Below are 57,671 nucleotides of genomic sequence, written 5' to 3' on the forward strand. Positions count from 1 at the left end.
TCTGTCGATGACCCGCATCTTGGTTAACTTCTCAAGGTTACGGATTTGCACTGGGGTTAATTCATCGTTTAAAACTAAGACCTTGGCCTTCAAGCCTTGGGCCATTGTTCTGATTTCGTTAATCTTGCCGACACCGAAGTAAGTCCCGGCAACGATTGATTCTGCGTTTTGGTAACTTTGTCCCACGACCTCCATGTTGTCAGCTTCAGTTAAGTTGGCCAGTTCAGTCATGTAGTAGTCAAAGTTAGGATCGTTTAAGTTCACACCTGCAATGTAGGCTTTAGTTTTTTTAGGTTGATTATCAATCATTCAAACACCTCTTTTAACGTTATATATCTATAATCTTATTCTATTACAATGGGTAGTTAATTGAAAAAATGTGAATTATTAAGTACATATTATTGCCAATAAATAATAATATCTTTTCGTAATTGTTGTAGATATAATTATAAAAAGAGTTAGCAGGTAATTAACTGATAACAAAAATATGGAAATTTGTAGAAAATTATAGAAATATTTACCATAATATTCATTAGAAAGTTAAACATGGAAGTGAATATTATGACAATTTTAAAACCTAAAGATGTCGCTGATCGTTTAGGAATAACCACTAGAACCCTCCAAACATGGGATCGAAAGGGTATTTTTAAAGCTAAGCGCTCTCCTACTAATCGCAGATTCTATACAGAAGATCAAATAAATCAATATTTGAGCAAAAATAGTCTATGCTCAAATAAAAAACAAGTTGCTTATGCCAGAGTATCAACTTCTGGTCAAAAAGATGACTTAAAAGATCAATTAAGCTATATTCGACAATACGCTAACGCACAAGGTATCGTATTAGACGAAGAAATAAGCGATATTGGCAGCGGCTTAAACTATAAACGGCAAAAATGGAATAATCTTCTAGACGAAGTAATGAACAATAAAATAGATAAAATTTATATTACTTATAAAGATAGATTTATCCGTTTTGGCTATGATTGGTTTGAAAACCTATGTAAAAAGCATGGGACTGAAATAATTGTTTTGAATAATATTGACACTAGTCCTGATAAAGAACTGGTTGATGATCTGATAAGTATAATTCATGTGTTTTCATGCAGACTATATGGCTTAAGAAAGTACAAGAAAAAGATTAGAGGCGAATACTTAAATGACGATCAAGACACAAGTAGTTAAGCTAAAAGTTAATAAGACCATGCAAAAGCATCTTGATGCTCTATGCGACTATCGTCGATACTGCTGGAATAAAGGCTTAGAAACTTGGCAATTAATGTATGAAGCTCATACATTAAACAAAAAAGATAATCCCAATCCTAACGAACGCAGAGTCCGTGATGAACTAGTCGCAAATAAAGCCGACTGGCAATATGATTTGTCTGCCAGATGTTTACAATTAGCGATTAAAGACTTAGCTAATGCTTGGAAGAACTTCTTTGATAAGTCACAACCTGATTGGGGAATACCTAGTTTTAAATCTAAGAAAGCTCCCAGACAAGGCTTTAAAACTGATAGAGCTAAGATCGTTAATGGTAAGCTTCGCCTTGATCGCCCAAGAAGCATTTCAAAAGAGTCTTGGTTTGATTTAAAAAGCTATGAAGCTCTAAAGATGGATGAAGTCAAAGTAGTAAGTGTCTTCAAAGAAAAAGATAATTATTATGCGGCTCTTCCTTATGAAGAAGAAATTGAACTAAAAGCTAAAACCCAGCAAAAGACAGCAGTTGATGTCAATGTTGGCCACTTTAACTATACCGAGGGGCAAATCAATATTTTGCCTGCTAAATTGCAAAAGCTTTATAAGCGTATTAAGCATTATCAAAGAATGCTGGCACGTAAAAGAAAAGTTAACGGTAAGTTAGCTACAAAATCAAATAATTACTTTGCAGTGAGAACCAAACTGCAAAGAGATTATCGCAAAGCAGCTAATATTCAAAACGATCTATTACAAAAATTTACTACTAAGCTTGTTAATAATTACGATCAAATTGTAATTGAAGATTTGGCAGTCAAAGAAATGATGATGACGCATGTAGCTTCAAAAGGAATGCAGAGATCACTTTTTAGCAAGTTTAGACGAATACTAACTTATAAGTGTGATTGGTATGGCCAAGAATTAATCTTGGCTGATAAAACATACCCATCAACTCAAAGATGTGCTGCGTGCAGTTATGTCAAAAAAGGCGAGGAAAAGATCACTTTGCAGGGCAATAAAAAGCATGGTACCAAACATAATGAGTATGTCTGTTATGAGTGTGGCTACAAGAATGATCGAGATGAAAATGCAGTTTTAAATCTTTTAGCTTTGGCAAAATAAAGAAAATAAACAGGGCTGGCTAGGTCCTTAAGCTGTAAGAGCTAGTCAATGTGATTACTCCTATTTGGAATATCAGAATACTAGTGAAGACGACAGTAAATGAAACAAAGAAAGGAAAAATATATCTTTCTGATATGTAGAAAATTCGTATTCTTCTACATATTTCTATGTTTTATATAGCAGTAGATATAAATAAGTCTAAAAAGAGAAAGACCATCTTAATAAATCAGTTAAGAGGATATGGTATTTCATTAATAGATGATGAATTGACGACCACTGTAAATATTAATCATTTTGCTGAAGCAAAGAATCGTAATAGTATAATTAAAGAACTACAGAGATAATATTTATATTAGTATACTAACCTAAAAGGCTAGTGCACTTTTTTATTGCATGTAAGAAGTTAGTATTACATGTTCAACATATTTGAAAAAAACACGATTATTTAACGTGGAAAGCCGTTACAAGCCTGTAAAAAAGCTAGTATCAGTTATATAATAAGGAAGTTGTATAAATAAATAAGGGGATCAAAATGGCAGAAAATAATCAACCAAATAATGATGTACGTCGCCATCACCACCATAGACATCACCGTCATCACCATCGTAAGTTTTGGCGTTGGTTCTGGATTGTGATCGGCGTTATTGTAGTCATTGCACTTTTTGTTTGTGGTATGGTTTATAAGAACTTACGCGATACCACGCAAAATATGTATACTCCCGTTGCTAAGACAACTAAGAGCAACAAGGGACGTAATCTTGATAATTTGCTAGCGCAGAAGAAACCAATCAATATTCTTTTGCTCGGTACTGATACTGGAGCAATGGGACGTAGCTGGAAAGGACGTACTGATACCATCATGATGATGGCAATTAATCCTAAGACTAATAGTACGTCAATTGTATCTATTCCACGTGATTCAAATGCAATCTTCCCAGATTTCCCGCAATATGGAGTAACGAAGATTAACTCAGCTTATACACTAGGCGGAGTTGGTGAAACAGTTAAGACACTGGATAAATACTATAGTGTGCCAATTGACGGTTACATTATGATCAACATGGGTGGTCTTAAGAAGGCTATTGATCAAGTTGGTGGTATTGATGTAACTTCACCATTGACTTTCGACAATATGGGATACCACTTCCAAGAAGGTAAGACCTACCATATGGATGGTAAGAAGGCATTAGCTTTTGCTCAACTTAGACATGGGGATCCACGTCAAGATTATGGTCGTCAAGACCGTGATCGCCGTGTTGTCATGGCACTTCTTAAGAAGTCTATCTCACCTACTACACTACTTAATACTAAATTCTTGAATTCAATCTCAAGTGAAATGCAAACTGACTTGACTATGAATCAAATGTACAAGATCGGGATGGATTATAGAAATGCAACAGATAACTTGTCACAAGATCATGCTCAGGGTGTAAGTAAGCAAACTCAGAATCCTAAGTTTGGTACTATGGAAATCGAAGTAGTAAGTAGACAAGAAAGACAAAGAGTGTCTGATAAATTAAGAGCAGCGTTAGGTCTTCCTAAGGTAAGAGTTGCTGCTAATAGTGCCAGCTATGTCATGAATCGCTAGTATAAGGAAAGAGATATGGAACAAAAACAAGAACAAGAAAATACAATCGATCTTACCCAATTATTACGCATTTGCCGTAAGCATATCTGGGCATTGATTCTATGGAGTGTAGGTCTTGCCTTAGTCGGCTGGGGAGTTTCAGAATTTGTAATTTCTCCTAAATATACTTCAACTGCTCAATTATTAGTTAACCAAAAGAGTCGTAACAATGATCCAAACGCAGCTTATGCGACTCAACAAGCTAACATGCAGATGGTTACTACTTATAAAGACATCGTAACAAGTAACAAGATTTTGACAGAAGCCTCTAATCGTTTAGCTAATCCAACTGTTGTTGTGAAAAAGGCACAAAAAGCAGTGTACAGAACTGATGAAAACGGCAGAAGAAGATTAGTGAGAAAAGCTCGCCCAGCTGTAATTGAACGAAGCGGCAAGAGCTATTCAGTTTCTGCAAAAGAACTTGCTAAGAGTATTTCAGTAGGTACCCAACAACAATCACAAGTCTTCTCAATTTCAGCTAAGGCTGATACACCAGCTAAGGCAAAGGCAGAAGTAAATGCAGTAGCTGAAACTTTCCGTAAGGAAATTCCTAATATTATGAGTGTCAATAATGTAACAATTGTGGGAAATGGTACTAATGGTGTTCAATCATCACCTAACGTTAAGCTATTTACCCTAGCCGGCTTCGTAGTTGGTTTAGTATTGAGCTTAGCTGTAGTTATTATTCGTGAAATGAGTAATACTACTGTCCGTGACGATGAATTCTTAACTCGTGAATTAGGCTTAACTAACTTAGGTCAAATTGCTCACTTCCACTTGTCATCTTCATTTACTATTAAAAAGAGTGCAAGTATGACTAATCGTGGACAAACTAAGAGACGTAGAGTATAAGAGTAGGAGGACAAAATGCCATTATTTAAGAAAAAGCGTGGTACAGATGAAACCATTAAAAATGGTGCTAAGTTAATCACTGTAGCTAAGCCAAAGAGTCCAGTAGCTGAACAATTCCGTACTGTTCGTACTAATATTAACTTTATGGCAGTGGATCATGACATTAAGTCTTTAGCATTTACTTCTGCTAATATTAGTGAAGGTAAATCTACCGTGGCTGCTAACGTTGCTGTCACTTATGCTCAAGCAGGTCGTAAAGTCTTATTAGTCGATGCCGACTTACGTAGACCTACAGTGCATTCAACCTTTAACTTAAGTAATCATGTTGGTCTTAGTACAGTTATCTCTTCTACTGCTAAGGAAGTTGATCTTGATAGCGTAGCACAAGAGAGTGGCGTAGATAATCTTTACGTGTTAACGGCTGGTCCGATGCCACCTAACCCAGCAGAACTGATTGGTTCTAAGCGTATGCGTGACTTTGTTAAACTTACCGAAGAACGCTACGATTTGGTTATTATCGACTTGGCTCCTGTTCTTGAAGTATCTGATACACAAGAACTTGCTAGTCACTTAGATGGGGTTGTCTTAGTAGTTCGCCAAGGTAAGACGCAAAAGATGGCTATTAAGCGTGCTGTTGAAATGCTTGAATTTGCAAAGGCACGTATCTTGGGTTACGTCATGAATGATGTAAGTTCTGATAATGCGGGTTATGGCTATGGTTACGGATACGGCTATGGTTATGGCTACGGAGAAGAAGATACAAAGAAAAAAGGATTGTTCTCTAAGTTTAGGAAGTAATTATGACTTTAGTTGATATTCACTGTCACATTTTGCCAGGGATTGATGATGGATCAAAAGATTGGGAAACATCAATTAAGTTGGCAAGGGATGCTGTAAAAGATGGTGTGACACATGCGGTGTGTACACCACATACGTTAAATGGTAAATACATTAATCATAAAAAAGACGTGATTCGGTTAACTGAAAACTTTCAAGATATGCTTGATGAGGCAAAGATTCCATTAACAGTATTTCCTGGGCAAGAAGTGCGTATCTCAGGAGATTTACCTGAAGCACTCGACAATAATGACATTCTCTTCTTAGATGAAGAGGGACAATACATGTTATTGGAATTTCCAAGTGATGATGTACCAACTTATGCTAAAGATATGATCTTTAGCATTCAACAACGTGGTATTACACCAATTGTTGTGCATCCGGAACGTAACAGTAGGATTTTGAAGGAGCCACACATCTTGCAAGAATTGATTGAACAAGGTTGTCTAGTTCAAATTACTGCTAGTTCATATGTTGGAACTTTTGGCAAGAAAATTGAAGAAATGTCACGCAAGTTTATCGAAGCAGGCCAATGTGCCTGTTTTGCTTCGGATGCGCACGATTTGCCAAAAAGGCAATACCAATATAGTGAAGCATTAAAAAAGTTGAGCAAGGAGTTCGGGAGTGATCTTGCTCAGCAGTACCAAGATAATGCTCGCGCATTTGTAAATGGGGACAATGTGCAACTAGATTGGCGACCGCTTGGCAAAAAGAAAAAATTTTGGCTATTTTAATTTGCAAATCTGCAGATTTGTGCCATTAGCTGAATATTTGTGCTATATTGACTGAAAAGTGGGTTTATTTTACAAAAAAGTACTATAAATATATGACATTGAGGGTAAGAGGAAAAATGATGGTAATGGAGAAACTAAAAGTTAATCCGGCTAAAGTGCATGGGCGGTATGTTTATCACGCAGTGAAAAGATTGTGTGATATTATCGCGAGTGCAATCGGATTGATTCTGCTGTCTCCATTATTTTTATTTTTAATAATAAAAATAAGACATGAAGACGGTGGACCAGCATTCTATTCGCAAGAACGAATTGGAAAGAATGAAAAGCCATTCAAAATGTGGAAATTTCGTTCAATGGTGGTTAACGCCGATCAGATGATCGATCAACTGGAAGATCAAAACGAAATTGAAGGTGCAATGTTCAAGATTAAGGATGATCCAAGAATTACTAAGATTGGGCATACTATTAGAAAATATAGTCTTGATGAGTTGCCACAGCTCTGGAATGTGTTAATCGGTGACATGTCTCTTGTTGGACCACGTCCGCCTCTACCATCAGAAGTAGAAGAGTATACCGATTATGATAAGCAGAGATTGCTTGTGATGCCGGGATGTACAGGGTTATGGCAAGCTACCAAGCGTAATGAAGCTGACTTTGACGAGATGGTCTGGCTTGATATCGTGTATATCAACCATTCTGGATTGTTTGAGGACTTTAAGTTAATCGTTAAAACCGTGTTGGTTATGATTCATCCGAATGGAGCTTATTAAGTATATTTAAGGACATATAGCGTGAACAAAACGAAAGATTTGACTTTTTCAATCGTAGCTTACAAGAATTACAATCAAATAATTAATGCGGTAAATACAATTAATAAATTTACTCCTAATTATAGTAAAGAAATATTAGTAGTTGATAACACCGAGGATGAAAATAGAAAAGACTATTCCAAGGATATTAATCAGCTTTCTAAACTAGATAATGTAACTCTTATAGCAAATAAAGCCAATTTGGGCTTTGGTAAAGCTAACAATATTGCTTTGCATAAGGCGCAAAGCAATTTTTTTGTTATTTGCAATCCAGATATTCTTTTAATTGAGGATTCGTTCAGTAAAATAATTCCATATATAAAAGAAAATCCTAAAATTGGCGCGGTTATTCCAAAACTAATTGATAAAAACCATAAAATTGAACCTGTGTATCGTAGAGAATTAACAATATGGGACGTATTTATTCGCTATTTCCATCCATTTAATTCTTTCCAAAAAAGAAGGGCTTACCATACTATGCAGGATCAAGATTTCTCTAAACCATTTAAAGTTCCATTTGGTCAAGGTAGCTTCATAGTAGTTAGAACTGATCTGATGAAGCAATTAAAGGGTTTTGACGAAAGATACTTCATGTATGTTGAAGATGCTGATCTTTGTAAAAGAATAAATCAAGTTTCAACTTTGGAATATTTCCCATATACTTCTGTAATTCATTTGTGGGAAAAGGGATCACACAAGAATCCTAAATTGATGAAGTGGCATATTCAGTCTATGGCTAAGTATTTTAAAAAATGGGGATCAAAATGAATTTAAGAAAATATTGTTGGGCCATACGAGCTTTATTCTTTAAATTTAGATTTGGTAAATGTGGAAACCTTACATATATTGGAAAAACTACAAATATTTCAAATAATGCTAAAAATATAAGAATAGGAAATAAAGTCAGAATTTATCCTGGATTACGCGCTGAAATTGTAGATTCTCAAGGTAAGATTACTATTGGTGACGATGTAAGTATTGGTCAAAATCTTCAAATAACATCTTATAAAGGTGATTTAAAGATCGGTAATCAAGTTACAATTGCTGCTAATGTCTTAATATCTAATAATGATCATACGTATTATGAGTTAGATAAAAGTATATTAAGACAACCATTGATCTACAAAGAAACTAGTATTGACGAGGGTTGCTTTATAGGCTACGGTTCGGTGATATTGGCTGGAGCTCAACTTGGAAAGCACTGTGTTGTCGGAGCTAATAGTGTAGTAAAAGCAGGAAAGTATGATGATTACTGCATCTTAGTAGGCTCTCCTGCTAGGGTAGTAAAAAAATATAATAAAACAACCAATAAGTGGGAATCGATTAAATGAAAACTATTGTTATATCGGGAATTAATATAGTTGATGGTGGTGCCAAGTCTGTATATGATGATCTACTAAATGCCATTGTTTCAACGAAACAATATGAAAGAAACAATTTCATTCTTTTAGTTTCTAGGAAAAATTTATTTAAAAAATACTGGCCTTATTTTAAGATAATAGAATTTCCTAAATCTAAGCAGCATTGGATAAATCGACTTTATTACGAATATTTTTATTTTAAAAAATTGTCTAAAAAAATAAAGCCAGATATATGGCTTTCATTGCATGATATTACTCCGAATGTGGTAGCTGATAAAAGATACGTATATTGTCATAATCCTAGCCCTTTTTATAATATGAAGCTAAGTGAAGCAAAATATGGTTGGAAATATTATTTATTTTCTAAATTCTATAAATACTTATATAGAATAAATATCCATAAGAATACAGCAGTAATTGTTCAGCAAAATTGGATGGCAGATGCATTTAAGAAAATGTATCATTTGGATAATATAATTGTTGCTAAACCATCTGTCTCTACTCAAGAGATCCCCAGAGTAAATAAAGAAAGCAAGAAATATAGTTTCATTTATCCTTCATTTCCAAGGCCTTTTAAAAATTTTGAGACTTTATGTAAAGCAACAAAAAAATTAAATGAAGAGGGATTAAAGAATAAATTTGAAGTATTTATCACTTTAGATGGTACAGAGAATAAATATTCTGGATTATTGAAAAAAAGGTATGGAAATGTTTCTAATTTGAATTTTATTGGATTACAGTCTAGAAAAAGTTTGTATGATTATTATTCAAGATTAGATTGTCTTGTGTTTATGTCTAAGTTAGAAACATGGGGAATGCCAGTTACTGAATTTAAGCAAACGGGTAGACCAATTATCTTATCTGATTTACCTTATGCTCATGAAACTGCTGAAAAATATAGTAATGTCGCATATGTGAATCCTGATGATTTTATATCTTTATCTGAACAAATGAAAAAAGCTATATTCTCTTATCGATTTGACTATAAATTGGATAAACACAACATTAAGTTAGAATTTAAAAATTTCGATAATTGGAACGAATTAACAAAAAGTATGTTTAAGTGAAAGCTGAATTTTTTATTAATGAACAAAATAACATTGATTTTACCTTATTTTGGTAAAAAATTTCCAAATACATTTCCATTATTAATAGATTCTATGAAAAAGAATATTGATATTCAATTTTTAATATTTACGAATATCAAAGATGAAGCATTAGAGTCCAATACTTCGTCTAATATTTCCATAGAATATACTACTTTAACTAATATACGTGAATTGGCTTCAAGTAAGCTAAGAGTAAATGTTAATTTATACACTCCTTATAAATTATGTGATTTAAAACCATTTTATGGAATAATTTTTGAGGATTACTTAAAGAAATCAGATTGGTGGGGATATTTTGACTCAGATATTGTTTTTGGTAATTTGAGTTCTTTTATCAAAAATGATGTATTTAAACAGTATGATAGAATTTTTACTCATGGGCATTTAACATTTTATCGTAATGATAAAAATGTAAATAATATAGTTTTGCATAATTTTTCAGATCCAGCAATTCCTGAGTATAAAAGAGTACTGACTGATAAAGAAATATATGGATTTGATGAATGGGGATTTGGAAAAAACAAAGGTAGAGGCATTTCCTGGGGAATTGATAAAACCAAAATACTGAAACAATATGATAATTTGAGTTTGTTTGCTGATATTTTGCCGGGAAAGTTTAATTTCGAAATGACTTCGGGTTCAAAAATCAGATATTTTATTTACGATAAGGGTAATTTATCTGCTGTGAAGGAAAATAACAGTATTATAAATTTATTATATGCCCATTTTCAAAAACGCCCAATGATTTTTAAAGATATAGATTTAAATAAAAAAATATATATTTTTCCGAATTATTTTACAAATGAGCAGAAGTATAATAATTCAAATGAAGAGAAAAAAAGATGGAAAAATTTTTATTTAAAGTACCGTGTAAATCATATTATTAAGAATCTAAATATGTCTTATTTAAAAAAACGAGTAAGTTTTATTAATAGCGAAAAGTAATTTTAAATTTTCATTTGAGTGGATGGAGTAGAGTATGCAGAGAACTTTAACAAATTAAGTTTTCAAATATTAGATATATAATATTTGAAAAATATATGTAAAGGATAAAAATTAGTAAGATGTAAAAGGATAATTATATGATAACAATTTCCAAAGCTAAAAAATTTTATAGAGTAGCATTTGCTATATTTATAATATCTTTTTGTTTAACAGGAATAAGAGGATTGAAAGTTCCTTCTTGGATAATTTCGATAACTTCAGTTGGATTAATGTTACTGTTGATATCATGCTTTCTAATGTCCTATAAGAAATATTTTTTTAAGACATCTAATATATATATTATCGGCATAATTTTAATGATTGTTCTTTTTCTGTGTACATTTAAAGAAATGCCTATAACTTTATTGATGTGTATTCTATGTTGCTTTTTACCATATTATGATATTATAGAAATATTTTTATACTCTATGAGTATAGTATTCATAATTGAGGCCATTTTGGGTGGTCAGAATTATTTACTTATTAGTAAAAATACTACGGGATATTTACTCTTGTGTTTTGCATTAGCTGCTATACATTTTATACATAGTAAAAAAACAAATGTTTTTATAGATTGGATAATATTAATTATCTTCTTTATTTTTACTGGGCAAGTTATTAATTCTAGAACTTCTGCTTTATTAATTTTGTTTTTTGGCTTGATCTATGAAACTAATTTCTTTGGTAAAATATCTCATATTAAATTATATTTGATTACTCTATTACCACTTTTTTTAATAGCTATAAGTTTATTTTTTGCTCGAAATTATGGGAATATCAATTGGATCAGTGATATAAACATTTTTTTATCAGGTAGAATTTCTATTTGGAGTTCTGATTGGAATTTTTATCATATTACACTCTTCCCTCAAGCTATTATTTCAAAAGGTTTTTACTTTGATCCGTCCGTAGGTTATGGTTGGGATATTTATGCTGCAGATGGTTTATATGCTCTAGGAGTATTTTTATATGGCTTAGTAAGCTTTTCAATATTAATATTTAGTTTAATGTATTTATTGAATAAGGTAGCAAAACAAAATAATACTAATAATCAATTTTATATATGTACTATTTTAGTCATGACATTATATTATTTCAGTGAAACACAGGTAATGAATGGTAAGGCTTCATTTCTATTACCTTTGGCAGTTTCCTCATTGATTACGTTAAATACATTAAAGATGGATAATAAATAAGGTTAGAAAATGAGAGATATAATTATTTCAGTAATAATAGCGGCATATAATGCATCAAATACAATCGATAATTGTATACAGAGTCTTTTAGATCAGAAATATAAGAAATTTGAGATTATTATTGTGAATGATGGTTCAACTGATAAGACTTTAGAAATTTTAAACAAGTATAATTCTTTATCTTATGTTACAGTCGTAAGTCAAACTAATATGGGACCATCTGCTGCTAGAAATACAGCTCTTAAATTAGTGCAAGGAATATATGTTACTTTTGTAGATTCTGACGATAAGGTGAAGCCAAATTACTTGTCGAGTTTAATAAAAGGATATTCTTTTAAAGATGTCGATTTGAGCGTGACAGGAATAGAACAAAGATTTTTAAATGACAAAGTAAAATCTGCTTCAGATTATTTAACAGGAGAAAAAAGCTCTAAAGACTATTTACCATATATGATTTCGGATGGTGGTCCTCAGGGCTTTTTAGTGAATAAACTTTGGAAAACAAAAATAATAAAAAAGTATAACTTGCATTTTGAAGAAAATCTAATCATGCAAGAAGACTTGCTTTTTAATGTTCAGTACGTAATACATACTAATAAAGTATATATAGGAAATGAGCATACTTACATTTATTATCTACATAATAGTAGTTTAAGTAACGGTATGATTAGTAATAATAAAAATTCCAAAAAAGTGTTTTATGATGGTATAAAGGTTTGGAAAAAAATCTATGATTTAATCTCTTGTGTAAATCCAGTTGCTGCAAGTATTGTAAAGGTTAACTTAGCAAAACAGTATATGTATTATTTGAGATGGTTGTATCTTCATGATAACAAAAATTTAGCTACAATAAGAAAAATAAGAAAGATAGTATTTAAAAATAGTTCTTTGATTTTACATAGTCATACAGTACAACTTAAAACTAAAATTGCTACTATTTTAGTTATGTTTTTCCCACATTTAATAGTGTTAATAGATGATCTGAAATTAAATAGATTGAAGCAATAGCTAATTTAAGGAAGAGAAATTTTTATGAAAGAAAAGACGTTATCAATTATCGTCCCTGTGTATAATGTGGAAAAATATATTTTTGATTCAATAGATAGTATTATTTCAAACGTGGATGATTTAGATAGTTGGTTGGAAATTATATTGGTAGACGATGGATCTACAGACAATAGTGGAAATATTTGTAATCAATACGCTTCAAAATATTCCTTTATCAAAGTAATTCACCAAAAAAATCAAGGACAATCAGTGGCTAGAAACAATGCATTAAATTTTGCAAATGGTAAATGGATAACATTTGTGGATAGTGATGATGTAGTTAGAACGGATTACTTATCTATCTTATTATCAAATATTAAAAATAGTGAAGATGCTGACATTATTATGTTTAGATATAAAATGTTTAATAATGATGATGACATTAGGAATGAAGTAAATCATACTGGTACTTATTCAGAAAATAAATTAATAGCGTTATCTAAATCAGATGCGATGTATTATATTACAACTGAAGAAATAGGTAATTATATGTGGAATAAAATTTTTAGACGAAAATTATTTCAAAATATAAAGTTTCCTATTGGAAGACGATATGAAGATATTGCTGTATTGTATAGATACTTTCAGTTAGCACAAAAAATTTGTTTATATAACGATTGCTTATATTTTTATAGACAGCATCCAAATAGTACAATACATGTAAAAGATCCTCAGGAAAAGATAAATCTATTAAAGGAATCTATACGTGCTAGAAGTGAACAGTTAGATTTCTTTAAAGAAAGAAAATATACACGGGCTTATAAAAATGCAAGTCGATATTTTTTAGCAGATGAAGCCTTTTATGTAATATGGACTAATCAATATTGTAAAACTAAGGATGAAATGTATGAAGAAGCAAAAAAATATGTACGTTCACATACACCTAAAATAAGTGATGGTAAAAAAGTGTATTTATTTGTTAAGTTATATACTTTGTTTCCAAAATTAGTTGAAAAATGTCTCCAAGTTACTAAATAGAATATATTATAATAAACATTTATAAAAATATGAAAAAAAAATCATTAGGATTAAATGCACTGCTTAATGGTATAAGAAGTGTTTTAAATTTGTTATTTCCATTGATTACTTTCCCATATGTATCAAGAGTGCTTTCAGTTGAAGGAATTGGTATTTATAATTTCTCTATTACGTATATTGGTTATTTTCTTTTAATAGCTGGTTTGGGGATAGCAACTTATGCTATTCGTGAAGGTGCAAAATATCGGGAAAATAAAAATGAAATGGATAAATTTTCGAGTCAAATTTTCAGTTTAAATATGATAGCAACAGTAATAGCTTATCTATTGTTATTTGGTTCGTTAATAATATTTCAAAATTTACATAATTACATTTCGTGTATATTAATTTTTAGCTTACAAATATTATTTACTACTTTAGGAACAGAGTGGATTTATACAATCTATGAGGATTATGCTTATATAACAATAAGAAGTATAATCTTTAAAGTGATTTCGATTGTTCTATTGTTTTTATTGGTTAGAAAACCAGAAGATTATTTAATTTATGCTGCCATTACAGTTCTTTCGGCTGTTGGATCTAATTTACTGAATTTTATACATGCAAGAAGTTTTGTTCATATCAAACTAACAACTAAAACTAATTGGAGATATCATCTAAAGCCTATTTTAGTAATATTCGCTTCTGCTATAGCAGTTACAATTTATGTTTCTTCGGATACAACTATTTTAGGTTTATTAAAAGATGATTATGCAGTAGGAATATATAGCACCTCGGTTAAAATTTATCAAATAGCTCAAGGATTATTGTCGGCTTTGTTAACAGTTACAATTCCTCGTTTGGCGTTCCTATGGGGACAGAAACGTATTGGTGAATACAACAAAGTTCTATCTAAAGTTTTAGATTCTTTAGGAATTCTTGTTTTACCTGCTTCTGTTGGTTTAATAATGCTTAGTCGAGAAGTGGTTTTAATTATTGCCGGTGAAAAATACTTACCATCAGTAAATTCACTTCGCATTATTTCATGGGCAATAATTTTCTCAATTTTTTCTTGGATTTTTTCAGATTGTGTATTAATTCCTGCTAAAAGAGAAAATTTAGTTTTACGTAATACAATTATTACTGCTATTGAAAATATAATTTTGAACTTTATTTTAATTCCATTTATGTCATATGATGGTACATCCCTTAGTACGGTAATAGCTGAATTTACTGTTATGATTATGAATGGCTACTCATGTTGGGATATTATCAAACCGGTAATTTTAAAGAAGGATACGTTAAAAAATCTGCTTGATTCTATTGTTGGATGTGTAGGAATTGTAGTTGTTTGTTTGTTATGTGATTTTGGTTTTGAATTTATGATTCTTAAAACTATTTTTTCAGTAGTTCTTTCTATCATTATGTATGGTGCAATTCTTGTATTGTTAGGAAACAAGAATGCATATTCCATGCTTGATAGAGCTAAGATAATTTTAAAGAGTAAGTTGTAATACCCTTAAAAATAGAGGCAAGTGATTAATTGCTTGACTCTATTTTTAAACACGTAAAGCATGTTTAGATTGGTTCAGAGATGTGATTATTGCTCCAGATGTTTCCAATTAGATTACTATAGCTATTACAGAAGATTTTTTATCCATTATCAATTGATGTCGAAATTATAATTTCAGATACTAATACAGAAGATAGGATGAATGTGGAATTTTGCTTTGATTTTGATAATATGTGAAAGGTTATCCAGAATTAAAGAAAATATTCGGCTTGGGGGAATATTATGGAAAATACTGAGACAAGCTTACTAGAGAAACTCAGAAACGATTTGAATGAGATTGTATCTAATAATGAAGTTTTTAAGAAGACGCAAGATGATCTGAATCGATTTTGTGAAACTCGTTCAGTTGTTATAACGGCTACAGAATTAGAAGAGATATTCAAAGATTGCTACCACGAATTAGTATCTCTCGAAAATAAAGGCACTCTTACTGTAGAGCAAACCGCATTGTTAACCGATCTAGATGAACTTGAAGATTATTGGGTTCATAGAAAGTAAATGGAAGGTGGGCGCATCCCTGTTGGGATGCGCTTTTTGTTTTGGTTGATATTTTGCTGTAAAGTAAGCGTCGTAAGCGTCATATAACCGAGTATCTTTTTTAGTCCGTATTTTTCAGGTATTCTAATCTCATCAATTTAATGGAGGTTAAGAATATGATCGAAAAACAACAACCCATTGTGGCACTTGGCCACTCTTCTAAGCCTAAGAAGGCTCGTCCACCACGCAATAATCTGTTGCTTAGTTTAAAGAAGAATGACTTAGAACTGAACTTCTACAGTAGTTTAGATACTGAAATTATGAATAAGCTGCTTGAGAAAGTCTTGCCATGATTAAGCTCAGTGACTTAGGGCAAGTCTATATCGTTTGCGGCAAGACGGATCTGCGTAAAGGCATTGATGGACTAGCAACTTTAGTCAAAGAACAGTTTGAACTTGATCCTTTTAGCGGCAAAGTCTTCCTCTTTTGCGGCGGAAGCAAGGACCGCTTCAAAGCCCTTTATTGGGACGGACAAGGTTTTTGGCTGTTATACAAAAGATTTGAAAATGGAAAATTGAACTGGCCCAGGAATCAAAATGAAGTTCAAGCTTTATCTTCTGAGCAGGTCGACTGGCTAATGAAGGGCTTCGCAATCAATCCAAAAATAAAGAACACGAAAGCGTGCGAATTCTACTAACACTTGACATCGCACGCTTTTTTGATATTCTTTTAACTAATAAATTTAGGAGGAAGTTTAACTCATGTCACAAGAAAATTTGGAAAAGATTATTGCACAACAAGCAACTACTATTCAAAACTTAACTGATGAAATCAAGCTCCTCCGTGAACAAGTAGCTTACTTAACGCAAAAACGTTATGGCAAATCTTCAGAACAAATGCCTTTAAATGGACAAACAAGTCTCTTTGATGAACCTGATGCTCAAGATGACGGAGAACGTCCCCGACGCCGCCGTTCAGACTATTACTTATAAAAGACAAGCTCACAAACGAAAGCGTGCTGACTTACTAGCTGCCCTTCCAGCTGAAGAGGTTCACCATGAATTAGGCGACAAGCATTGTCCTGATTGTCATCATGAACTGATTGAGATAGGCAAGCAGTCAGTTCGCCAAGAATTATTGTTTATCCCAGCTCAACTTAAAAGGCTAGACCATATCCAACATGCTTACAAATGTAAATATTGCAGTCAAAGAAATTATAGCGACAAGATCATTAAAGCTGCAGTACCTAAAGCTCCCCTAAACCATGGTCTAGGTTCAGCTTCACTCATCGCTCATTCACTTTATCAAAAATATGAAATGAAGGTGCCGGACTATCGCCAAGAAAGCGACTGGAAGAAGATGGGACTAAAAGTTTCAAGACAGATGTTAAATTATTGGGATTTGAAAAGCAGTCAATACTACTTTAAACCAGTGTATGATCTGCTTAAGCAAAAGCTGTTAATGCGGCCAATTTTACATGCCGATGAAACTTATTACACAGTCTTAGAAAGTAAAACAATCAAGACTTACTATTGGGTCTTCCTTTCAGGCAAACATGATCAATACGGGATTACACTCTATCATCATGATCCTTCCCGGAGTGGCAAGGTTGCCTTAAACTTTTTAGGAAACTATCCCGGTTATTTGCACTGTGATATGTGGCAGGCTTATGAGCAATTGCCGAAAGCAACTTTAGTTGGCTGCTGGGCTCATGTTAGAAGAAAGTTTCACGAAGCCGTACCACAACAGGCTTCTGAAAAGTCCCTTGCCCAAAAAGGACTCAACTACTGCAATCGCATGTTTTACTTAGAACAAACCTGGGAGAATTTGAGCAAACAAGAACGTTACCAGCTAAGACAAGCAAAGCTCAAGCCTCTGATGCAAGAGTTCTTCAACTGGTGTGAGAAAAATAAAATCACCGTTTTGCCAGGCTCTAAATTGGGAAGAGCCATTAATTATACCCTCAAGCATCAAGCTACTTTTGAGCATGTCTTGCTTGATGGCAATTTAGAATTATCTAACAATAAGGCCGAACGCGCTGTAAAATCACTCGTCATGGGCCGGAAGAATTGGTTATTTTCTCAAAGTTTTGAGGGTGCTACTGCAAGTGGCTTTATTCTAAGCTTAATTGAAACTGCCAAGAGAAATGGCCTTGATCCTGAAAAGTACTTGAATTATTTGCTTCAGAAATTACCGAATGAAGAGATTCTGGATTCGGAAACCCTTGAAGCTTATTTACCGTGGCAAGAGAAGATCCAGATAAATTGTAAATAAAAGAACTTAAATAACCGTCTCAGTATAACAGTAACTGGGACGGTTTTTAAGTACACTATTTTATTTGACACTTACAATAATGTTGTATAATTTGAGTGTTAGTAAAGTGTGGCTCTGGTAATCTTCAGTGAGAGGTTATTGGGGCATTTTTAGTGATATGGATATTTTAAGGTATAGTTGCTGTGTGAATGAATAAACAAAGAGATTACAACGCAGGTCAAATCAAGATTATTTGACTATTGATTAAGAATAAGAGATGAATTTTCCCATCTTTTCTTTTATCCTGAATAGTTCTTATTAAGGATGGTACAAGTAGAAGTAATTAAATGGCTTATGGGGAGAAAAGCGACAATTTATTTTAACAAAAATATATTTATAAACAGTAATTAAGCAACCTATAGAAAATAGAGATATACAACATGAATAGTAAACTAAAATATAATGATGCAATTAATGGTGCACTTTATCCATATGATTTTTTGAATCGAGAAATTTGTAAGCCTGAGTGGGATAATTTAGAAAATGCATTAAACGATACTAGGGTGACTAATATAGCAATATCCGCTCCGTATGATACTGGTAAAACTAGTTTTCTTTTAAGCTTTTTTACTCAAAAGCATATGGATTATTTAAAAAAAGAGTCAGATATTCCAGTATCTGAATATGAATTAAGGAAAAAAGCAAGAAAAGATATTACAGAGAATAAAACAAATTTTAGTTTTATTAATTTGCCCAATTTCTTTTTAAAAAAGGAAGGAAAAGAATCCGAAATTGAACTAGAGAAAGATATTATTGGGCAACTTTTATTTAGTTCCAATCCTTGGTACTATCCTGATTCAAAAATTAGAAGATTAAAAGAATATCCTTTTTGGAGTATAGGAATAGCATATATATTAATCGCAACTTTTATTTCACTTGGAGTAGCACTATTTAATAAGAAACTAAATGATCTAACTGATATTTTTCAGTATTATAATAGCTTATCAAATAGTGCTAAAACTTTCGTATTTCTTGGTCTCGTATTAGGATTTTGTATTTTTTATTTTTGTGTGCATTATTTTTCTAAAATTTCTTGGACTTTATCAAGTAATTTTGGAAATAAAATAGAACTTTCAGGTCAATACAAGTCTGATGATCCAAATGTTGTTAATAAAGACTTGTTGCTCCTTTATGGAGATGAACTAAAGTATTATTTTAAAAAAAGTAGAATAAAATATGTAATTTTTGAAGATCTAGATAGATATAATCAACCACTTATTTTTCAACGGTTACGACAGTTGAATATAAACTTAAACAAAGGTAAACAACGTATTGTCTTTATTTATACTTTGAAAGATTCAGTTTTTAATCAAAGAGTTACTTCTGCTAATGAGAATATTAAATCTGATGAAAATGATGATGATGGAGAAACTGATAACGGTAATGCTGCTGAATTAAAAAGTAAATTTTTTGATTATATTATTTCGCTTATGCCGACTACTAGTTTTCAAAATTCTAAGGGAAGATTTAAAGATGAAATTAGGAATTACCGTATTTTAAGAAGAAATGATAGTGAGAAATCCCAATCTAATAATAATGATGAGATATATGACGGTAAGATTGATGAAAAGTATTTGGATGGACTGGGTAACTTTATATATGATACAAGAGAAATAGTAAGTATTATATCTGAAGTTGCTACATATGCTCAAAAATTATCTGATAGGAATATTTCAATTGATAAATTATTAGGTGTAGTGGTCTATAAAAATGAATATCCAGAGGACTTTGAAAATATTATAAATGGTACCTCTAAAATAAGTTGCTTAATGCAAAATCGATTTATCTTTTATGAAATTGATAAAGAAGAAGCGACCAAACAAGCTTCAAATTTGAAATCGTTAGATACTTCTAAAGCAGAGATAGAGGATAAAAAGTATAGTGAAATTATAAAGAATTTCCTTGAGAAATATCCCACTACAGATGATTTAGTAACAGTAGTAGAGAAAACCGAAGATTTTAAGGAGCTAGATTCCCAAGAACGACATTTGTTAAAACAAAGTATAGCTCTCGTTTATGATGAAAAATTGATCCGCTATTTACTTATAGAAGATTTATTAGATCCAACTTATTGTGAATATATATCCTCAAGTGCATATACTTTATCTTTATCTGACCGGATATTTGTTCAAAATGTATTAAGTTATCATTTATATAATAAAGATCAGAAATTGGATAATGCAGAAGAAGTAAGAAAAGAATTAGATTCGGCTGGAGCAAATTATAAATTTGCGTATTCATCCGATTTAATTATTAATTTAATATCGTCTAAAGATTTGATATCAGAAATAGAAGATTTTATTATTCCAAGTGAGATTGCTAAAATATTGCAAACTGCAAGAAAATTAGATGATATAGATATAATTTCTAATGTGATAAAGAAGGTAGAGTATTTTACAAATAGTAAAGAACTTCTATCTATCTTTATACATTCTATAATGTATGCATGGCCAAATTTTTATAAATTAATTGGTGATACAAGTGTTAATAGTGATGCATATCCTAATAGTCAAAATATTATAGAAGCAATTTTGATCTATTTAAGTTCTAACAATGATGAAGAATTTAAGGCTTTATTAAATAAAGATTCCGTATTAGATCTCCCTGCTTATGTGAGAGAAATAAATAAATTAAGTTTAAGAAAACTTAGCAATATTGATTATCAATTTGAAGATTTAACTTTTATTCAAGGTAGTTCTCGAGCTTTAGTAAGTCTTGTAAAGAAGAATAATTATCAAAAGAATACAAAGAATTTTGAAATTATTATGAACCAACTTTTACATACAGATTTTAGTGAATTATTGAAAAATAAAGATATTTATCATCTTGATGATGAGTTTATAAAAGATAATATATTTAGTTATTATTCTTCCATTAATCAATATAAATTAACTAGTTTAACTGAATTGGCTAAGTATTTTAATAAATTATTGAGTGATAAGCATGAATTACAAAGTTATGATGTCAAAATATTAACACTTTATTCAAATAAAAATGTAATATCATCTACAAGTGATATATCTGAATTTTTGAATAGCATTAATTTTGTTCAATTAGTTAATGAAAAATCGATTGATAGTAAATTTATTAAGAGACTGATTGAAGCTGATAAACTGATTTATAGCAAAGAAATATTTGAAAATCTGTATGCTGATGATAAACAAATTGCATTAGAGTATGCATGGAAATATGAGAATGAAGACAATATTTCTGATTTCTTCTATGAAAGACTTTGGAAATTCATTATGGATTATCTTGAAAGAAGTCGGTATCAAACTGAAATTGTTGACATGATTGATAATCAAGAAAATCTAAATTTTACTGAATCAGATTGTTCAAATGAATCAATAAAAATAATGCTGAATAAAACCAAAAATGCAAAGGTTATCAGACACATTATGCAATTTCGATCATTATCTGAGGATAACCGCGGTTTAATAATAAATAGAATCTTTTCTGATCTTAGATTTAAACAAAAGTTCTCTAGGGAAGAAGTTAGTCAATTTATATTTAATACTCCTATTTTTATTAAAACTTGGGTATTTGATGGGAAACATGAAGTGGTTAATAAAGAATTAATAGACGAATATAAAGATCAGTTTAATTTACTGTATAACAATATCCCTCAAAGTTTTAAAAAGAAGGGGACTAATAAATTTATCTTTTTAAAGAAGTTTAAATTATGGTTAATTTAGTATGTTGGATATAGGTGTAAACAGTTAAGAGATATGATTGTAAAAATAACCACGTTATGATTATGTGGTTATTTTTACACGAATTAAGTGATATAGATTTAAAAAGATGGGACTGTAAAATAGTTTGTGTAAGGATGAATGATTCCTTAAATTAATTTCTGAAAACATTAGAAAAAGGAGTTCCTTTCTCGTATGATTGGATTGAACAAAAAAACAACATACAGAAAGAAGAACTCCTTCATGAATGATTTTACCAAAAATATGGCTCAAGCACTCCAATAATCAAGACAAAGTTAATGATTTTTTGCGCAAGGAAATTCAAACTGCAGTTAATCAATTGCTTGAAGCTGAATTGACTGCCTTTTTAGGCTGTGATCCTTATGCAAAAAGCGGATGGAACTCTGGCAATTCCAGAAACGGCATCTATTATCGCAAGGTTGATACGCAGTTTGGCCAGATCGAAATTCAGGTTCCCAGAGACAGAAACGGCGAATTTCATCAGCACACTCTGCCTGACTACAAGCAGCACTCGGACGTCCTGGAAAGCATGATTATCAAGCTTTATGCCAAAGGCGTCACTACCAGAGAAATAGCCGATCTGATTGAAAAGATGTACGGCAGCCATTACAGTCCGGCTCAGGTATCAAATATTTCCAAGCAAATGATTCCAAAGGTTGAAGCCTATCACAAACGCAAGCTTAGCGACAGTTTCTTTTGCGTTTATCTTGACGCAACGTATCTTCCGCTGTGCCGAGAAACGTTTGAGCGTGAAGCCGTCTATATTGCCATCGGCATCAGGCCCAATGGCCATAAAGAAGTAATCGACTACTGCATAGCACCCAGCGAAAACGTCGAAGTTTGGACTGAAATGCTTCAAAACATGAGATCGCGGGGTTTGAAGCAAGTCGAGCTTCTCTTGTCTGACGGTGTTGTCGGCATGAAAACAGCTCTGGCAAAGACTTATCCCAAAGCACATTTTCAGCGCTGCCTGGTTCATGTCATGCGCAATATTTGCAATAAAGTGCGTGTTGACGATCGTGAGACAATCATGAACGATTTCAAGCAGATTCATAGGCAGCCTAACAAGACAGCCGCTGTACAAACTCTTCATGCATTCTATGACAAATGGAACAAGGCATACAATCATGTCATTAGGAATCGAAAAGACATTGAGCCTGATCTATTGGTCTTTTACAACTATCCCAAACAGATCAGACCCTCAATCTATTCCACCAACATGATTGAATCCTTTAACAATGTCGTTAAACGCAAGGCAAAGCCCAAAGCAGAGTTTCCAAGCGAGCAGTCGCTTGATACTTTCATTGGCATTCAGGCAATAAGCTACAATGATCGCTACTTCAACCGAATCCATAAAGGCTTCGGCCAAGTGCAGGATACATTGGAATCCTACTTTGACTAAGAAAAAATTAAAAAATCAATTTACGAGAAAGATCTATTTACACAAACTATTTGACAGTTTCAATATTCATGGTATTGCTAACTGGAACGATAATAGTACAAGAATGGGAATTTATAAAATATATAATATAAAGAGTGGTAAATTATCAGCTCCTATTTTTGGTGTAGATGGTCATGATATTTTATCTGCTGGTAATCATCAAACCCTAAATCTGGATGATCCAAGAATTATATTTACTAAGTCATTTAGATTAATAGATAATAATGTTAATTTAATGAGAGGTAAAGATCATCAATTTCAAAGTAAGGTAGATAAACTTGTATTTTTTGGACATTCATTGGGTAGAGCAGATTACTCTTATTTTGAAACTTTGTTTGATCTTTACGATATATATAACAGCAATGTTGAACTAGATTTTTATTACCATACTCATAATGAGAGTTTAAAAGATAGAGAATCAGAGAGAACCGTTCTTCGTCATATAGTTAATTTGTTGACTTCTTATGGTCAAACATTATCCGATCAACATGGTGAAAATATCGTTAATAGATTAGTGTTGGAACAAAGATTGAATTTGTTGCCAAGTCCGGAAATGTAGAATTATATTGCTTTTTGATAGATATTTTAAAACGGAAAAAGGTAGATCAAAACATAATATAAAATTGATAATGTAAAATATAGAAAAAACTATTTGAATACTATATACTGTGCTGGTAAATGAAAAGTATCTATATGTGGTATTAATCCTATTAGATTAATAGAAATGGAAAAATGAAATGAGAGAATATTTATACATAGACGATGTTGAAATTAATTCACTGCTGGCACAACAAAATAAAGGAGTAACAACGGGCAAAACGATTACAGAATCAAATTCAAATACCTTAAGTCATTCCACAACTACAGGTGGTGAAACTAAAGGTGGAGGAGAGGGAAAGATACCTTTTTTAGCTAAGGCTGAAGGAAGTCTGACACTGCATTATAATTCGACTAAAGACGAGGGTATTGAGAACACGGATCAAACTGCAATTAATACAGTATTAAATGATTATATAGTTACCTTATTAGAAGAAAATCTTCAAGGTAAAATAAAAATGAAATATGACGATATAACTGTAGGAGATGTTGTGAATATTACGGAGTCTCCCAAGTTGTATGATTTTGAAACTATATCTAATTCCACTGATCATGAGTTATTAAAAAAAGTTATGCAAATCGGTATGGAAGATGATATTAATGAAGTGAAAGAAAAATATAGAAAAGCAATTGCAAAGAATCCTTCCTTAAAGCAAAAACGAAATCAAGAAATTAGAGAAATTAAGGCTGATAATATTGATGGATTAAATGGATTAGATTACATAAATTTATTTGGTGAATATGGCAAGAAAGTATTTCCAAATACGATAGTCTTGGCTGGAGATGACTGTATAGCGTATACAAAAATTAAAAATTTTAGGATGAATCCTGCTCAATTAACCAGTATTGCAAACAGTCCAAGAAAAATGCATATTTTAGGTATTATAGAAAATGAATTGAAAGAAAATCCAATGAAAGCAGAAGTAAATGATATTGGTCAAATAAGTTCTTCAATTGCTAATGTATTATTATTTAATTTTTCTATTGCTAAAGTTGGAATGCTAGTTATTAAGCCGTTAGCTATGTATTACGAGATCTAAGGTTTTTGGATTATATTGAGGAAAATAAAAATATGTCTCAATACTACACAAGTGGCGAATTTGCGAAGAAGGCGCATGTTTCAATTCGTACAATTCGCTACTATGATCAGAAGAATTTATTAAAGCCGGCAACGCACACTAAAGGTGGTGCACGGCTATATACAGACCAAGATTTTGCCAAGTTGCAACAGATTCTACTATTAAAGTATCTTGGTTTTTCACTCAGCGATATTCGTGAAATGACGATTGGATCAGGGGATAAGCAATTACTCCGCAATTCACTCCAAATTCAAAAGCGTCTTGCTGTAAAATACTATTTAGAAAGACCTTTGACCTAATCTTTATAGATTGGAATTAAGTTTTAACTTTATATTGGGGAGTAGAAATGAAAATTTATAAAAAAACTATTATTATTTTGATAGCAATATTATCAGTAATTTTTTTGAGTATTTCGTTTAGTAAACCAGTTCAAGCAGCTAGATGGCATAGATCAGTACCGACAGCAGTTCGTGGAAATTATCATAATGCAAAATTAAAAATTACAGTTCAAATTCAAAAAAAGAATGTATATTATATGCCTGATAACGGAGCTGCCGTTTCTCCAGCTAAAAGAATATATTCAAGAAAGTTGAGAAAAAACGTTTATCAATATAAACGGGATAGTTTCAAGAGTCCCACTATTACTTTTAAATTTGGATATAAGAATGGTCGGAAGTATTTGAGAGTACATGGAGCCTCTTCTATTTTAGATAAGTATACATACTGGAAAGTTAAGTAATTTTGTAATGAGATGAATTAATAGATGAAATGTCACATGATTGTCAGATGACAATTGCGTGGCTTTTTTTGTGTAAAAATTATTTGTTCTTCAGTATTTATAGATAGTCTGCTAATATTAATATATGAACGTAAGTTTGATATGATTTATCTAATTATCAGCTGCATTAATGATAAATACGCAAAGGGACATAATATGAATTTACAAGATTTAATAGCTAATTTTACTACTACACCATTTCTTTTTATTGGCTCAGGGATGACAAGAAGATATTTAGGATTACCTAATTGGGAGGGATTGTTAAGACATTTTGCTAAAGAAGTTTCAAATAATGAATTTGCATATAATTCTTATGTAAATAAAGTACAGTCGTCTGGAAATTCGATAAATGTGATGCCAAAAGTAGCTACTTTAATTGAAAAAGATTATAACGCTAAATGGTATGAAAATCCTAGTATCAGAACATTAAATAAGGAAACTACAGATTTAGTAAAAAATGGACTTTCTCCTTTTAAAGCAGAAATTGCTTCATACATAAAAAGCCAAGGGGATATTGTTCCAGAATATAAAAATGAAATTAGGCAACTGGAACAATTATCTGTGAAAAATATCTCAGGAGTTATAACGACTAATTATGATACTTTTGTTGAAGATCATTTTAATAACTATAAAACTTATATTGGACAGAATGAATTAATTTTTTCTGCAATTCAAGGGATCGCGGAAATATATAAAATTCATGGTTCTGTTGATAAACCTGAGAGTATTATCATAGATGAAGAAGATTATGAAGCCTTTAATAATAAAGAAGCCTACTTAGCTGCAAAATTAATGACGATTTTTGTTGAATATCCAATTATTTTTATGGGATATTCTCTTAGTGATAGCAACATTAGAAATATTATTAGTGCCATTGTTAAATGCTTGAATCAAACTCAACTTAACACGCTAAAAGACAGATTTATATTTGTAGATTATGAAGAAAATAAAAAGGGAGTAGATATAACTCCTTCTGAGGTTTCAATAGATGGGCTAACTTTATCCATGACGAAGGTAGTACTTAGTGATTATTCTCTTTTGTATGATGCTTTGGCTGAGAAGAAAGTTACAATACCAGTTCGGTTGTTAAGGCGTCTTAAACAGGATTTATATGAATATGTTATTACAAGTACTCCCACAGCTACGATACAGGTGGCGAATATAGATGATAAACGTATATCTGATGATGATTTAGCTTTGGCGATTGGAAAAGCTTCAGATCTCAGTTTGCGAGGATTAAGTGGAATAAGTAGTGATGATTGGTATCGTAATATAATTTTAGGAGATTTAGGTTGGGACGCAGATGATTTATTGAAATATGCTTTTCATAATTTATCATCGCAAAATTCTGGAAGATTACCTGTTAATAAGTTGCTTCACTTTGCTCATGGTTCATATAAGGAAGCAGAAGACACAGCTAAAAAGTACGATTTTAACGCAATAATTTCTAATACAATTAAGAAAAATCGAAAATATTGTAGATATAATAGCGTAGATGAAATCTGGAAAGCAGAACATGATGATATAGGGAAAGCTACGGAATTGTTGTCATATTTGACAGAAGATCAAATCGATGTTGATAAATTAGGACAAGTATTAAAAGAGATTTTGGTCGATTGTAAAATTAAGTTGAACACTTTGTAAAAAATAAAAGTCCATCTGGACCTGTTTGATAGAATGTTAATAACCACAAAAGCATCTATTGGAGGTCACAAATGGACTCTTTACATTCTACCATGAATCAGCACGTTAAAGGCAAGCACTTGTCATTTGAAGAACGGGTTATTATCCAAACTCGCTTAAAAGATGGCTGCTCTATTAGAGCAATTGCTCGCGAACTGGGCTGCTCTCCTTCTACGATCAGCTATGAAGTCAGACGGGGCACTGTTTCTCTCTATCACGGCAAGCAGAAGCGCTACAAGGCTGATCAGGGCCAAAGCGTTTATCAAATAAATCGGCGCCACTGTGGCCGCAAATCAGATTTCTTGAAGAAGGCTGGCTTTATCAATTATGTCATTAAGCATTTCTTTGAAGACGGCTGGTCGCTTGACGTTTGTGCCAACCGTAGTTTAGCTACCGGGGAATTCTCGCATTATCAAACAGTCTGCACCAGAACTCTGTATAACTACGTTGATCAAGGACTGATGACCATCAAAAACTATGACTTGCCCGAAAAGCTCAAGCGCAATACCAAGCTTCATCATGTTCGCCAAAACAAGAAGAAGCTGGGACGAAGCATCGAAGAGCGGCCTAAAGAGATTGAGCAGCGCAGCGAATTTGGTCATTGGGAATGCGATCTTGTCTTGGGTCATAAGACCAAGGACGATCAGGTTCTGTTAACTCTTTCCGAGCGCATGAGCCGCGAATTCCTGATTATTCGTATACCTGACAAGACCTCTGCCAGCGTCATGCAGGCTTTTCAAATGCTTCAAAAACAGTACAGCGAGCATTGGAACGATATCTTTAAGACAATTACTACTGATAATGGTTCAGAGTTTGCGGATCTAGCTAATTTGGAACAAGTCTCTAAAACGCTTATTTATTATGCTCATCCTTATACTTCTTGTGATAAAGGAACTGTTGAAAGACATAATGGCCTGATCCGCAGATTCATTCCTAAAGGAGACTGCATCAATAACTATTCTCTCCAACAAATCATTGATATTGAAACCTGGTGCAACTCTTTGCCTAGAAAGATCCTGGCATATCACACGCCAGATGAAATCTTTGAGAGAGAATTAGATCAAATCTATCAAGCAGCTTAAGTGTTCAATTTATTATTGCAATTTACGTAAAAGAGATTTTTGATAATGATAGAAATATATTACAAGATTCTAAATCCCCAGTAAGAACAAATATTAGGCGATTAATTAGAATATATGACTGTTTAAAGTGGAGAAGATAAAACGAAAAAGCCCCATAGTTAAAGCGCCTAATAAACTAGACACCCCCTATGGGACCTTTTCAGTAATTATCATATTAACACGATGTACCTAATATAATAAGCAACTAACAGACTAGTTACCCTTATATCAAGCCCATCTTTACACTTATTATATCAAATTTAATTAGCAATATCCAAAAATGCTAAAACTAACTTTACAAGTGTAGTATTTTTAATAAGAGAAATTTTTATGAGAAAATTAGTAATATTAGGGAACGGAATAGATTTAAATTTCGGATTACATAGTAGTTTTAAAGATTATTTTGAGAGTAATGACGCACCTCAGAAACTAAAAAGATTAATAGAATTAGACGGTAAAGAAAATTGGTATAATTTAGAAAATTTTATTATGAAAATGTCTTCAACGCGACTTGATGGTAATAGTACCATAATGGAACATCCAGGAGTGTATCATGAAACATACTATAGATTAATACCTCAAATGTATTTAATTCAGAAAAGTCTCATTAAATATTTAAAGCATGAGGAAGAGCATGTAGAAAAGGGGTGTTTTTCAAAAAATGTAAGAAAATACTTAGAATCAGCTAGTTCTATTATTAATTTTAACTATACTGACATAACTACTGATTCGTATAAAATTCCTAGACAAAAAATATACCATGTTCATGGTTCATTAAAGGAAAAATATATCATTCTAGGTAATGCAAATGAAAATTTAGTTGAAGGAGTACCAAACTATTACAGAATTTTTTCTAAACCATATTTAAGAGATATTTTAGACCTGAAAAGATATTTAGGTAAAAAATATTTACATAAAATCGATATATTTAATAGATTTAAAACTTATGATGCATATTATTATAGCCAATATAAATTGTCTCCATATTTAATTGAGCCAGAAGTATATCAAATTCTTTGCTCTATGAGTAATTACTATGATGAAAATAGTAAATATTTTTATGATAAAAAATTTGATCTTTTTAAAGGTGTGAGAAAAGAAGACTTTCGAAGAATAGAACAAATTTTGTTAAAAACGCAACAAAACAAAGACTTTTTTACCGGTTTTATAGATTATTTAGTAGAATAATTGTTTTAGACCATTTAAGATTAAATTACCAATTAAGCCAGAAGAAAATAATATACCAGAATATTATGCATTCCCAGAAGAATTTGATGAAATTACAATAATTGGCCATTCTTTACAATCAGATAAAGAACTAATTGCTGATTTGATAAGAGCCTGTATAAATCTAAAGAAAATTAATATTTTTCGATTTAACGGTGAAGAAAAGCAAAACTTAAATATTTTACTTAAATATAATGATTTGGATGAAAATATAGTTGTGAATGAAATAGAATATTAGGCATTTAATGATAAAAGGATAATTATCATGTCCCAATACTACACAAGTGGCGAATTTGCGAAGAAAGCGCATGTTTCGATCCGCACAATTCGCTATTATGATCAGAAGAATTTATTAAAGCCAGCAACGCATACTAAAGGTGGTGCACGGCTATATACAGACCAAGATTTTGCCAAGTTACAACAGATTCTACTATTAAAGTATCTTGGTTTTTCCCTCAGCGATATTCGTGAAATGACGATTGGATCAGGGGATAAGCAATTACTCCGCAATTCACTCCAGATTCAAAAGCGTCTTGTCGAAGAACGACTTGAAGAGATGAAGAATGTGGTGAATGCCATTGACTCAACTAGCCAGGCACTAGATCGCAATGATCAGGTTGATTGGTCGAAGATGCTTAACTTAATTCATTTAACTTCGATGAATCAATCACTTAGCATGCAGTATAAGAACGCTACGAATATTTCTGCGCGCATCCGTTTGCACCGAGATTATTCAGTGAATAAAGAAGGCTGGTTCCCATGGCTATTTAGTAACTTACATCTTAAGTCAGGAATGAAGGTCCTTGAACTTGGTGCAGGTAATGGTGCGTTATGGTCACAGAATATCGATAAGGTGCCAGCTGGTGTGAATATTATTTTGTCAGATATCTCTGAAGGAATGTTAGCTGATGCCAAGAATGAGATCGGTGATAAGCCTGAATTTCAATATGCCGTGATTGATGCGCAGAAGATTCCTTTTGCTGACGATACCTTTGATCTAGTAATTGCCAATCACATGCTGTTTTACTGTGATGATATTTCGTTAGCGTTACAGGAGATCCATCGCGTGCTCAAGCCTGGTGCATCCCTCGTATGCAGCACATACTCCCAGCGCCACATGTGCGAGATCACCGATCTAGTTCAGAGCTTCAATTCCAACATCGTTTTATCATCTACCAATTTGTACGAACGTTTCGGCTTAGACAACGGTAAGCAGATTTTGAGTAAGTTCTTTGACGACATCACCTGCAAGAAGTATCACGACGCAATCGAAATCTCCGAAGCTACGCCAATTATTTCATATATTCTTTCCTGTCACGGCAACCAGAACGAGATCCTGCTTAACCACTACCAAGAATTTAAACAATATGTTGAGCAGAAGGTTAGTGGTGGCTTTAGCATTACCAAAGATGCTGGCTTTTTTGCTGCTAGGAAATAATTTTGGTGATTATGTATTATGAAATCCAAATTTTTACTAATTTGGGCGTTTGTAAGTTTCAAGGTATAATTATTAGAGCTGATAATGATTCTAATAGGTAAATATAGATACAGATTAGAGTACAGAACTTTTTACAATGAATTGGCACATATCATAAATACACGCAAATGTCAATTCTTTTCTTTTTCTTTTTAAATAAACAGAAGATTGGCTTCAAACGTTGATATAACGGCATCCCTTTCTTTTTTCTTTCTTTTACTTATAGGTGTATTTATGGATTTTATTAATTTTGTTAAAGATGTAGGTGCTCTTGAGTTTACAATTCCAAAAGAAGATTTGCATTTGGAATTCAAGACAGCAAGTTGGAAGTTACCTCAAAATATATGGGAAACAGTAAGTTCATTTTCTAATACAGATGGCGGCCTTATTGTATTAGGTGTAGATGAACCTCAATCACATCATTATAAGATTGTAGGCGTTGATCAACCTGATGATGTAATAAAGGAATTGTTTAATAGTAATAACAATCCAACCGTAATTAATAAGCCTGTAATCCAGGATTCTGATGTTAAAGTTGCTAAGTTTGATGGCAAAACATTAATTCAAATCAGGATATTGCCAGCACAATTCTCTGACAAGCCAATTACTTATAAGGACAAAACTTATATGAGATCCGATGACGGTGATCGCCTTGCTACACATGATCAATTGAAGTATTTATATGCTGAAAGCCAAGATCAGGTTGACACTAGATTGCTTGAAAACTTTGATTGGGATAGTGATTTGAATCTAGAAGATATTAATGACTATCGTAAAAAGTTAGAAAAAGTAGAAGATGCAGATAGTATATCGAAGTCAGATTATGAACTTTTAACAGATATTGGAGTATTGAGACGTGATAGACGTTCTTCAAGTAAAGAACGTAAATTAACTGAAGGCGGTTTGCTATTTTTGGTCAAGTTTATGTCAATAATGGATAGATTCCCTAGGTTCCAATTAGACTATACAAGGTATGCTAAAGATGGAGACACCGATTGGGTTGATCGTGTTTCAGCAGGAGACATGAATTATCCAGAAATGAATATTTATTCATTTTATAATATAGTTTTGCCTAAAATCACTTCTAATATTAACGATAAGTATATTCAAGATGAGGATTTGACAAGGGGAAGCTATGTTGCTGATTTAAGATCTGCTGCAAAGGAAGCATTAGTTAATTGCTTGATGCACGCTTATTATGATGGAACTATAGCAATTCAAATAGAGGATCGTCCAAGTTATTGGGAATTCACTAATCCTGGTGATATGCGAGTCAGCAGAGAATCATTTCTACGTGGTCAAAAGTCAGAGGTAAGAAATTCAGAAATTGCCACTTTATTTAGAAGGATTGGTATTTCAGAAAAGAGAGCCAGTGGGGGACCCAGAATTTTAAGAGCTGCAAGCAGAAATCACTTGATGGAACCGGAAATCGAAATTGATGCAACTAATAAAATTACGAAAATAAGAATTTGGAAAATAGATATTCGAACCAAAATTGATGACGAGATGGTTTTGGATCCAACTGAAAAATTTATTATTGATTATGCCATTCAAAAATCTGAATTTAGTTTCTCTCAAATGTTTAAGGATATGAATGATAAATTTGGAAGCAACAGTACTGTAAGAAAAAGACTAAACCATCTAATAGATGAAAAAATTTTAATTTCAGAAGGAAACGGTAAATCTACAGTATATAAACTAGAAAAAACTAGTGAACAAGAACAAGTAGATAAAATAATGAGATTGAAAAATATGGAAGAAAAACTGTAATGAATGGGAGAGTTGTACTTTAGATGTAATTAGTCGAAAAGTATAACTCTTTTTTATTTTTTACTCTTGAAAGTGACGTAACGTAAGGTTGTACAATCGATATGAATTAAGTATTAAGTCGGAGGAATTCTATGAAGGTTATTGTTACTGGGGGAGCCGGTTTTATCGGTTCTAACTTCATCTTCTATATGATGAAGAAGCATCCTGATTATGACATTATTTGTTTGGATAGTTTAACTTACGCAGGTAACTTGTCCACTTTGAAGAGCGTGATGGACAATCCTCACTTCAAGTTCGTTAAGTTAGACATCCGCGACCGTGACGGTGTTTACAAGTTATTCGAAGAAGAAAAGCCAGATGTAGTCGTTAACTTCGCTGCAGAAAGCCACGTTGACCGTTCAATCGAAAATCCAGAAATTTTCCTTGAAACCAACATTATTGGTACTTCAGTTTTGATGGATGCATGTCGTAAGTATGGCATCAAGCGTTTCCACCAAGTTTCAACTGATGAAGTTTATGGTGATTTGCCACTTGATCGCCCAGACTTGTTCTTCCACGAAGATACCCCACTTCACACTTCTAGCCCATACTCATCAAGTAAGGCTAGTGCAGACTTGTTAGTTGGTGCATATGGCAGAACTTACAACTTGCCTGTAACAATTTCACGTTGTTCAAACAACTATGGTCCATATCAATTCCCAGAAAAATTGATCCCATTGATGATTCAACGTGCCTTGAATAATGAAAAGTTGCCTGTTTATGGTGATGGTGAAAACGTTCGTGACTGGCTTTACGTTGAGGATCACTGCAAGGCTATTGATTTGATCCTTGAAAAGGGTACTCCAGGCGAAGTTTATAACATTGGTGGTCACAACGAAATGCACAACATCGATATTGTTAAGTTGATCTGTGACTACTTAGATAAGCCTTACTCATTAATTGAACATGTTACTGACCGTAAGGGACACGACCGTCGTTACGCTATTGATCCAGAAAAGATTCACAACGAATTAGGTTGGCTTCCAGAAACCATGTTTAAAGATGGTATTAAGAAGACCATTCAATGGTACTTGGATAACAAGGAATGGTGGGAAAACATCATTTCTGGCGACTACCAAAATTACTATGAAGAAATGTATGGTAACAGAAAGGTTTTAGACAAGGATTAGTATCATGAAGGGAATTATTTTAGCAGGTGGATCAGGGACTAGACTTTATCCTTTGACTTTGGTAACTAGCAAGCAATTGTTGCCTGTTTATGATAAGCCAATGATTTATTACCCATTATCAACTTTGATGTTAGCTGGCATTAACGATATTTTGGTAATTTCAACACCAGCAGATACGCCTCGCTTTAAGGAATTATTAGGTGATGGTTCACAATTTGGTGTTAAGTTGAGCTATAAGGTACAACCAAGTCCAGATGGTTTGGCTCAAGCCTTTACTTTAGGCGAAGACTTCATTAATGGTGAACCTTGTGCCATGATTTTGGGCGATAACATTTTCTACGGCAACGGTTTTACTGAATTGCTTAAGAATGCAACTGCTGATGCACAACAAGGCAAGGCTACTGTTTTTGGCTATTACGTTAACGATCCAGAACGTTTCGGTGTGGTTGATTTTGATAAGAATGGCAAGGCAATCTCTATTGAAGAAAAGCCAGCACATCCTAAGAGCAACTATGCTGTTACTGGTCTTTACTTCTACCCGGCTGGCGTTAGTAAAAAAGCTGCACAAGTTAAACCAAGTGCACGTGGTGAAGTAGAAATCACCAGCTTGAATGAGATGTACTTGAATGAAGATAATTTGAACGTTCAACTTCTTGGTCGTGGTTATGCTTGGCTTGATACTGGTACAATGCAAAGCTTGGTAGATGCAAGCAACTTCGTTAAGATGACCGAAGAACGTCAAAGTGTCGCAATTTCAGCTCCTGAAGAAATTGCATATATCCACAAGTGGATTGATAAAGATCAATTGCTTGAAGCTGCAAAACACTATGGCAAGAGTCCATATGGAAAACACTTGAAGTCAGTTGCAGAAGGTAAATTACGTTATTAATTTTCAATAAAGGAGAAAAATAATGGGACAAATTAAAGTTGAAAAAAATGTCGGCGGTATTGAAGGTTTAGCTGTTATCACCCCAACTGTTCACGGTGATGATCGTGGTTACTTCATGGAAACTTTTAACCAAAGAGACATGATGGATGCCGGCTTCAGCATTAACTTCGTACAAGACAACCAATCAAGTTCAACTAAGGGTGTGCTTCGTGGTTTACACTTCCAAAAGCATTATCCACAAGTTAAGTTGGTTCGTGCTGTTCGTGGTTCAGTATTTGACGTTGCTGTTGACCTTCGTAGTGAATCAAAGACTTATGGTAAGTGGTATGGTGTTGAATTAACTGCAGAGAACAAGAAGCAATTCTTGATTCCACAAGGTTTTGCACATGGATTCTTAGTTTTAAGTGATGTTGCTGAATTTTGTTACAAGGTTAACGATTTCTGGCATCCAAATGACGAAGGTGGTATGGCTTGGAACGATCCCGAAATTGGTATCAAGTGGCCACACGTTAAGGGCGACTACCCAGGCAGTGCAGATGCTAGCGGCTACACCATGGACGATGGCACTAAGCTTAACTTAGTAGAACGTGACCAAGAATGGAAAGGTTTGAAAGATACCTTTCAGTTTTAATTAGCGAGGTAGATTAATTAATGAAAGCTTTTGTAACTGGAGTTAATGGTCAACTTGGCCATGACGTAATGAATGAACTTGCTAAGCGCGGCTATGAAGGCATAGGTTCAGACTTGGCTCCTGAATATAGCGGTGTTGCCGATGGTACTGCCGCTACCAAGATGCCATACGTTGCTTTGGACATCACCGACGCCGATGCAGTTGACAAGGTAATCACTGAAGTAAATCCCGATGTGATTATTCACTGTGCTGCGTGGACCGCTGTTGATATGGCTGAAGACGATGACAAGGTCGAAGCTGTCCGTAAGGTTAACGTTGGCGGTACGCAAAATATTGCTAATGTGGCTAAGAAGCTCGATGTGCCAATGGTTTACCTTTCAACCGACTATGTATTTGACGGTCAAGGCACGAAGCCATGGGAGCCTGACTTCAAGGGTTACAAGCCATTGAACGTTTACGGCGAAACCAAGTTAGGCGGCGAAAAGGCTGTTGCCGACACTTTGGACAAGTACTTCATCGTTCGTATTGCTTGGGTATTCGGCATCAACGGCCATAACTTTATCAAGACCATGCTTAAGGTTGGTTCTACCCACGATGAAGTTAAGGTTGTTGATGACCAAATCGGTACGCCAACTTACACCTTTGACTTAGCTCGCTTGTTAGTCGACATGATCGAAACCGACAAGTACGGTTACTACCACGCAACCAACTCAGAATTGCCAGCAACCGAAAGCGGTTATGACGAAAACGGCACTAAGACTGGTTACATTTCCTGGTACGATTTCACCAAGGAAATCTACCGCCAAGCCGGTTACGACACCAAGGTAACGCCAGTCACCACTGCCGAATATGGCTTGTCCAAGGCAGTTCGCCCATTCAACTCACGCCTCGATAAGAGCAAGTTAGTGGAGAACGGCTTTAAGCCATTGCCTGTTTGGCCTGATGCGGTTAGACGATATCTTGAAATTTTGAAGAAGCAAGGCTTCTTTGATGAGTTGGGGAAGTAATTGGATAGATGAGGAAGGAAGCATCCCTGTGGGGGATGCTTTTTTGATACATAAAAATATATGATATTGATATAATTAAATTGCTATAAATGTTGTAAAACTCCGTTAATCTCTGAGTGAGGTTAATGGAGTTTTTTAGTGACCAAGATATAGAGAGCGGAAAATGGAAGATACTACAAACTATTTATTTCATATTTCTAAAAAGGTTTGGAAGGATACATGTAACATGTATTTTAAGATTAGTTCGGGATCATTAAGAAATTACTTACAACTTTATCCATTTTCTAAAATGACTTGGAATGATAAGCAATATCTCATGAATGATAAATTTTATAGTAAATATATAAAAAATGGAGCAATAGTACAATTTACTGATGTTATGAGGATTACAGATAACTATCTCTTAAAAAAGGATGGTAGTTTTCGGGATTCAACACTATTATCACCAATATTATTCTTAGTTCTTCAAGCTATAGGAAAAGAAATTTCGTTGAAATATCAAAATACTAGGAGTACTCAGATTGCAACTTATTATTCAGGTAATTACAGTTCAATGAATGCCAAATATAGTAAAGAATATAGTTATTTTTATCGTGAATGTAAAAGATGTGCGACAAAATATGATTATTTCATAAAAACAGATATTTCTAGTTTTTTTGTTAATATTAACGTTGATAAATTGATAGAAAAAATAAAAGTGAATTGTAATGATAGTGTTCAATTAAATCAACTAAAAATATATAAAGAATTTTTACAATATTGTGGAAAGGGAAAATTTCCATTAGTTGAAAATAGTATTGCAAGTTCCTATTTGGCAACAGTCGTTTATTTAAATGATAGTGATAATAGACTTATAGATTATTTAACTAACAATTTAAATATTGCAGATTTTAAAATAGTACGATATGTTGATGATTTATATATTTTTTCAAATGAATTTGATATAAGAAGCTTTCATAAAATTAGAAATAAATATTCTTCATATTTAAAGAAAGAGGATTTAGCAATAAATAGTGAGAAAACTAAATTTTTACGATCAGATGAATTAGAAAATGAAATTAAAACCTCTTTTTATGGTGAAGATCAAATTAAAATTGTTGATGATTCTGATTTGAACTTAAATAATATTAGAGACAGATTTCTTCAATTTTTAAAATCTTTGAATGATCTTTTAGCTGATAATGAATTAGATTATAAAGAATATAAAAAGATAATTGATAGTTCATTTAAAAGTGATAGTAATTTAGTTCCAGATGAGTTGTTTAATAAAATAATTTACGATAAAAAGATAAATTCAGGGGCAACTTCTGTATATCAAGATCCTTATATATTAAGTGAACTTTCAAAGTTGATAGCATATGATGACTTCTTTTGGGTAGATCCCAAAAGATTATTCATTATGTTCTTGAATACTAAGGACGGTAAACTAATAAAGCCTATTTTAAGTATGTTAGGGAAGAAAAAAGCTGAAGAATGGACATTTTATGATTTAGTTATGGCAATAACTTATTTGACTCATAGAAGAACCTCATTTAGAAACTTTTACTCGCATATTTACAATATTGATCATAATTTGGCTACCTACTTAGATTATGATTATACTGGTAATTTTAAATCCCAGTTTGAAAGTGTTGCTATAAATAATTTAATTACAGTTACTGACGCCGATATTACTTCAGGTTGGATCTCCTACTATTTGTATTTTGAATCGATAATAGAATATTCTAAGAACAACATACTAACAAGTTATGCATTTTTTAAAAATTATTTTGATAGAACAACTGCAAATATTGATTTCTATTTTGATGAGAATAAAAGAAAAAGAATGAAGAGGAGAGGAAGAAAAGGAAAAGGAAAAGGAAAAGGATCTATTTATAGTGGGTATTATAAGAAACAGCAACTGCAAAAAGTTTATCGTATTTTGAATAAGCAAAATGAAACAGATGAGATAATCTCAAAGGCGAATGACCTAAGAAACAATAATCCACTTTCTCATGCAGCAGCTCAGTTATTGCTTGATATTGATAATCCAAGTGAACCCAAAACGGAAGAGCTAATTGCTACCATGCGATCATTGTTTAAATTATTAGTGGAGTTATGCAACTATTACATAAATAAGCGGTATAACTGAAAAATATTGAGTATAGAAGGTGATTAGGGAAGAATGATTAAAATTTTTGAAGGCTATGCTTGGGTTCAAGTTAATACCTTTGGTGTTATTCAACAAATAGATAAAGAGAAGTTTGAAAACTATAGCAAATTGCTAAGAATCTTTTTACCAATTCAGGATTTGTATCGAACATATCGAAATGTGAATTTACAATTTTCTTTATTACAAGACTTAACAGCACAATATGATGCTAGGAAAATAGATCCTAACACTGTTTTCAACTTAACAGAAAGCAGTATAACAGCTTACATACTTATGCATAGAATGTTTGTAGAGAATTGTAAAAGCTTTCAACGTAATCATGAGAATGCGAATATTTCGGCTTTGATTATCGATTTACAAAATAAAGATACGGAAAAGAATATGAAAGTTCTTCGAGACTATGCTATGCATACTAGCATTCCAATGTCAGGAGTGAAAATGCATACGGATGTAAAATGATGAAGCTAATCTCCGACAAAGATTTCATTCTACTCTTCATGTAAAAATTGATGCTGATGAGATGGATACTCATGAGTTAAGTCGCCAGAATATAGAGAGAATTAATGAGTGGGGATATGAACTAGATATAACTGAAGAAATAAAAACTGCATGGAACAATTTAAAGGATTTTGCCAAAAAAGTATTTAAAAATTACTTGGACACATATGTTGATGAGAACTTACGTAAAGTGGTAATTTCTGATAAGAAATTATGGCAGGAGAGACTAATACCTTTAAAAACTACTGGAGTTACATATCAACCTAAAAATAGTATCCCTCAGGATACTGTTTTTATGGATTATGATGCATTGGCATATTGTGTTAATTGTATGTTAGATGAGTAACATTATGATAAATGAAAATCACAACGCAATGCTTTTTATGATCGAACTAAGATAAATACTGTTCGTGTATTAAATATAGATTCCTTTAAAGATTTTAAGAAGGAATTCGCTAAAGCAAATATCACTGATTCATACTGGGAGGATGCCAATAATTTATCATTTATGAAGCATGCTAATGCATACGTAGCACAGCTCATTGCTCTTTATCAATTAGCTTTGGCCGAATATATCAAGGCTAATAAGGATACTCTTGATGAAATACAAGCGAAAATGAAAGATACGGTATTACGTAACACTATTGTTGGGAGCAATACTTCACCTTAAGATGTGCCAAATGCTAAGAAGCAGAATAACTTCACGCTGCATCCCATAGTAACGCTGCCAGATCTGTAGGACGCTGGCGACGGGCGGCGGAATTATTTATAATGAGATATAAGGAATCAGCGCTAATGACGTTGGTCAACAAGGCTTCGTGCTAAGTTGATTCAGGTTTTAAGCATCATGCACTTATGTGTGTGATGCTTTTATTGTTTTTATAGGAAGTTAGAGCAAGAGAGGATAGTCAAGATTGAGCGATAATGAAAGATGCTAGCCTTGGTGATACTTGAGATTAGTTAACACATTTTGACAAAAAGGGGATAGCACGAATTTACATTCTTCATAATTATGGCACTTCTTAGATAGTGTTTGAAATTATTATCGTCGGTTTATCCTTGATAAGATTAGTGAATAATTTGTACATTTTAAAGATAAGCGTTGATAATGGAATATTTACTAAATTCTACTCAAAATGAATAAAAATTTATACGTTATGATATAATACTTCATGAAAAAAGAGACATACTAATGTATGTCTCTAATACCATTGTGTAACAATGGAGTACGTCACACTATTTTAAAGTTTACTATTTTCTTGGCGGTCAATAGTAAACTTTTATTTTTTACGTTTTGAAAATTTCTTCAGTTGCTTTTTTAACTTGTTTGCGGACTTGATTAGGTCTGTTAATGCGTTGACTGTTTTTCTCAATTCTTTAATAAGCCGATTTAACTGCCACATCAAGTAGGCTAAAGCTGCAAATACGATAGTTAATACGTATATTAATTGCAACATGTTTTGAAGTATTCCCTTTCTGTAGATTTGTCACGCTTTTCATAAGCATCACCTGTTTCTATAGAATCGGTACTTCATTGCTACAAGATGTATTGTAGCAAATGTCTATAAAGATTCATACTTTAAATTAATTATGAATTATGTTATTTAAAACTGAAGCTAAATTAAATACAAAGCGTTGCTATTATGCTGATAAATAAGTGAAAGTGTTATAAATTTTAATGGCATAACTTATTTATATTCATATATAGGAGGAATACGTTATTTAAATGCAAAAGCTTATCAATAATTGATGCAAGCAAACGATAGCTTTTTGGGCCAAAAGGTCGTTTTTATAATAATACTGGTTATAGGTACTATTAACAGCTTATCAAAGAGATAAGTCATCAACAGTGAAAATTATACAGCTATTTAAATATTGCTATGAAATATGTAATATTGCTATAATTTGGGTGTTTGTTAAAATGCAGCTCCGATAATCTCCATTCAGAGGTTATTGGAGTTTTTTGTTTGATATGGATATTTGATGCTAAAGATTGTGAGCATCATAAAAATAAGTAATATAGTTTCGGAGAATAAGTAATGAATAATATTAATTATTATAGGGATGCTCAAAATCTTCCTTATTATTTGCAGTTAACCGATGGATCTTTACAACCAAGTAATGAGACTTTCAAAGAATTTTGTGAAAAATATATTGATAATGATGCCAATAATACTAAAGATGAGAAAACTAGAGACTATGAAAGAGAATTCTACGAGTTTTTAAAGGGAAAAGTAAATGACTTTTTGGGGAAGTCGAGGAATACTTCTTATGATCATATAGTATTACTATTGGGCGCAGGGGCTTCTGTAGTAGAAGGAAAAAATTATGGAAAAACTATGGGGCAATTGGCATGGGAGATTTTTAATAGAATTTCTCAAAAAAATTATGGTAAGGAAATAACGTTAGATAATGGAGACCTTTTATCTTATAGAGAAGTATTAAAGTTTATACCTGATAGTGAAAAGATAACTTTAGATAAAGATACTAAGGAAAAAATCGAAAATTTTCCTGAACCTAAAGATGCATCAGTAAAGTGGAAAGGTACCTTTCCACTTGAAGAGTTAATATCACAACTTGATTTTTATATTAAGGGAAATGAACAGTTACTAAAATTGTCAAAAGATGAAAGTAAGAAAAAACATTTTAAGAGAGTATGTAATACTAAAAATTATATAATCTATGAAATTTTTAAAAATGTAAAATATCGTAAATTGCAATAATAACTTGAACACTTTTGTTTAGGCTGTTTGATAGATGCGATCTAATTCTCTTTCAAAGATTTCATCTGGTGTATGATAAGCCAAGATCTTTCTTGGCAATGAATTGCACCAAGTTTCAATGTCAATGATTTGTTGGAGAGAGTAGTTATGAATATAGTCACCTTTAGGAATGAATCTGCGAATAAGGCCATTATGCCTCTCTACAGTGCCTTTATCACAAGAAGTATATGGATGAGCATAATAAACTAGTGATTTGGAAATATCTTCCAGCTGAGATAGATCCGCAAATTCAGAACCATTATCAGTCGTAATAGTTTTAAAGATATCGTTCCAATGCTCGCTGTATTGCTTGCGCAGACTTTTAAAGGCATTCATTACACTGGCAGCTGTTTTATCTGGGATTTTAATAATTAGGAACTCACGGCTCATGCGTTCAGACAAAGTTAGCAGCACTTCGTCGTCCTTGGTCTTATGGCCTAAAACAAGATCACATTCCCAATGCCCAAACACATCACGCTTATTAACTTCCTGTGGTCGTTGTTCAATACTGCGGCCTAGCTTCTTCTTATTTTTACGAATGCGATGAATTTTGGTATTGCGCTTGAGTTTCTCTGGCAAATCATAGTTATGGATGTTTAACAAGCCTTGATCGACATAATTATAAAGCGTCCTGGTGCAGACAATATCGTTGCTGGTAAATTCCCCTACAGCAGTGCAGCGATTACTGCAGGCGTCGAGCGACCAGCCATCTTCAAAAAAGTGCTGTTGGACGTAATCAATAAACTTATGCTTCTTAAGAAAATCCGATTTGCGTCCACAGTATCGACGATTGTTTTGATAAACACTCTGACCTTGTTGGGCTTTATAACGTTTAACTTTACCGTGATACAGCTTAACAGCCCCTCGTTTGATCTCATAGTGAATTGTACTAGGGGAACAGCCAATTTCTCGAGCGATGGAACGCAAAGAACAATGATCTTTCAAACGAGTTTGAATAATAACTCGCTCTTCAAGCGATAGATGTGTTCCTTTTTTACGCTTGTCCATGATATAATGTAGTGAGTACATTTTGACCTCCATAGATGTTTTTGTGGTTATTAACATTCTATCAAACAGGTCCAAATGGACTTTTTATTTTCTATCAAGTGTTCAATTTAATTTTACAATCGGCGAAAGCAAAAAAATAAAGGTAATAAAAAATTGATAAGTAATTTGAATGAAATTATTTTGAATCATATACGAGATTTTTATGCTTGTAAAAAAATAACCAACTATGAAAAAACAAAATAGACTATAAAATGCTTATTTCCAAGACTTAATAAGTTTTAATTATATATAGTAAAAATGATTATAATTAATATAAAGAGAAGCTAGTTTAAATAAAGGAAAAATATAGATGGTAGATAAATGTAAATCATTTGTGCATAAGCATTGTACGGATATTATAGTTGTGATTTTGATAGCTATCCTAGTAGAAATTAATACGCTAATTTTAAATTTCCCCATTTTTAGGGTCTATAAGCGCTTTTTTCTTTTAAATCTTTGTTTGTGGTTTCTAATATATAAATTTTTTCAGGCTATCAGTAATAATTATTGGATTTCGCTAACTATAGCAACAAGTTTGAACTTGCTATTTTTATTTGGAACTATACTAAAAATAAAATTTAGAAATGAACCAATATTACCAGCTGATTTAAAGATGTTAGGTAATTTGCCAGCATTGTTAAAGATGGTACCTATTTCAATAGTAGGATTATTTTTAATAATAGTTATTGCTCTTATAATTGTCTGTGTGATTTTAAGTAAGAAAGTAAAAGTACCAAAATTAAATAGATTAGGGCGGACTTTTTGGACACTTGTACCAATTATGATCTTAGGCAGCTCTGTAATATGGAATAGACCTAATACTGTAGGCAATAAGCTAGTTATGAGTCTGATTCAGGATCCAATGTTTTGGGATCAAACTCAAGGTGTTCAGATACATGGACCTGTAATTCAATTTCTCAGTAATGTAGATATGTCAGTTATGAATAAACCTGCTGAATACTCTGAGACAAAAATACAGCATATTACAAACAAATATAAGAGATTAGCTAATGAAATAAATCAAGAACGGAAACATTATATAAAAGATCAAACAATTATTTTCAATCTTAGTGAGAGTTTTGCTAATCCTAAAAGAGTCCCTGATATTTCTTTAAATAGTAATCCTATTCCAACCATTGATAATTTAAAAAGAAAAACTACGTCTGGTTTAATGATGAGTTCAGGTTATGGCGGTGGTACGGCCAATATGGAATATATGACCTTAACAGGTTTAGCAACTTGTAACTTTTCGCCAACTCTAAATTCACCATACAGTCAATTAGTTCCTCATCAAACTTATACTCCGACGATCTTAAATAGTTTTGATTATTCAGTGGCTATTCATCCTTATACCAGTGAGTTTTATAATAGAAAGCTTAATTATAAGAAATTTGGCTTTGATCGATTCTATTCGTTGGATAATAAGAAGTATCAGATCAAGCATAAGAAAACAATCGATAATAATGAATATCAATCTGATGAAACTGCTTATGATAATTTAATGGATGAATTACGTAGACATCGTGGTGGACAGTTTATTAATTTGATCACGATGCAGAATCACTTGCCATATGATCATCTATATAAGAAGAAAGCAGTTACTGCAAAAGTACGTAATCATACTAGTAAACAGGAACTAGAGAACTATGCTACCGGTATTCATTACACAGATAAGGCAGTCGCTAAAGCGATAGATGAAATCAATAATATATCTAGTCCAATTACGTTGGTATTTTATGGTGATCATTTACCAGGTCTTTACAAAAATAATATGAAGAAAGACGGTCTTGCTTTGCATAAGACTGACTACTTTATCTATTCAAACAAAGCAGCTATAAAGCAAGGCGCTAAGCGATTAAAAGAACACACCAAGTATGTGGCACCAAATGATTTCATTGCTATGGTATTGAAGCAAACTAATTCCAAAGTAACTCCATATCAGGCATTATTGACTAAGGTCTGGCAAGAATTACCGACTTTTTCTGTTGATTCAACAGGTACATCTAGCAAACCACAATTTGTTAACCAGAAAGGTAAGATAGTTAAATATTCTTTTTTTACTGCTAAACAAAAGAAATTATGGCACGAGTATTTGCTAGTTCAATATGATTTAACTGCTGGTAAGAATTATGTGAAAAATACTGGAATGATGAAGTGATATCGTAAGATGAATGCATCCCTTTGTGGGATGCTTTTTTTGATATAATTTAAGTGTTGTTAAACTGCAGCTCCAGTAATCTCTGGTTTAGAGGTTTTTGGAGCTTTTTGTGATATGGATTGTAGATTATTCACGAGAAGTATATTAGTAATGTAAGCGTCAAATAACAGAGTGTATTGAAAAAAACGTTCTAGTTTGATTTTCTAGAACGGCTTTCTTCTCATATTCTCTATTTACACATCTTTTGAATCTCTTTTTGCCATGGCAAATAAGCTTCTAGTGCCTCCGAGTTTAAGCTCTCCTCGTTAGGCAGCTTTTGAAGCAGGTAATTTAAATATTTTTCTGGATCTAGTCCATGTCTTTTGGCTGTTTCAATCAAGCTCAAAATGATGCCGCTCGTCTGTGCACCGGCAAAACTTTGCGAGAACAGCCAGTTCTTGCGTCCCATCACCAGCGACTTGACAGCACGTTCGGCCTTGTTATTAGATAGTTCCAAACGGCCATCGAGCAATACATGTTCAAAGGTTTCCTGATGTTTTAAGGCATAATTGATTGCACGGCCGAGTTTGGAGCCGGGTAATACAGAAATCTCCTGCCGCCTGCACCAGTCAAAGAAGTCTTCCATTAGCGGCTTTAACTGTTCCTGTCGGGGTTGATATCGTTCTTCGCTGCTTAAATGTTCCCATTCTTTTTCTAGACGGAACCATTTGCGTGCAGTATTTCCAACCCTGTTTGGCAATTGATTTATCAGAGGCATTTTGCGCTACCGCTTCAAAGAACTTTCTTCTCACATGGGCACAGCAGCCAACTAGGGTAGCTTCAGGTAATCGCTGGTAAGCCTGCCACATGTCGCAATGCAAGAAGCCGGCGTAAGCGCCTAAGAAGTCAAGCGCTACTTGACCGCTGCGATGCGGATTATGATGATAAAGCGTAATGCCATGTTTATCATGCCTGCCGGAAAGGAAAACCCAATAATAGGTTTTAGCTGTTTTGCTTTCTAAGACCCTATAGTAAGTTTCATCGGCATGCAAAACAGGTTGGGTTAACAGTTTTGTTTTAAGCAGGTCATATATTGGCTTAAAGTAGTACTCTGTACTCTTTAGCCCCCAGTTGTTTAAGTGTTGGCGTGAAATATTCAGTCCCATTTTTCGCCAATAGCTTTCCTGGCGATAGTCCGGGACTTTCATTTCATACTTTTGATATAGGTTTGATTGCAAAACCTTTCATTAACCAGTCGACCTGCTCAGAAGAGAGGGCTTGGACCTCGTTTTGATTCTGCGGCCAGCTCATCTTGCCGTTTTCAAAGCGTTTATACAATAGCCAATATCCTTGGCCGTCCCAATACAGGGCTTTAAAATGGTCTTTTCTGCCGCCGCAAAAGAGAAAGACCTGGCCCTGAAAAGGATCAATTTGAAACTGTTCCTTTATTAGGCAAGCCAGCCCATCAATGCCTTTGCGCAGGTCGGTTTTGCCGCAAACAAGATAGACTTGGCCCAAGTCACAAAGATTAATCATGATAAGACCTTTTCCAAAAGTTTATCCATCAATTCGGGATCTATACTACTGTAGAAGTCTAGCTCTAGATCATTCTTCTTTAAACAAAGCAACAGATTATTCCGCGGTGAACGAGACCTTTGGGGTCTTTGCGGCTGTTTGAGCGCTACAATCGGATGTTGTTTTTCGGACATATTATTAACCTCCATTAATTTGATAAATTAATCATAGCCGAAGAAGGTGAAGAGGTTAATACACTCTGTTATTTGACGCTTACGAAGTAGTAACTCTTGGTATTGAATACTATTAATCGATTTAGATTAGTTTGAAGATTATTTGGTTCATAAAAAGTAATATCTTTTGAAAAGAGGACTTTGTCCTCTTCTTTAATTTATTTAGAAAAATTATTATTGTATCCGTTTGAACTGATTAGGAATCGATAATTTTTTACGATATTTTGCTACTGTTCGTCTAGAAATATCTATTTTTTGCGTTTTAAGTTTATTGACTATTTTTTGATCTGATAAAGGGTGTGTTTTATCTTCTGATTCTATGATTTCACTAATAGAATTTAATATACTTCCTTGCGACAAATTGTTTACTGATCGTGAACTAAAAAGTCTTGAAAGCGGAAAAACACCAAATTCACATTGAAAATATTTATCTTTAGTTGTTCTACTTATTGTAGAAATATTAAACTTTGTTTCATTTGCAACTTCTTGCTTTGTTAAAGTATTCAATTTTTTACCATTAGTTTTAAAAAATTGAGCTTGTTTTTTAGCAATTACGTTAGAAATTAATAGTAAAGTTTCTTCTCGTCTATGATAGCTTCTTTCTAAGGATTTGGCTTTATGACGCTGTGACGAGATAAATTTTGCCATTTCTGAGTCATTGGTACTCATTTGAGGAGCATCAAATTCAAATTCAAGCTGATTTTCATTAATTAAACTAACTTGAATCTGGTTACTATTTGTTAATGAGATATATACTTCTGGAATTATAAAGGCAGAAGGTTCATTATCATCTAAATCAATAGAAGGCTTTAACTTTTGAATGAAACTTAATATATGTTTTAATTCAATATTTGAAATATGAGTATTTTTCGTGATTCGTTGGAAATTTCTGTTAGCAATATCTTCAAGATAATTGTTAATAACAAATAAAGTATGAGCTGGAACATTATTAGCATCTTCAATCTGAAGTGTTAAAAACTCTTTTACATTTCTAGCACCGATTCCAGCAGGCCCATTCTTCTGAATATCTTTTAGAGCTATATTTAATAAAGATGGAGGATATTGATTTTGTTCTAATAGTTGCTTGTAATCTGATATAAACCCATGCTCGTTAAGATTCTGGATAAGATAAATAATTGCATCTAGTAAAAGCGGATTTTTTATTTGAAGACTAAACTCGTTAATTAATTTTGTCTTATTTAAATTATTTGATGATTGATTTGGAATCCAATCTAATGTTTGTTCATTGTTAAATTCTTTATTTTTGACGGTTAGATAAGGAATTTCATCGGATGCTTTACTTAATTGGGAAACTAAATTGCCAAAGGATGTGCTTAAGATGCTTAAATCTTTGATCTGATTTTCGTTTATACTTTGTTTCTGAGTAATAGAGATTCTCTGTTTTTGTTTAGCCATAAGTCTCACCTACTTCTATAATAATTATAGGCACTAATTTTAAAATGCAGTGTTTAATTTGCTTAGATAGTGTTTAAAAAGGATACATTTATGGCTGCTATTGATAATTTATATGAAGTACTAAAATCAAATGTTGATCAAGAATTAAATACGGAGGAAATTGCCCGAAAAGTCGGCTTAAGTAGAAGTGTAGTAAGCGGATACTTGGCTCAACTCTATAAAAAGAATTTAGTTACTAAAACTACAGGAAGACCTGTATATTGGAAAGCATTAAAGCCAAGAACACCTTTTTCGGATTTGATTGGTTATGATGATAGTTTGAAATTAAATATCGAAAAAGCGATGCAATCCATTGTATATCCTCCCAATGGCTTTCCCGTTATTATTACGGGTCCAAGTGGTGTAGGGAAGAGCTTCTTAGCTAAGAAAATTTATGAAGAAGCAGTTTTTTTAGGAAAGATAGATAAAGATAGCCCTTTTGTTACTCTCAACACAGCTGATTATGCAAACAATACGGATTTATTGTCGTCTGTATTGTTTGGCTATAAAAAAGGGGCCTTTACTGGAGCCGAAAAGGATATGCCTGGGTTATTAGATAAGGCAAATAATGGCTATCTATTCTTAGATGAAGTTCATCGCCTTTCTAAAACGAATCAAGAAAAACTTTTTTCAGTTTTTGATAATGGTACATTTTATCCACTAGGTGAAGTGAATAAACCACATCACGTTAATATTAGATTGATTTTTGCCACGACAGAAGATATTTCAAATTACTTATTGAAAACTTTTTTACGTCGTATTCCAATGAGAATTGAACTTTCTAGTTATAAAGAGCGTCCATTATATGAACGAATTCAGATTGTACTACATTGTCTTCAAACGGAAGCTCAAAAATCAAATGTTACTTATCTGATTAGTCCAAATAAAATAAGTGAAATTGCTAATCAGGATTATCCTGGAAATATTGGTCAAGTTGCTAATAATATTAAAATGCATTGTTCTAAGGGATTTACAGAAAATGAAGATAAAAAGGAAATACCGCTAGAAAAAGATTTATCAATTGAAAAAGCAATTAAAGTAGATAAAAATTTTGGTATTAATAATTTTAATATTATTAGTGCAAGTGTTTTTGATGAATTAGAACATGCACAGGATAAATTGATTGAAGCTTTGAAGCAAGGAAAAACAATAGATGATTGTCAATTAATTGATTTCAATTACTTGCGAAAAATTAAGGATTTCTCTGATTCTGCAGTAAATAAGGTCTTGGTTCCGCATTTGAAAAATACTATAAATAAGACACTTAAAGAAACCTATGGTGTTAATTTAAGTCTTAATGAAAATATTATTTTTCAATTAAGTTTTGCTTTTAGTTTAGGTAAATTTCAAACAAAACCATTTAAGAATACTGATAAGTTCTTACGCTTAATCAAACACAAATATCCTCGTTCTTTTTATTTGTATACTAAGTTCTTAGAGAAGATAACTCCTAAGCCAACTGATAGTGACTATCTTTGGTTTTTTATAATGTTTGCAAACGTAGCTAAAAAAATTGAAGAAGTAGAATATTCGTGTATCTTATTAGCTCATGGAACATCAACTGCAAATAGTATTCAAAAAGTTGTCAATAATTTAGTTAATAATTATATCTTTGAAGCCTTCGATATGCCAATTGATGCAACAGTTAATGATATCAACAAAAAAGTTAAGGAATATTTGGAGAAACAAAATGCTCATGATAAGGGCATTCTATTGATCTTTGATATGGGCTCTCTTAATCAGATGTTCACTAAGATAAAGAAATCTTCAAACAAACAGTTATTGGTTATTAACAATCTAACGACATCTATTGCTTTAGATATTGCAATGCGAGTGGAAAGAAAAGAGCAATTTAATGAAATAGCAGAAAAAGCTGAAAAATATGGACGATATATGGGGGTTCAATATTATGAAGGGCTATCTAATAAACGCAATATAATCGTTTCTTGCCTATCAGGTGTTGGCTTATCAAGTGCAATTAAAAAAATTATTCAAACTACATTGTCGACTAATAGGCAAATTATTACTATGAATTATCGAAAACTGAGAACAATAGTTGATAATAATAATGAGTCCTTCTTTAAAAATACTGATTTAATAGTTACAACAACAAATTTTAAAACAAAATTGTCGTTGCCAATTATCAATATTTATAATGTTTTAGATAAAGTTGGTTTTAATCAATTAAAATCTGATTTACTTGAAATGGGGGAAGATTCAAAAAATGTTGATAATCTGATGGAAAAGTTTTTGGAATTCTTAACTATTGAAGGCATTAAAGGAAGACTCCAATTTTTGAATCCAAATATTGTTATTAATGAAGTACAAAGTGTAGTACAAAAATATCAAGATTACTACAACGTTGGATTCTCAGGTAAATTAAAACTGAATTTATATATGCATTTATCATTAATGATCGAAAGAGTTTTATTAAATCAGGGTCAGGGACAAAGAACAGATTTTAAGATCAATGATAAACAAAGAGAGTTTTATTCAGTTTCTAAAACTATTTTTAAACCAATTGAAATGAAATATAATATAGACATTACCGAATTTGAAATTTCATTGTTATATGAATTATTAGCAGATTTTATTTAAATAAGAGACTCTTTTAGTGTTTAATAAAAAGTTAAACACTATTTTTTTGTTTCAAATAAATATTGGTATATGGGGATTGGCACACTTTTTGCTTATATATGTGTGAAAGTTGAAAAAACTTGAAGGGAGCAAAAAATGATTGTCTTAAAACATGCTCATATTTATACGGGCGAGAATGAATTTAAAGACGGTTTCATTAGGTTTGATAACAGAATAAAAGATATTGGACCGATGGATGAATTTACACCAGAAATTGATGATGACATTAAAGATATAGCTGGAGCAATAATTGTCCCAGGATTTATCGATGTTCACTGTCATGGTGGCTATAACTATGATGTATGGAATGCTAAACCTCAAGAAATTATTAAATTGGCAAATTTATTAGCAAGTAATGAAGGTGTTACTTCTTGGTTTCCAACAACGATCACACAGAGTTCTAAAAATATTGAACAAGCGATGGTTAATATTAGAAAAGCCCATGACAAAACAAAAATCGTTCAAGGAATTCACTTGGAAGGGCCATATATTTCAAGAGAATTTAAAGGAGCCCAACCGGAGCAATACATTAGAGATCCAGATATTAATGAATTTAAGCGTTGGATTGATGCATCGGGTAAATTAGTAAAACTAATTACCATTGCTCCAGAGCTTTCAGGTGCGAGAGAATTTGAAGATTTTTGTATTTTGAATAATATTGTTCCTTCCGGTGGTCATAGTGATGCAACACGTGAAGAAATGAAAAAATCACATGTTGCTCATATTACCCATTTATACAATGCACAACGAGGAATGAGACACAGAGAACCTGGAGTTGCCGGACATGCATTGCTTGAAGAAAATATTAATACGGAAATAATTGCTGATGGATTTCATGTATGGCCAGATATGATTAAGTTGGCTTATGAACTAAAGGGGCCGCATCATATGGAATTAGTTACTGATGCTATGAGGGCAAAAGGAATGCCTGAAGGAAAATATGATTTAGGTGGACAAACAGTAACTGTTCAAAATGGTCAAGCAAGAATTCCTGCCGGAAATCTTGCAGGATCTGTTTTGAAATTTAACCAAGCTTTTATTAACATCATTAAATTTACTGGATGTTCAGTTAATGATGCAGTTCAGATGGCTTCAGTAAACCAAGCACAAGAATTTGGGCTGGAATCTAAAGGAACACTTGAAATTGGTAAAGATGCAGATATGAATATTCTCGATGGTCAATTGAATCTACTTAATACTTATTCATATGGTCAAAAAATGAAGAAATAAAGAGAAAGTGAGACTATGAAAAAATATTTGATTGCTAGTCATGGAAAATTGGCAGATGGTTTAAAGAGTTCTATTAAGATTTTAACTGGAAAAACAAATATTCAAACTATCGATGCCTACCTAGATGGCTCAGATAACAAAAGCAACCTAGATGAAAATTTAGATAAGTTTTTGGATAGTCTGAACAACGATGATTATGGAATCATTTTTACAGACCTATTAGGTGGAAGTGTAAATCGTGAAGTGATGATGAAAGTAAATGGTGAGTCTAATGTAGTAGTTATCACTTCGGTAAATCTACCAACAGTTATGTCAGTAATTCTTGATACAGAAGAACCAACTGAGAAACATCTTCAAAAACTAATTGATCAATCTCAAGTTCAAATTTCAAAGATGCCTAAGAAAGAAAATGTAATTAGTGATGATGATTTCTTATCATAGCTAAATGTCAAAGGAGGAAAATACAATGATTAAGATGTTGAGAGTTGACGAAAGATTAATTCACGGGCAAGTAGCTGTTGTCTGGTCAAAGGCATTAAGTATAACTCATATCATTGTTGCAAATGATGATGTTGTTAATAATGACTTGCAGGTCACTTCGATGAAAATGGCTGTACCAGATAACATTAAATTTATTGCTAGAAGTGTAAAAGACAGTATCAAAATTTTGAATAATCCTAAAGCTCAAGCTCTGTCAATGATGGTTGTTGTTCGTAACTTTAAAGATGCCGAAGAAATTGCTAAAAATGTTTCAGGAATTGAACAAATTAATGTAGGCAATTATGGCTTGCTGCCAGTTAACCAACATGGCAAACCACAAAAAAAGATTGATGCAACTGTAGAAGTTGATGAAGATGATATGAAGTATATCAAGGAGATTGCTCAATTAGATATTCCATTTGATTCACAATTAACACCTGATTCTCCAAAGAAGAACTTTAAGAAAATCTATGAATAACAGAATGGAGATGTAAGTAATTATGTTAGAAAAAGCGTTGATAGTAGCGATTGCATACTACTTAATTTATTACATTAATCAAAGTATTGGTTTGTGGCAGTTTAATAGACCAATTATCGTTGGACCAATTATAGGATTACTCTTAGGTGATTTGAGAACGGGAATTATTCTTGGTGGTACATTTGAATCGGTATTCTTAGGTGTTATTGCTGTTGGTGGTGCTATTCCTGCTGATGCTTTGGTTGGATCTACAATCGGTACAGCCACAGCTATTTTAACGGGAGCTTCAAATGCAAAAGCTTTGGCGATTGCTGTTCCTGTTGCTGCATTAGCTATTATTACTTTGCAGATTACTTATAGCTACATGGCTTTGTTCCTTCCAAAACTTGATAATTACGCTAAGAAAGGCGACGAAAAAGGTATCACCAGATGGCATATCGGCATGGGTTTTATGACCCCTGCATTAAACACAATTGCTATTTTCTTTGCACTTTACCTTGGTACAGATGCAATTAAGGAATTCTTAGCTGTATTGCCTAAATTTGTTTCTCAAGGATTCATTGCCGCAGGGAAGATGCTACCAGCTGTAGGTTTTGCGATGCTTCTTAATATGTTATTTAAGAAGAAGTACTTTATTTGGTTCTTTGTTGGCTTTGCATTAGTTGTTTACTTGAAATTACCAAACTTAGCTGTTGCTTTGTTTGCCACCGCCATTGCATTTTTGATGTATGATGTTGCTTCAAAATCAATTAGCAAAAATGTTGAAGATACAAGTCAAAGTGGTAAAACATCAAAATCAGAGTCTAAAGAGCAAGAAGAGGAGGACTTCTTATCATGAGTGAGAATGAAACATTAGTTAAGAAAAATAAAAAGTCTGCATTATCACAAGACGACAAGCATATGCTGAAGAGCATGTTCTGGAGATCATGGTTACTCTTTAGTTCATTCACAATGGTTAAAATGCAGGGTTATGGATTTGAATGGTCAATGTTTCCTGCAATCAATAGATTCTATAAGGGTCGTAAAGAAGAACGAAGAAAAGCTATTGTAAGACACTCAAGTTTCTTTAATTGTACTTATGAAACAGCTCCATTTATTATGGGATTATCTGCAGCTATGGAAAAAGAAAACGCAAATAATCCAGACTTTGACCCTGAATCTATTAATGCTTTGAAAGCTTCTCTGATGGGTCCACTTTCAGGAATTGGTGACTCTATTTTCTGGGGAACTTTAAGATTAATTGCTGCTGGTATTGCGATTCCACTTGCAATGCAAGGAAATATTTTAGCCCCATTCCTGTTTCTTTTAATTTATGAAGTTCCATCTATTATTACCCGTTGGCAGATGTTAAAGATTGGTTATACTTCAGGCGAAAAATTTATTACTAAATCATCAAAATCAGGTTTAATTAGTAAGATTACAGATTTAGCTACTGTTATCGGGATGATGATGATTGGCGCAATGACGGCAAGTTCTGTAACAATCAGTACTCCTCTCAAATGGGCTATGAAAGGTGCAACTTTGAATGTACAAAAGATCTTGGATGGCATTATGCCAGGTCTTCTTCCCTTAGTTGTAACCTTAGTTGTATTTGCCTTGATTAGAAAGAGAGTAAAGGCTATTTGGTTGCTGTTTGGTGTAATCGCTGTAGGTATTTTAGGTGCATTGATTGGTATCTTTTAAAGAGAGGAAGAGTGTGTAACATATGACGAAGAAGGTAATAATTAATGCTGACGATTTTGGCATGTCAGAAGCTTATAATTATGGTGTAATAAAAGCTTTAAGAGATGGTGTTGCATCTTCAACAACAATTATGGTTAATCAGCCAGCTGCTGAACATGCGGTGTCATTGCTTAAAGAAGTGCCAGGAACTTATGTGGGTTTGCATGTTAATTTAACTACAGGAAGTCCTGTTTCAGATCCTGATAAAATTCCGTCATTAGTCAAGCCAAATGGTGAATATATTGGTTCAAAAGACTTCAAGACGCATAAGAAACAATTTGTTTATAAAGACTGCTACATTGAGACTAAAGCACAAGTTGAAAGATTTAGAGAGTTATTTGGATATTACCCAACTCATATTGAACCTCACTCAGCAATGGATGATCAATCGAATAAAGCATTGATTGATGTCGCAAAAGAATACGGTCTTCACTATGACGTGGAATATAAAGGAGAATTTGTTCAACCTTCAGCTGATAAATATCTTCAAGTTGAAGAAAAATTGACACCGAAAGTTGGCGAAATTATTAATAGAGGTGCAAGACCTGAAGACTTTTTCAACGATAGTTATGATTTGTTGAAAGACCAAGATGACGGTTTAGTAACTGCTTTACACTTCCACCCAGGCTTTGTAGACGCTTATATTCTTGATCATTCGACTTTAACTTTACCAAGAACTCGTGATTTACAATGTTTGTGTTCTGAAAGTTTGAAAGGGTGGTTGAAAGATCATAATTTTGAAACCATTAATTATGGTGATTTAAAGAAATAAAGCTTAAAAATATATTCCTTTCCCCCTCTCTTTATGAACGAAATTTGAATAATAAGTAACTTAAATAAATAGTGTGTTTTGAACTGAAACCTAAAAATGAGATAGTTTACAACACAGGATTAATAGAGGCTTAATTTCGATATTCTTGCGGAGTTAAGCCTTTTAATCTGCTCTCTTTATCAATTAGTTTTGGCCGAATACATCAAGGCTAATAAGGATACTCTTGATTAAATACAAGCCCAAATGAAAGATACGGTATTGCGCAACGCCATTGCTTGGAGTAACGCTTCGCCTCAAGATGTGAGGCAGCGGTGGGGCGCTGGCGGATTTGTGTGGTTTGTGTGGGGGCGCTGGGTAAATTGAATGCTTGAATTAATTATGTATAATGTATGTTAGGAATCAGCGCTAATGACGTTGGTCAACAAGGCTTCGTGCTAAGTTGATTCAGGTTTTAAGCATCATGCACTTATGTGTGTGATGCTTTTCTCATCTCTATAGGAAGTTAGAGAAAGATGATTGGACGGTGATGGGGATTCTAGTCTTGTTGATGTGAGGCTAGAATTGTTATGTTGCATGAATCGCATAATGTTTATTGGTATAATTTATGTGTTTGTTAAGTCGTAGATGTAGGTGGCTCCGGCAATCTCCTTGGTTGAGGTTGGTGGGGCTTTTTTGGTGTGAATATTCCAAATTAATGTGAATAGAAAATATGAGTATTAAGTATATAAAGTGTGTTGCAAATTACTTTAAAACCGCATTTTTTAAAATTCAGTCGATTACGATTTCGTCGGTATTAATATTTTTAAGTGCATATGTAAGTGGTAATGAATGGGTAAATAAATGGCCACATAAGGCAATGCCTGAATTTCCATATTTTGGCAAATTAAGTATTGCTTTATCTATCATAGTATTGCTTTTTTGGATTGCTTCTACACACTTATTTTCTTTAATGAGATTTTTCGTAGTAAATGAAATAGATACATTTTTAACTTCCTTGTTTATTGTTTCCGCTACAGACATTTGGATTTTAAGTTTCTCAAATAACAAAGTTAAGTCAGCTGTAATAGTAATTACACTTGTGACAGGGATTATAATTTGCTACCGAATTAAAAGAATTTATGATATATCGATTTCAAATGAAGTACTTGAGTCTAACAAAGCATCAAATTCCTTAGTTGATTTACGTGATTTATATAATAAAAGTAATGTTACGCAAAATGAACATGGCGAAACTTTGAGACTGTCAAATCTTTTGTGTAAATAGATCTTTCTCATAGATTGATTTTTTATTCTTTATTTAATCAAAGTAAGATTCTAAGGTGTCCTGAACCTGACCAAAGCCTTTGTGAATTCGGTTGAAGTAGCGGTCATTGTAACTCATTGCTTGAATGCCAATAAAAGTATCAAGCGACTGTTCAATCGGAAACTCTGCTTTAGGCTTAGCCTTGCGCTTAATGACGTTGTTAAAAGATTCAATCATGTTGGTAGAGTAAATTGAAGCTCTGATCTGCTTAGGATAATTATAGAAGACCAGCAGGTCCGGCTCGATGTCTTTCAGGTTTCTTATGACATGATTATAACTTTTGTCCCATTTGGCATAGAAGGCATGCAGTACATCAACAGCAGCTGCTTTATTGGCTTGCTGGTGAATCTGCTTGAATTCGTTCATAATTGCCTCGCGATCCTCCACGCGTACTTTAGCGCAGATATTACGCATGACATGAACCAAGCTGACTGAGCCGCAGTAAGGACATGCAGGCGGGATCAGCACTGCTTGA

The 57,671-nt window shown here is 32.9% G+C and carries 52 protein-coding genes and 5 pseudogenes (2 of these 57 cut by a window edge); 50 read left to right on the forward strand and 7 right to left on the reverse strand.

Translation table 11 applies throughout. From position 1 onward, the window contains the following. Positions 1-309 carry the beginning of a GTPase HflX gene (gene hflX / locus LA20531_RS07195; RefSeq protein ID WP_056940488.1) on the reverse strand. It extends 966 nt beyond the left edge of the window, so only the first 309 of its 1,275 coding nucleotides appear in the window; it begins with the start codon at positions 307-309; the stop codon falls past the left edge of the window. A gap of 252 nt (positions 310-561) precedes the next feature. On the opposite strand from hflX, the gene LA20531_RS07200 reads away from it, so the two are divergent. The 41 genes and pseudogenes from LA20531_RS07200 (at position 562) to LA20531_RS07390 (ending at position 42,148) form a co-directional block, all read left to right on the forward strand. Then, complete coding sequence (locus LA20531_RS07200; RefSeq protein ID WP_099202376.1) at positions 562-1,182, forward strand: IS607 family transposase; 621 nt, start codon at positions 562-564, stop codon at positions 1,180-1,182. After that, positions 1,157-2,317 (forward strand): RNA-guided endonuclease InsQ/TnpB family protein, encoded by a 1,161-nt coding sequence (locus tag LA20531_RS07205; protein WP_099202317.1) that lies wholly within the window; start codon positions 1,157-1,159, stop codon positions 2,315-2,317. Before LA20531_RS07200 ends, LA20531_RS07205 begins: the two co-directional genes overlap by 26 nt. A 167-nt stretch (positions 2,318-2,484) precedes the next feature. After that, positions 2,485-2,661 (forward strand): DUF1828 domain-containing protein, encoded by a 177-nt coding sequence (locus LA20531_RS12000; RefSeq protein ID WP_136860935.1) that lies wholly within the window; start codon positions 2,485-2,487, stop codon positions 2,659-2,661. Between the two features lie 188 nt (positions 2,662-2,849). Continuing rightward, the gene (locus LA20531_RS07210; protein ID WP_014566171.1) at positions 2,850-3,905 is read left to right on the forward strand and encodes an LCP family protein; all 1,056 of its coding nucleotides are present in this window, start codon (positions 2,850-2,852) and stop codon (positions 3,903-3,905) included. A 15-nt stretch (positions 3,906-3,920) separates the two neighbouring features. Beyond that, positions 3,921-4,796, forward strand: a complete 876-nt coding sequence (locus LA20531_RS07215; protein WP_056940442.1) for a YveK family protein — start codon at positions 3,921-3,923, stop codon at positions 4,794-4,796. 15 nt (positions 4,797-4,811) lie between these two features. Next, on the forward strand, positions 4,812-5,594 hold the full coding sequence (locus LA20531_RS07220) for a CpsD/CapB family tyrosine-protein kinase (protein WP_056940441.1): 783 nt from the start codon (positions 4,812-4,814) through the stop codon (positions 5,592-5,594). A gap of 2 nt (positions 5,595-5,596) precedes the next feature. After that, positions 5,597-6,367, forward strand: coding sequence for a tyrosine-protein phosphatase (locus tag LA20531_RS07225; protein ID WP_056940440.1), 771 nt, complete (start codon positions 5,597-5,599; stop codon positions 6,365-6,367). Between the two features lie 119 nt (positions 6,368-6,486). Then, the gene (locus tag LA20531_RS07230) at positions 6,487-7,137 is read left to right on the forward strand and encodes a sugar transferase (RefSeq protein WP_056940439.1); all 651 of its coding nucleotides are present in this window, start codon (positions 6,487-6,489) and stop codon (positions 7,135-7,137) included. A 21-nt stretch (positions 7,138-7,158) separates the two neighbouring features. After that, positions 7,159-7,944, forward strand: a complete 786-nt coding sequence (locus tag LA20531_RS07235) for a glycosyltransferase (protein ID WP_056940438.1) — start codon at positions 7,159-7,161, stop codon at positions 7,942-7,944. Next, a complete protein-coding gene (locus LA20531_RS07240; protein ID WP_056940437.1) occupies positions 7,941-8,507 on the forward strand; it encodes an acyltransferase in 567 nt (188 codons plus the stop codon). Before LA20531_RS07235 ends, LA20531_RS07240 begins: the two co-directional genes overlap by 4 nt. Next, the gene (locus LA20531_RS07245) at positions 8,504-9,604 is read left to right on the forward strand and encodes a glycosyltransferase (RefSeq protein WP_056940436.1); all 1,101 of its coding nucleotides are present in this window, start codon (positions 8,504-8,506) and stop codon (positions 9,602-9,604) included. The genes LA20531_RS07240 and LA20531_RS07245 overlap by 4 nt, the downstream gene beginning before the upstream one ends. Before the next feature lie 18 nt (positions 9,605-9,622). Then, positions 9,623-10,591 (forward strand): DUF6625 family protein, encoded by a 969-nt coding sequence (locus LA20531_RS07250; RefSeq protein WP_056940435.1) that lies wholly within the window; start codon positions 9,623-9,625, stop codon positions 10,589-10,591. A 137-nt stretch (positions 10,592-10,728) separates the two neighbouring features. Further along, a complete protein-coding gene (locus LA20531_RS07255; RefSeq protein WP_056940434.1) occupies positions 10,729-11,826 on the forward strand; it encodes a hypothetical protein in 1,098 nt (365 codons plus the stop codon). 9 nt (positions 11,827-11,835) lie between these two features. Beyond that, complete coding sequence (locus tag LA20531_RS07260; protein WP_056940433.1) at positions 11,836-12,834, forward strand: glycosyltransferase; 999 nt, start codon at positions 11,836-11,838, stop codon at positions 12,832-12,834. A gap of 24 nt (positions 12,835-12,858) precedes the next feature. Further along, on the forward strand, positions 12,859-13,851 hold the full coding sequence (locus LA20531_RS07265) for a glycosyltransferase family 2 protein (protein WP_056940432.1): 993 nt from the start codon (positions 12,859-12,861) through the stop codon (positions 13,849-13,851). Positions 13,852-13,880: 29 nt separating this feature from the next. Next, a complete protein-coding gene (locus tag LA20531_RS07270) occupies positions 13,881-15,344 on the forward strand; it encodes a flippase (protein WP_056940431.1) in 1,464 nt (487 codons plus the stop codon). A gap of 281 nt (positions 15,345-15,625) precedes the next feature. Continuing rightward, positions 15,626-15,901, forward strand: a complete 276-nt coding sequence (locus LA20531_RS07275) for a hypothetical protein (RefSeq protein ID WP_056940430.1) — start codon at positions 15,626-15,628, stop codon at positions 15,899-15,901. Positions 15,902-16,056: 155 nt separating this feature from the next. Next, the gene (locus tag LA20531_RS11250; RefSeq protein WP_013438122.1) at positions 16,057-16,233 is read left to right on the forward strand and encodes a hypothetical protein; all 177 of its coding nucleotides are present in this window, start codon (positions 16,057-16,059) and stop codon (positions 16,231-16,233) included. After that, a complete protein-coding gene (gene tnpB, locus LA20531_RS07280; RefSeq protein WP_005718145.1) occupies positions 16,230-16,577 on the forward strand; it encodes an IS66 family insertion sequence element accessory protein TnpB in 348 nt (115 codons plus the stop codon). Before LA20531_RS11250 ends, tnpB (LA20531_RS07280) begins: the two co-directional genes overlap by 4 nt. A 64-nt stretch (positions 16,578-16,641) precedes the next feature. Next, a complete protein-coding gene (locus LA20531_RS07285; RefSeq protein WP_005725993.1) occupies positions 16,642-16,872 on the forward strand; it encodes an IS66 family transposase in 231 nt (76 codons plus the stop codon). After that, a complete protein-coding gene (gene tnpC, locus LA20531_RS07290) occupies positions 16,826-18,154 on the forward strand; it encodes an IS66 family transposase (RefSeq protein WP_236692594.1) in 1,329 nt (442 codons plus the stop codon). The genes LA20531_RS07285 and tnpC (LA20531_RS07290) overlap by 47 nt, the downstream gene beginning before the upstream one ends. Positions 18,155-18,573: 419 nt before the next feature. Next, positions 18,574-21,888, forward strand: a complete 3,315-nt coding sequence (locus LA20531_RS07295; protein ID WP_056940429.1) for a YobI family P-loop NTPase — start codon at positions 18,574-18,576, stop codon at positions 21,886-21,888. Positions 21,889-22,128: 240 nt separating this feature from the next. After that, positions 22,129-23,308 (forward strand): annotated as a pseudogene (locus tag LA20531_RS07305) (IS256 family transposase). Then, the gene (locus LA20531_RS07310; RefSeq protein WP_099202325.1) at positions 23,301-23,906 is read left to right on the forward strand and encodes a hypothetical protein; all 606 of its coding nucleotides are present in this window, start codon (positions 23,301-23,303) and stop codon (positions 23,904-23,906) included. The pseudogene LA20531_RS07305 and the gene LA20531_RS07310 overlap by 8 nt, the downstream one beginning before the upstream one ends. Positions 23,907-24,084: 178 nt before the next feature. After that, positions 24,085-24,984 carry a DUF6414 family protein gene (locus LA20531_RS07315; protein ID WP_056940733.1) on the forward strand — a complete coding sequence of 300 codons (900 nt, stop codon included), beginning with the start codon at positions 24,085-24,087 and terminating at the stop codon, positions 24,982-24,984. Positions 24,985-25,016: 32 nt separating this feature from the next. Continuing rightward, positions 25,017-25,286, forward strand: a pseudogene (locus LA20531_RS07320) (MerR family transcriptional regulator); the annotation flags it as partial. A gap of 83 nt (positions 25,287-25,369) precedes the next feature. Then, positions 25,370-25,762: a hypothetical protein gene (locus LA20531_RS07325; protein ID WP_056940735.1), complete on the forward strand. Its 393-nt coding sequence runs from the start codon at positions 25,370-25,372 to the stop codon at positions 25,760-25,762. A gap of 195 nt (positions 25,763-25,957) precedes the next feature. Further along, positions 25,958-27,445, forward strand: a complete 1,488-nt coding sequence (locus tag LA20531_RS07330) for an SIR2 family protein (protein WP_082589061.1) — start codon at positions 25,958-25,960, stop codon at positions 27,443-27,445. 71 nt (positions 27,446-27,516) lie between these two features. After that, entirely contained in the window at positions 27,517-28,566 is a 1,050-nt protein-coding gene (locus LA20531_RS07335; RefSeq protein ID WP_056940756.1) for an IS30 family transposase, read from the forward strand. A gap of 369 nt (positions 28,567-28,935) precedes the next feature. Beyond that, positions 28,936-29,793 (forward strand): AbiH family protein, encoded by an 858-nt coding sequence (locus LA20531_RS07340; RefSeq protein WP_056940275.1) that lies wholly within the window; start codon positions 28,936-28,938, stop codon positions 29,791-29,793. A gap of 304 nt (positions 29,794-30,097) precedes the next feature. Continuing rightward, a complete protein-coding gene (locus LA20531_RS07345; RefSeq protein WP_056940274.1) occupies positions 30,098-31,270 on the forward strand; it encodes a MerR family transcriptional regulator in 1,173 nt (390 codons plus the stop codon). A gap of 273 nt (positions 31,271-31,543) precedes the next feature. Next, positions 31,544-33,079 (forward strand): RNA-binding domain-containing protein, encoded by a 1,536-nt coding sequence (locus tag LA20531_RS07350; RefSeq protein WP_056940273.1) that lies wholly within the window; start codon positions 31,544-31,546, stop codon positions 33,077-33,079. A gap of 131 nt (positions 33,080-33,210) precedes the next feature. Then, entirely contained in the window at positions 33,211-34,248 is a 1,038-nt protein-coding gene (rfbB, locus tag LA20531_RS07355; RefSeq protein WP_056940272.1) for a dTDP-glucose 4,6-dehydratase, read from the forward strand. A gap of 4 nt (positions 34,249-34,252) precedes the next feature. Beyond that, positions 34,253-35,137 (forward strand): glucose-1-phosphate thymidylyltransferase RfbA, encoded by an 885-nt coding sequence (gene rfbA, locus LA20531_RS07360; RefSeq protein ID WP_056940271.1) that lies wholly within the window; start codon positions 34,253-34,255, stop codon positions 35,135-35,137. 22 nt (positions 35,138-35,159) lie between these two features. Next, positions 35,160-35,768 carry a dTDP-4-dehydrorhamnose 3,5-epimerase gene (gene rfbC, locus LA20531_RS07365; RefSeq protein ID WP_056940270.1) on the forward strand — a complete coding sequence of 203 codons (609 nt, stop codon included), beginning with the start codon at positions 35,160-35,162 and terminating at the stop codon, positions 35,766-35,768. 20 nt (positions 35,769-35,788) lie between these two features. After that, a complete protein-coding gene (rfbD, locus tag LA20531_RS07370) occupies positions 35,789-36,775 on the forward strand; it encodes a dTDP-4-dehydrorhamnose reductase (RefSeq protein WP_056940269.1) in 987 nt (328 codons plus the stop codon). A gap of 163 nt (positions 36,776-36,938) precedes the next feature. Further along, positions 36,939-38,906, forward strand: a complete 1,968-nt coding sequence (locus LA20531_RS07375; RefSeq protein WP_056940268.1) for an AbiA family abortive infection protein — start codon at positions 36,939-36,941, stop codon at positions 38,904-38,906. Positions 38,907-38,939: 33 nt separating this feature from the next. After that, positions 38,940-39,386, forward strand: coding sequence for a hypothetical protein (locus LA20531_RS07380; protein WP_056940267.1), 447 nt, complete (start codon positions 38,940-38,942; stop codon positions 39,384-39,386). A gap of 61 nt (positions 39,387-39,447) precedes the next feature. Beyond that, positions 39,448-39,771 (forward strand): hypothetical protein, encoded by a 324-nt coding sequence (locus tag LA20531_RS07385; RefSeq protein WP_056940266.1) that lies wholly within the window; start codon positions 39,448-39,450, stop codon positions 39,769-39,771. 162 nt (positions 39,772-39,933) lie between these two features. Further along, positions 39,934-40,095 (forward strand): hypothetical protein, encoded by a 162-nt coding sequence (locus LA20531_RS11255; RefSeq protein WP_168170603.1) that lies wholly within the window; start codon positions 39,934-39,936, stop codon positions 40,093-40,095. 1,369 nt (positions 40,096-41,464) lie between these two features. Next, a complete protein-coding gene (locus tag LA20531_RS07390) occupies positions 41,465-42,148 on the forward strand; it encodes a hypothetical protein (RefSeq protein WP_056940265.1) in 684 nt (227 codons plus the stop codon). 18 nt (positions 42,149-42,166) lie between these two features. Here the strand turns inward: LA20531_RS07390 and LA20531_RS07395 are convergent, their stop codons facing one another. Then, positions 42,167-43,216 (reverse strand): IS30 family transposase, encoded by a 1,050-nt coding sequence (locus LA20531_RS07395; protein ID WP_056940264.1) that lies wholly within the window; start codon positions 43,214-43,216, stop codon positions 42,167-42,169. Positions 43,217-43,544: 328 nt separating this feature from the next. On the opposite strand from LA20531_RS07395, the gene LA20531_RS07405 reads away from it, so the two are divergent. Continuing rightward, on the forward strand, positions 43,545-45,392 hold the full coding sequence (locus LA20531_RS07405) for an LTA synthase family protein (protein ID WP_056940263.1): 1,848 nt from the start codon (positions 43,545-43,547) through the stop codon (positions 45,390-45,392). A gap of 229 nt (positions 45,393-45,621) precedes the next feature. On the opposite strand, the pseudogene tnpC (LA20531_RS12045) reads toward LA20531_RS07405, so the two are convergent. The 3 genes and pseudogenes from tnpC (LA20531_RS12045) to LA20531_RS07420 form a co-directional block, all read right to left on the reverse strand. After that, positions 45,622-46,600, reverse strand: a pseudogene (gene tnpC, locus LA20531_RS12045) (IS66 family transposase); the annotation flags it as partial. Next, positions 46,581-46,907 carry an IS66 family insertion sequence element accessory protein TnpB gene (gene tnpB, locus LA20531_RS07415; protein WP_056940262.1) on the reverse strand — a complete coding sequence of 109 codons (327 nt, stop codon included), beginning with the start codon at positions 46,905-46,907 and terminating at the stop codon, positions 46,581-46,583. The gene tnpB (LA20531_RS07415) and the pseudogene tnpC (LA20531_RS12045), both read right to left, overlap by 20 nt. 386 nt (positions 46,908-47,293) lie before the next feature. Beyond that, a complete protein-coding gene (locus LA20531_RS07420) occupies positions 47,294-48,535 on the reverse strand; it encodes an RNA polymerase factor sigma-54 (RefSeq protein WP_056940261.1) in 1,242 nt (413 codons plus the stop codon). A gap of 90 nt (positions 48,536-48,625) precedes the next feature. Here LA20531_RS07420 and LA20531_RS07425 point away from each other — a divergent pair, with 90 nt between their 5' ends. The 8 genes from LA20531_RS07425 (at position 48,626) to LA20531_RS07465 (ending at position 57,157) form a co-directional block, all read left to right on the forward strand. Continuing rightward, entirely contained in the window at positions 48,626-51,172 is a 2,547-nt protein-coding gene (locus tag LA20531_RS07425; RefSeq protein ID WP_056940260.1) for a sigma 54-interacting transcriptional regulator, read from the forward strand. A 135-nt stretch (positions 51,173-51,307) separates the two neighbouring features. After that, complete coding sequence (nagA, locus tag LA20531_RS07430; RefSeq protein WP_056940259.1) at positions 51,308-52,441, forward strand: N-acetylglucosamine-6-phosphate deacetylase; 1,134 nt, start codon at positions 51,308-51,310, stop codon at positions 52,439-52,441. 15 nt (positions 52,442-52,456) lie between these two features. After that, the gene (locus LA20531_RS07435) at positions 52,457-52,882 is read left to right on the forward strand and encodes a PTS sugar transporter subunit IIA (protein ID WP_056940258.1); all 426 of its coding nucleotides are present in this window, start codon (positions 52,457-52,459) and stop codon (positions 52,880-52,882) included. A gap of 25 nt (positions 52,883-52,907) precedes the next feature. Next, on the forward strand, positions 52,908-53,399 hold the full coding sequence (locus LA20531_RS07440; RefSeq protein WP_056940257.1) for a PTS sugar transporter subunit IIB: 492 nt from the start codon (positions 52,908-52,910) through the stop codon (positions 53,397-53,399). 22 nt (positions 53,400-53,421) lie between these two features. Continuing rightward, the gene (locus tag LA20531_RS07445; protein ID WP_056940256.1) at positions 53,422-54,237 is read left to right on the forward strand and encodes a PTS mannose/fructose/sorbose/N-acetylgalactosamine transporter subunit IIC; all 816 of its coding nucleotides are present in this window, start codon (positions 53,422-53,424) and stop codon (positions 54,235-54,237) included. Further along, complete coding sequence (locus LA20531_RS07450; RefSeq protein WP_056940255.1) at positions 54,234-55,082, forward strand: PTS system mannose/fructose/sorbose family transporter subunit IID; 849 nt, start codon at positions 54,234-54,236, stop codon at positions 55,080-55,082. The genes LA20531_RS07445 and LA20531_RS07450 overlap by 4 nt, the downstream gene beginning before the upstream one ends. Positions 55,083-55,104: 22 nt before the next feature. Continuing rightward, positions 55,105-55,893, forward strand: a complete 789-nt coding sequence (locus LA20531_RS07455) for a ChbG/HpnK family deacetylase (protein WP_056940254.1) — start codon at positions 55,105-55,107, stop codon at positions 55,891-55,893. A gap of 709 nt (positions 55,894-56,602) precedes the next feature. Beyond that, positions 56,603-57,157, forward strand: a complete 555-nt coding sequence (locus LA20531_RS07465; protein WP_056940253.1) for a hypothetical protein — start codon at positions 56,603-56,605, stop codon at positions 57,155-57,157. 33 nt (positions 57,158-57,190) lie between these two features. Here LA20531_RS07465 and LA20531_RS07470 read toward each other — a convergent pair. Then, positions 57,191-57,622, reverse strand: a pseudogene (locus LA20531_RS07470) (transposase); the annotation flags it as partial. Next, positions 57,614-57,671 (reverse strand): annotated as a pseudogene (locus LA20531_RS12010) (ISL3 family transposase) (its annotated part continues 110 nt past the right edge of the window); the annotation flags it as partial. The pseudogenes LA20531_RS12010 and LA20531_RS07470, both read right to left, overlap by 9 nt.

The sequence above is a fragment of the Lactobacillus amylovorus DSM 20531 genome, from assembly GCF_002706375.1.
Lineage (GTDB): Bacteria > Bacillota > Bacilli > Lactobacillales > Lactobacillaceae > Lactobacillus > Lactobacillus amylovorus.

Coding starts and splice junctions, on each gene's coding strand:
- rfbB (WP_056940272.1), top strand. CDS start 33,211: ATGAAGGTTATTGTTACTGGGGGAGCCGGTTTTATCGGTTCTAACTTC.
- LA20531_RS07230 (WP_056940439.1), top strand. CDS start 6,487: ATGGTAATGGAGAAACTAAAAGTTAATCCGGCTAAAGTGCATGGGCGG.
- LA20531_RS07455 (WP_056940254.1), top strand. CDS start 55,105: ATGACGAAGAAGGTAATAATTAATGCTGACGATTTTGGCATGTCAGAA.
- LA20531_RS07405 (WP_056940263.1), top strand. CDS start 43,545: ATGGTAGATAAATGTAAATCATTTGTGCATAAGCATTGTACGGATATT.
- tnpB (WP_056940262.1), bottom strand. CDS start 46,907: ATGATTAATCTTTGTGACTTGGGCCAAGTCTATCTTGTTTGCGGCAAA.
- LA20531_RS07395 (WP_056940264.1), bottom strand. CDS start 43,216: ATGTACTCACTACATTATATCATGGACAAGCGTAAAAAAGGAACACAT.
- LA20531_RS07245 (WP_056940436.1), top strand. CDS start 8,504: ATGAAAACTATTGTTATATCGGGAATTAATATAGTTGATGGTGGTGCC.
- LA20531_RS07265 (WP_056940432.1), top strand. CDS start 12,859: ATGAAAGAAAAGACGTTATCAATTATCGTCCCTGTGTATAATGTGGAA.
- LA20531_RS07260 (WP_056940433.1), top strand. CDS start 11,836: ATGAGAGATATAATTATTTCAGTAATAATAGCGGCATATAATGCATCA.
- rfbA (WP_056940271.1), top strand. CDS start 34,253: ATGAAGGGAATTATTTTAGCAGGTGGATCAGGGACTAGACTTTATCCT.
- LA20531_RS11255 (WP_168170603.1), top strand. CDS start 39,934: ATGAAGCATGCTAATGCATACGTAGCACAGCTCATTGCTCTTTATCAA.
- LA20531_RS07285 (WP_005725993.1), top strand. CDS start 16,642: ATGTCACAAGAAAATTTGGAAAAGATTATTGCACAACAAGCAACTACT.
- tnpC (WP_236692594.1), top strand. CDS start 16,826: ATGACGGAGAACGTCCCCGACGCCGCCGTTCAGACTATTACTTATAAA.
- LA20531_RS07450 (WP_056940255.1), top strand. CDS start 54,234: ATGAGTGAGAATGAAACATTAGTTAAGAAAAATAAAAAGTCTGCATTA.
- LA20531_RS07380 (WP_056940267.1), top strand. CDS start 38,940: ATGATTAAAATTTTTGAAGGCTATGCTTGGGTTCAAGTTAATACCTTT.
- LA20531_RS07385 (WP_056940266.1), top strand. CDS start 39,448: ATGGATACTCATGAGTTAAGTCGCCAGAATATAGAGAGAATTAATGAG.
- LA20531_RS07340 (WP_056940275.1), top strand. CDS start 28,936: ATGAGAAAATTAGTAATATTAGGGAACGGAATAGATTTAAATTTCGGA.
- LA20531_RS07335 (WP_056940756.1), top strand. CDS start 27,517: ATGGACTCTTTACATTCTACCATGAATCAGCACGTTAAAGGCAAGCAC.
- LA20531_RS07215 (WP_056940442.1), top strand. CDS start 3,921: ATGGAACAAAAACAAGAACAAGAAAATACAATCGATCTTACCCAATTA.
- LA20531_RS07250 (WP_056940435.1), top strand. CDS start 9,623: ATGAACAAAATAACATTGATTTTACCTTATTTTGGTAAAAAATTTCCA.
- LA20531_RS07225 (WP_056940440.1), top strand. CDS start 5,597: ATGACTTTAGTTGATATTCACTGTCACATTTTGCCAGGGATTGATGAT.
- LA20531_RS07440 (WP_056940257.1), top strand. CDS start 52,908: ATGATTAAGATGTTGAGAGTTGACGAAAGATTAATTCACGGGCAAGTA.
- tnpB (WP_005718145.1), top strand. CDS start 16,230: ATGATTAAGCTCAGTGACTTAGGGCAAGTCTATATCGTTTGCGGCAAG.
- LA20531_RS07420 (WP_056940261.1), bottom strand. CDS start 48,535: ATGGCTAAACAAAAACAGAGAATCTCTATTACTCAGAAACAAAGTATA.
- LA20531_RS07325 (WP_056940735.1), top strand. CDS start 25,370: ATGAAAATTTATAAAAAAACTATTATTATTTTGATAGCAATATTATCA.
- LA20531_RS07220 (WP_056940441.1), top strand. CDS start 4,812: ATGCCATTATTTAAGAAAAAGCGTGGTACAGATGAAACCATTAAAAAT.
- LA20531_RS07240 (WP_056940437.1), top strand. CDS start 7,941: ATGAATTTAAGAAAATATTGTTGGGCCATACGAGCTTTATTCTTTAAA.
- LA20531_RS07210 (WP_014566171.1), top strand. CDS start 2,850: ATGGCAGAAAATAATCAACCAAATAATGATGTACGTCGCCATCACCAC.
- LA20531_RS07435 (WP_056940258.1), top strand. CDS start 52,457: ATGAAAAAATATTTGATTGCTAGTCATGGAAAATTGGCAGATGGTTTA.
- LA20531_RS07330 (WP_082589061.1), top strand. CDS start 25,958: ATGAATTTACAAGATTTAATAGCTAATTTTACTACTACACCATTTCTT.
- rfbC (WP_056940270.1), top strand. CDS start 35,160: ATGGGACAAATTAAAGTTGAAAAAAATGTCGGCGGTATTGAAGGTTTA.
- LA20531_RS07205 (WP_099202317.1), top strand. CDS start 1,157: ATGACGATCAAGACACAAGTAGTTAAGCTAAAAGTTAATAAGACCATG.
- LA20531_RS07255 (WP_056940434.1), top strand. CDS start 10,729: ATGATAACAATTTCCAAAGCTAAAAAATTTTATAGAGTAGCATTTGCT.
- nagA (WP_056940259.1), top strand. CDS start 51,308: ATGATTGTCTTAAAACATGCTCATATTTATACGGGCGAGAATGAATTT.
- LA20531_RS07275 (WP_056940430.1), top strand. CDS start 15,626: ATGGAAAATACTGAGACAAGCTTACTAGAGAAACTCAGAAACGATTTG.
- LA20531_RS07270 (WP_056940431.1), top strand. CDS start 13,881: ATGAAAAAAAAATCATTAGGATTAAATGCACTGCTTAATGGTATAAGA.
- LA20531_RS11250 (WP_013438122.1), top strand. CDS start 16,057: ATGATCGAAAAACAACAACCCATTGTGGCACTTGGCCACTCTTCTAAG.
- LA20531_RS07445 (WP_056940256.1), top strand. CDS start 53,422: ATGTTAGAAAAAGCGTTGATAGTAGCGATTGCATACTACTTAATTTAT.
- LA20531_RS07350 (WP_056940273.1), top strand. CDS start 31,544: ATGGATTTTATTAATTTTGTTAAAGATGTAGGTGCTCTTGAGTTTACA.
- rfbD (WP_056940269.1), top strand. CDS start 35,789: ATGAAAGCTTTTGTAACTGGAGTTAATGGTCAACTTGGCCATGACGTA.
- LA20531_RS07465 (WP_056940253.1), top strand. CDS start 56,603: ATGAGTATTAAGTATATAAAGTGTGTTGCAAATTACTTTAAAACCGCA.
- LA20531_RS07200 (WP_099202376.1), top strand. CDS start 562: ATGACAATTTTAAAACCTAAAGATGTCGCTGATCGTTTAGGAATAACC.
- LA20531_RS07345 (WP_056940274.1), top strand. CDS start 30,098: ATGTCCCAATACTACACAAGTGGCGAATTTGCGAAGAAAGCGCATGTT.
- LA20531_RS07315 (WP_056940733.1), top strand. CDS start 24,085: ATGAGAGAATATTTATACATAGACGATGTTGAAATTAATTCACTGCTG.
- LA20531_RS12000 (WP_136860935.1), top strand. CDS start 2,485: ATGTTTTATATAGCAGTAGATATAAATAAGTCTAAAAAGAGAAAGACC.
- LA20531_RS07425 (WP_056940260.1), top strand. CDS start 48,626: ATGGCTGCTATTGATAATTTATATGAAGTACTAAAATCAAATGTTGAT.
- LA20531_RS07295 (WP_056940429.1), top strand. CDS start 18,574: ATGAATAGTAAACTAAAATATAATGATGCAATTAATGGTGCACTTTAT.
- LA20531_RS07375 (WP_056940268.1), top strand. CDS start 36,939: ATGGAAGATACTACAAACTATTTATTTCATATTTCTAAAAAGGTTTGG.
- LA20531_RS07390 (WP_056940265.1), top strand. CDS start 41,465: ATGAATAATATTAATTATTATAGGGATGCTCAAAATCTTCCTTATTAT.